At 71.2% G+C, this 55008-nt stretch carries 60 protein-coding genes and 1 pseudogene (1 of these 61 cut by a window edge); 33 read left to right on the plus strand and 28 right to left on the minus strand.

The window, feature by feature from the left end; all coding sequences use genetic code 11:
* Nucleotides 1-135: 135 nt before the first annotated feature.
* The 5 genes from ABGB21_RS02135 to ABGB21_RS02155 are packed head-to-tail and all read right to left on the minus strand — an operon-like array spanning nucleotide 136 to nucleotide 4621.
* Entirely contained in the window at nucleotides 136-1707 is a 1572-nt protein-coding gene (locus tag ABGB21_RS02135; RefSeq protein ID WP_347676132.1) for an ATPase, T2SS/T4P/T4SS family, read from the minus strand.
* A complete protein-coding gene (locus tag ABGB21_RS02140) occupies nucleotides 1697-2497 on the minus strand; it encodes a ParA family protein (RefSeq protein WP_347676134.1) in 801 nt (266 codons plus the stop codon). The genes ABGB21_RS02135 and ABGB21_RS02140 overlap by 11 nt, the downstream gene beginning before the upstream one ends.
* A gap of 2 nt (nucleotides 2498-2499) precedes the next feature.
* Entirely contained in the window at nucleotides 2500-3159 is a 660-nt protein-coding gene (locus ABGB21_RS02145; protein ID WP_347676136.1) for an SAF domain-containing protein, read from the minus strand.
* On the minus strand, nucleotides 3156-4070 hold the full coding sequence (locus tag ABGB21_RS02150) for a hypothetical protein (protein WP_347676138.1): 915 nt from the start codon (nucleotides 4068-4070) through the stop codon (nucleotides 3156-3158). The genes ABGB21_RS02145 and ABGB21_RS02150 overlap by 4 nt, the downstream gene beginning before the upstream one ends.
* Entirely contained in the window at nucleotides 4064-4621 is a 558-nt protein-coding gene (locus ABGB21_RS02155; protein ID WP_347654394.1) for a hypothetical protein, read from the minus strand. Before ABGB21_RS02155 ends, ABGB21_RS02150 begins: the two co-directional genes overlap by 7 nt.
* A 664-nt stretch (nucleotides 4622-5285) precedes the next feature.
* On the opposite strand from ABGB21_RS02155, the gene ABGB21_RS02160 reads away from it, so the two are divergent.
* Nucleotides 5286-5996: an A24 family peptidase gene (locus ABGB21_RS02160; protein ID WP_347654395.1), complete on the plus strand. Its 711-nt coding sequence runs from the start codon at nucleotides 5286-5288 to the stop codon at nucleotides 5994-5996.
* A gap of 296 nt (nucleotides 5997-6292) precedes the next feature.
* Nucleotides 6293-7486, plus strand: a complete 1194-nt coding sequence (locus tag ABGB21_RS02165; protein ID WP_347676140.1) for a hypothetical protein — start codon at nucleotides 6293-6295, stop codon at nucleotides 7484-7486.
* Nucleotides 7487-7508: 22 nt separating this feature from the next.
* On the opposite strand, the gene ABGB21_RS02170 is transcribed toward ABGB21_RS02165, so the two are convergent.
* Together ABGB21_RS02170 and ABGB21_RS02175 are read right to left on the minus strand one after the other, a co-directional pair.
* Nucleotides 7509-8063 carry a CGNR zinc finger domain-containing protein gene (locus tag ABGB21_RS02170; protein WP_347676142.1) on the minus strand — a complete coding sequence of 185 codons (555 nt, stop codon included), beginning with the start codon at nucleotides 8061-8063 and terminating at the stop codon, nucleotides 7509-7511.
* 114 nt (nucleotides 8064-8177) lie between these two features.
* Nucleotides 8178-10371 (minus strand): annotated as a pseudogene (locus ABGB21_RS02175) (ATP-dependent RecD-like DNA helicase).
* A gap of 169 nt (nucleotides 10372-10540) precedes the next feature.
* Here ABGB21_RS02175 and ABGB21_RS02180 point away from each other — a divergent pair.
* Nucleotides 10541-10852, plus strand: coding sequence for a hypothetical protein (locus ABGB21_RS02180; RefSeq protein ID WP_347676144.1), 312 nt, complete (start codon nucleotides 10541-10543; stop codon nucleotides 10850-10852).
* 13 nt (nucleotides 10853-10865) lie between these two features.
* On the opposite strand, the gene ABGB21_RS02185 is transcribed toward ABGB21_RS02180, so the two are convergent.
* Both ABGB21_RS02185 and ABGB21_RS02190 read right to left on the minus strand, forming a co-directional pair.
* Nucleotides 10866-11168 carry a hypothetical protein gene (locus ABGB21_RS02185; RefSeq protein WP_347676145.1) on the minus strand — a complete coding sequence of 101 codons (303 nt, stop codon included), beginning with the start codon at nucleotides 11166-11168 and terminating at the stop codon, nucleotides 10866-10868.
* A gap of 43 nt (nucleotides 11169-11211) precedes the next feature.
* Complete coding sequence (locus ABGB21_RS02190) at nucleotides 11212-11499, minus strand: hypothetical protein (RefSeq protein WP_347654400.1); 288 nt, start codon at nucleotides 11497-11499, stop codon at nucleotides 11212-11214.
* Between the two features lie 511 nt (nucleotides 11500-12010).
* Here ABGB21_RS02190 and ABGB21_RS02195 point away from each other — a divergent pair.
* From ABGB21_RS02195 to ABGB21_RS02210, 4 genes are all read left to right on the plus strand, one after another.
* Nucleotides 12011-12883: a helix-turn-helix transcriptional regulator gene (locus ABGB21_RS02195; protein ID WP_347676146.1), complete on the plus strand. Its 873-nt coding sequence runs from the start codon at nucleotides 12011-12013 to the stop codon at nucleotides 12881-12883.
* Nucleotides 12884-12888: 5 nt separating this feature from the next.
* Nucleotides 12889-13122, plus strand: coding sequence for a DUF397 domain-containing protein (locus ABGB21_RS02200; RefSeq protein WP_347676147.1), 234 nt, complete (start codon nucleotides 12889-12891; stop codon nucleotides 13120-13122).
* A gap of 183 nt (nucleotides 13123-13305) precedes the next feature.
* Entirely contained in the window at nucleotides 13306-13539 is a 234-nt protein-coding gene (locus ABGB21_RS02205) for a DUF397 domain-containing protein (protein ID WP_347676148.1), read from the plus strand.
* A gap of 140 nt (nucleotides 13540-13679) precedes the next feature.
* Nucleotides 13680-14108, plus strand: a complete 429-nt coding sequence (locus tag ABGB21_RS02210) for a DUF4259 domain-containing protein (RefSeq protein WP_347676149.1) — start codon at nucleotides 13680-13682, stop codon at nucleotides 14106-14108.
* An 83-nt stretch (nucleotides 14109-14191) separates the two neighbouring features.
* Here ABGB21_RS02210 and ABGB21_RS02215 read toward each other — a convergent pair whose 3' ends face one another.
* From ABGB21_RS02215 to ABGB21_RS02225, 3 genes are all read right to left on the minus strand, one after another.
* Entirely contained in the window at nucleotides 14192-14680 is a 489-nt protein-coding gene (locus tag ABGB21_RS02215) for a hypothetical protein (protein ID WP_347676150.1), read from the minus strand.
* Between the two features lie 235 nt (nucleotides 14681-14915).
* Complete coding sequence (locus tag ABGB21_RS02220; protein WP_347676151.1) at nucleotides 14916-15578, minus strand: response regulator transcription factor; 663 nt, start codon at nucleotides 15576-15578, stop codon at nucleotides 14916-14918.
* Entirely contained in the window at nucleotides 15575-16702 is a 1128-nt protein-coding gene (locus tag ABGB21_RS02225; protein ID WP_347676152.1) for a sensor histidine kinase, read from the minus strand. Before ABGB21_RS02225 ends, ABGB21_RS02220 begins: the two co-directional genes overlap by 4 nt.
* Nucleotides 16703-16846: 144 nt before the next feature.
* Between ABGB21_RS02225 and ABGB21_RS02230 the strand changes: the two genes are divergently transcribed.
* Genes ABGB21_RS02230 through ABGB21_RS02240 form a run of 3 tightly spaced genes read left to right on the plus strand, consistent with a single transcriptional unit; the run spans nucleotide 16847 to nucleotide 20055 of the window.
* Entirely contained in the window at nucleotides 16847-17836 is a 990-nt protein-coding gene (locus ABGB21_RS02230) for a carboxymuconolactone decarboxylase family protein (protein ID WP_347654408.1), read from the plus strand.
* Nucleotides 17837-17845: 9 nt separating this feature from the next.
* The gene (locus tag ABGB21_RS02235) at nucleotides 17846-18298 is read left to right on the plus strand and encodes a DUF6220 domain-containing protein (RefSeq protein ID WP_347654409.1); all 453 of its coding nucleotides are present in this window, start codon (nucleotides 17846-17848) and stop codon (nucleotides 18296-18298) included.
* The gene (locus ABGB21_RS02240; RefSeq protein ID WP_347654410.1) at nucleotides 18295-20055 is read left to right on the plus strand and encodes a multicopper oxidase family protein; all 1761 of its coding nucleotides are present in this window, start codon (nucleotides 18295-18297) and stop codon (nucleotides 20053-20055) included. Before ABGB21_RS02235 ends, ABGB21_RS02240 begins: the two co-directional genes overlap by 4 nt.
* 193 nt (nucleotides 20056-20248) lie before the next feature.
* On the opposite strand, the gene ABGB21_RS02245 is transcribed toward ABGB21_RS02240, so the two are convergent.
* The 3 genes from ABGB21_RS02245 to ABGB21_RS02255 form a co-directional block, all read right to left on the minus strand.
* The gene (locus ABGB21_RS02245) at nucleotides 20249-21013 is read right to left on the minus strand and encodes an ABC transporter ATP-binding protein (protein ID WP_347654411.1); all 765 of its coding nucleotides are present in this window, start codon (nucleotides 21011-21013) and stop codon (nucleotides 20249-20251) included.
* A 24-nt stretch (nucleotides 21014-21037) separates the two neighbouring features.
* Nucleotides 21038-21817 (minus strand): ABC transporter permease, encoded by a 780-nt coding sequence (locus ABGB21_RS02250; RefSeq protein WP_347676153.1) that lies wholly within the window; start codon nucleotides 21815-21817, stop codon nucleotides 21038-21040.
* A 211-nt stretch (nucleotides 21818-22028) separates the two neighbouring features.
* Entirely contained in the window at nucleotides 22029-23045 is a 1017-nt protein-coding gene (locus tag ABGB21_RS02255; protein ID WP_347654413.1) for an ABC transporter substrate-binding protein, read from the minus strand.
* Between the two features lie 396 nt (nucleotides 23046-23441).
* Between ABGB21_RS02255 and ABGB21_RS02260 the strand changes: the two genes are divergently transcribed.
* The 10 genes from ABGB21_RS02260 to ABGB21_RS02305 all read left to right on the plus strand — a co-directional run bounded on the left by ABGB21_RS02260 (nucleotide 23442) and on the right by ABGB21_RS02305 (nucleotide 36038).
* Complete coding sequence (locus tag ABGB21_RS02260) at nucleotides 23442-24155, plus strand: GntR family transcriptional regulator (protein WP_347654414.1); 714 nt, start codon at nucleotides 23442-23444, stop codon at nucleotides 24153-24155.
* A 122-nt stretch (nucleotides 24156-24277) separates the two neighbouring features.
* Nucleotides 24278-25213, plus strand: coding sequence for a DUF6282 family protein (locus ABGB21_RS02265; protein WP_347654415.1), 936 nt, complete (start codon nucleotides 24278-24280; stop codon nucleotides 25211-25213).
* Nucleotides 25210-25926, plus strand: coding sequence for a PIG-L deacetylase family protein (locus ABGB21_RS02270; protein WP_347654416.1), 717 nt, complete (start codon nucleotides 25210-25212; stop codon nucleotides 25924-25926). Before ABGB21_RS02265 ends, ABGB21_RS02270 begins: the two co-directional genes overlap by 4 nt.
* Nucleotides 25923-26582, plus strand: a complete 660-nt coding sequence (locus ABGB21_RS02275) for a 4-carboxy-4-hydroxy-2-oxoadipate aldolase/oxaloacetate decarboxylase (protein WP_347654417.1) — start codon at nucleotides 25923-25925, stop codon at nucleotides 26580-26582. Before ABGB21_RS02270 ends, ABGB21_RS02275 begins: the two co-directional genes overlap by 4 nt.
* Nucleotides 26583-26785: 203 nt before the next feature.
* Nucleotides 26786-28405 carry a fibronectin type III domain-containing protein gene (locus ABGB21_RS02280; RefSeq protein WP_347676154.1) on the plus strand — a complete coding sequence of 540 codons (1620 nt, stop codon included), beginning with the start codon at nucleotides 26786-26788 and terminating at the stop codon, nucleotides 28403-28405.
* 272 nt (nucleotides 28406-28677) lie between these two features.
* Nucleotides 28678-29709 (plus strand): helix-turn-helix transcriptional regulator, encoded by a 1032-nt coding sequence (locus tag ABGB21_RS02285; RefSeq protein ID WP_347654419.1) that lies wholly within the window; start codon nucleotides 28678-28680, stop codon nucleotides 29707-29709.
* Nucleotides 29706-30758, plus strand: coding sequence for a GAF domain-containing protein (locus tag ABGB21_RS02290; RefSeq protein WP_347654420.1), 1053 nt, complete (start codon nucleotides 29706-29708; stop codon nucleotides 30756-30758). Before ABGB21_RS02285 ends, ABGB21_RS02290 begins: the two co-directional genes overlap by 4 nt.
* A 213-nt stretch (nucleotides 30759-30971) precedes the next feature.
* Complete coding sequence (gene lon / locus ABGB21_RS02295) at nucleotides 30972-33308, plus strand: endopeptidase La (protein ID WP_347654421.1); 2337 nt, start codon at nucleotides 30972-30974, stop codon at nucleotides 33306-33308.
* Between the two features lie 183 nt (nucleotides 33309-33491).
* Nucleotides 33492-35363: an ABC transporter ATP-binding protein gene (locus ABGB21_RS02300; RefSeq protein ID WP_347654460.1), complete on the plus strand. Its 1872-nt coding sequence runs from the start codon at nucleotides 33492-33494 to the stop codon at nucleotides 35361-35363.
* A gap of 138 nt (nucleotides 35364-35501) precedes the next feature.
* Nucleotides 35502-36038 (plus strand): hypothetical protein, encoded by a 537-nt coding sequence (locus ABGB21_RS02305; RefSeq protein ID WP_347654422.1) that lies wholly within the window; start codon nucleotides 35502-35504, stop codon nucleotides 36036-36038.
* Nucleotides 36039-36191: 153 nt separating this feature from the next.
* On the opposite strand, the gene ABGB21_RS02310 is transcribed toward ABGB21_RS02305, so the two are convergent.
* From ABGB21_RS02310 to ABGB21_RS02325, 4 genes are all read right to left on the minus strand, one after another.
* On the minus strand, nucleotides 36192-37454 hold the full coding sequence (locus ABGB21_RS02310) for an ATP-binding protein (protein WP_347654423.1): 1263 nt from the start codon (nucleotides 37452-37454) through the stop codon (nucleotides 36192-36194).
* Between the two features lie 291 nt (nucleotides 37455-37745).
* The gene (locus ABGB21_RS02315) at nucleotides 37746-38498 is read right to left on the minus strand and encodes a class I SAM-dependent methyltransferase (RefSeq protein WP_347654424.1); all 753 of its coding nucleotides are present in this window, start codon (nucleotides 38496-38498) and stop codon (nucleotides 37746-37748) included.
* A 159-nt stretch (nucleotides 38499-38657) separates the two neighbouring features.
* Nucleotides 38658-38798 carry a hypothetical protein gene (locus ABGB21_RS02320; protein ID WP_347654425.1) on the minus strand — a complete coding sequence of 47 codons (141 nt, stop codon included), beginning with the start codon at nucleotides 38796-38798 and terminating at the stop codon, nucleotides 38658-38660.
* A gap of 93 nt (nucleotides 38799-38891) precedes the next feature.
* Nucleotides 38892-39320 carry a hypothetical protein gene (locus ABGB21_RS02325; RefSeq protein ID WP_347654426.1) on the minus strand — a complete coding sequence of 143 codons (429 nt, stop codon included), beginning with the start codon at nucleotides 39318-39320 and terminating at the stop codon, nucleotides 38892-38894.
* A gap of 261 nt (nucleotides 39321-39581) precedes the next feature.
* Between ABGB21_RS02325 and ABGB21_RS02330 the strand changes: the two genes are divergently transcribed.
* The 3 genes from ABGB21_RS02330 to ABGB21_RS02340 are packed head-to-tail and all read left to right on the plus strand — an operon-like array spanning nucleotide 39582 to nucleotide 40945.
* Nucleotides 39582-40385: a helix-turn-helix transcriptional regulator gene (locus ABGB21_RS02330; RefSeq protein ID WP_347654427.1), complete on the plus strand. Its 804-nt coding sequence runs from the start codon at nucleotides 39582-39584 to the stop codon at nucleotides 40383-40385.
* Nucleotides 40376-40558 (plus strand): DUF397 domain-containing protein, encoded by a 183-nt coding sequence (locus ABGB21_RS02335; protein ID WP_347676155.1) that lies wholly within the window; start codon nucleotides 40376-40378, stop codon nucleotides 40556-40558. The genes ABGB21_RS02330 and ABGB21_RS02335 overlap by 10 nt, the downstream gene beginning before the upstream one ends.
* A gap of 48 nt (nucleotides 40559-40606) precedes the next feature.
* On the plus strand, nucleotides 40607-40945 hold the full coding sequence (locus ABGB21_RS02340) for a cupin domain-containing protein (protein ID WP_347676156.1): 339 nt from the start codon (nucleotides 40607-40609) through the stop codon (nucleotides 40943-40945).
* Nucleotides 40946-41030: 85 nt separating this feature from the next.
* Here the strand turns inward: ABGB21_RS02340 and ABGB21_RS02345 are convergent, their stop codons facing one another.
* Entirely contained in the window at nucleotides 41031-41843 is an 813-nt protein-coding gene (locus ABGB21_RS02345; RefSeq protein WP_347654430.1) for an MBL fold metallo-hydrolase, read from the minus strand.
* 47 nt (nucleotides 41844-41890) lie between these two features.
* Between ABGB21_RS02345 and ABGB21_RS02350 the strand changes: the two genes are divergently transcribed.
* Nucleotides 41891-42307 (plus strand): MerR family transcriptional regulator, encoded by a 417-nt coding sequence (locus ABGB21_RS02350; protein WP_347654431.1) that lies wholly within the window; start codon nucleotides 41891-41893, stop codon nucleotides 42305-42307.
* Between the two features lie 91 nt (nucleotides 42308-42398).
* On the opposite strand, the gene ABGB21_RS02355 is transcribed toward ABGB21_RS02350, so the two are convergent.
* Nucleotides 42399-43529 carry an erythromycin esterase family protein gene (locus tag ABGB21_RS02355; protein WP_347654432.1) on the minus strand — a complete coding sequence of 377 codons (1131 nt, stop codon included), beginning with the start codon at nucleotides 43527-43529 and terminating at the stop codon, nucleotides 42399-42401.
* An 81-nt stretch (nucleotides 43530-43610) separates the two neighbouring features.
* Between ABGB21_RS02355 and ABGB21_RS02360 the strand changes: the two genes are divergently transcribed.
* Nucleotides 43611-44309 (plus strand): TioE family transcriptional regulator, encoded by a 699-nt coding sequence (locus tag ABGB21_RS02360; protein WP_347654433.1) that lies wholly within the window; start codon nucleotides 43611-43613, stop codon nucleotides 44307-44309.
* Nucleotides 44310-44451: 142 nt separating this feature from the next.
* Nucleotides 44452-45027, plus strand: coding sequence for a hypothetical protein (locus ABGB21_RS02365; RefSeq protein WP_347654434.1), 576 nt, complete (start codon nucleotides 44452-44454; stop codon nucleotides 45025-45027).
* Here ABGB21_RS02365 and ABGB21_RS02370 read toward each other — a convergent pair.
* Nucleotides 44953-46053 (minus strand): GlxA family transcriptional regulator, encoded by a 1101-nt coding sequence (locus ABGB21_RS02370; RefSeq protein WP_347654435.1) that lies wholly within the window; start codon nucleotides 46051-46053, stop codon nucleotides 44953-44955. The two genes, ABGB21_RS02365 and ABGB21_RS02370, sit on opposite strands and share 75 nt — an antisense overlap.
* Nucleotides 46050-46283: an ankyrin repeat domain-containing protein gene (locus tag ABGB21_RS02375; RefSeq protein ID WP_347676157.1), complete on the minus strand. Its 234-nt coding sequence runs from the start codon at nucleotides 46281-46283 to the stop codon at nucleotides 46050-46052. Before ABGB21_RS02375 ends, ABGB21_RS02370 begins: the two co-directional genes overlap by 4 nt.
* A gap of 119 nt (nucleotides 46284-46402) precedes the next feature.
* On the opposite strand from ABGB21_RS02375, the gene ABGB21_RS02380 reads away from it, so the two are divergent.
* From ABGB21_RS02380 to ABGB21_RS02390, 3 genes are read left to right on the plus strand one after another with little or no spacing between them, the layout of a single operon-like run.
* Entirely contained in the window at nucleotides 46403-46582 is a 180-nt protein-coding gene (locus ABGB21_RS02380) for a hypothetical protein (protein WP_347654437.1), read from the plus strand.
* A complete protein-coding gene (locus ABGB21_RS02385; RefSeq protein WP_347654438.1) occupies nucleotides 46579-47037 on the plus strand; it encodes an AraC family transcriptional regulator in 459 nt (152 codons plus the stop codon). Before ABGB21_RS02380 ends, ABGB21_RS02385 begins: the two co-directional genes overlap by 4 nt.
* 10 nt (nucleotides 47038-47047) lie before the next feature.
* Complete coding sequence (locus ABGB21_RS02390) at nucleotides 47048-47476, plus strand: VOC family protein (protein WP_347654439.1); 429 nt, start codon at nucleotides 47048-47050, stop codon at nucleotides 47474-47476.
* Nucleotides 47477-47528: 52 nt separating this feature from the next.
* Here the strand turns inward: ABGB21_RS02390 and ABGB21_RS02395 are convergent, their stop codons facing one another.
* The gene (locus ABGB21_RS02395; RefSeq protein ID WP_347654440.1) at nucleotides 47529-48029 is read right to left on the minus strand and encodes a nuclear transport factor 2 family protein; all 501 of its coding nucleotides are present in this window, start codon (nucleotides 48027-48029) and stop codon (nucleotides 47529-47531) included.
* A 76-nt stretch (nucleotides 48030-48105) separates the two neighbouring features.
* A complete protein-coding gene (locus tag ABGB21_RS02400) occupies nucleotides 48106-49017 on the minus strand; it encodes a LysR substrate-binding domain-containing protein (RefSeq protein ID WP_347654441.1) in 912 nt (303 codons plus the stop codon).
* Nucleotides 49018-49119: 102 nt separating this feature from the next.
* Between ABGB21_RS02400 and ABGB21_RS02405 the strand changes: the two genes are divergently transcribed.
* Entirely contained in the window at nucleotides 49120-49971 is an 852-nt protein-coding gene (locus ABGB21_RS02405) for an oxidoreductase (RefSeq protein ID WP_347654442.1), read from the plus strand.
* A 20-nt stretch (nucleotides 49972-49991) separates the two neighbouring features.
* Here ABGB21_RS02405 and ABGB21_RS02410 read toward each other — a convergent pair whose 3' ends face one another.
* Nucleotides 49992-50240: a cell division protein SepF gene (locus ABGB21_RS02410; RefSeq protein ID WP_347654443.1), complete on the minus strand. Its 249-nt coding sequence runs from the start codon at nucleotides 50238-50240 to the stop codon at nucleotides 49992-49994.
* A gap of 104 nt (nucleotides 50241-50344) precedes the next feature.
* On the opposite strand from ABGB21_RS02410, the gene ABGB21_RS02415 reads away from it, so the two are divergent.
* Nucleotides 50345-51046, plus strand: coding sequence for a hypothetical protein (locus ABGB21_RS02415; protein WP_347654444.1), 702 nt, complete (start codon nucleotides 50345-50347; stop codon nucleotides 51044-51046).
* Nucleotides 51047-51229: 183 nt separating this feature from the next.
* Here the strand turns inward: ABGB21_RS02415 and ABGB21_RS02420 are convergent, their stop codons facing one another.
* The gene (locus tag ABGB21_RS02420; protein ID WP_347654445.1) at nucleotides 51230-51694 is read right to left on the minus strand and encodes a nuclear transport factor 2 family protein; all 465 of its coding nucleotides are present in this window, start codon (nucleotides 51692-51694) and stop codon (nucleotides 51230-51232) included.
* Nucleotides 51695-51982: 288 nt separating this feature from the next.
* A complete protein-coding gene (locus ABGB21_RS02425; RefSeq protein ID WP_347654446.1) occupies nucleotides 51983-52885 on the minus strand; it encodes a LysR family transcriptional regulator in 903 nt (300 codons plus the stop codon).
* 115 nt (nucleotides 52886-53000) lie between these two features.
* Between ABGB21_RS02425 and ABGB21_RS02430 the strand changes: the two genes are divergently transcribed.
* On the plus strand, nucleotides 53001-53846 hold the full coding sequence (locus ABGB21_RS02430) for an oxidoreductase (protein ID WP_347676159.1): 846 nt from the start codon (nucleotides 53001-53003) through the stop codon (nucleotides 53844-53846).
* A gap of 190 nt (nucleotides 53847-54036) precedes the next feature.
* On the plus strand, nucleotides 54037-55008 hold the 5' portion of the coding sequence (locus ABGB21_RS02435; protein ID WP_347676161.1) for an SDR family NAD(P)-dependent oxidoreductase. Its footprint extends 33 nt past the window's final position; the window shows 972 of its 1005 coding nt (coding positions 1-972); its start codon is at nucleotides 54037-54039; its stop codon lies beyond the right edge, outside the window.

The raw sequence follows: 55008 nt of genomic DNA on the forward strand, positions 1-55008 counted from the left end.
ACCAGCACGGAGCCGGGCCGACCGTGCCCGGCGCAGGGATCAAGCCTGACCGCCCGGAGCCGGGGACGGTCGGCCCGGCTCTATCCACCAGGCCCGCTCTATCCACCAGGCCCGTGCCATCAACCCGCCCCCCGCTCACGCCCGCCGCCCCAGCTGGCTGTGCCGGGGCCGTCGCCACGCCCCGGCGCCGGCCTCGATGTACCGGGTCAGCAGCCGGGCGTCGTAGCCGACCCGCAGCAGCTGGTCACGGATGCGTTCCGGCAGGTGGCGGGGGATGGCCCGACCGTCGGGGCCGGGACCGAAGACGGTGGTGGTGGTGATCCGGTTCCCCTCGCCGACGCCGATCACCTCCTCGACGTGCGAGACGAACCGGTGCTTGCGGCCCCCGATGGCGGTCTCGTCCTCGATGGTGACGTAGACGATCAGGTCGAGCGCGTTGCCGGCCATCCGCCGGGCCTGTTCGACGGTCATCTCCCGGCCGTGCGCCAGCGCCAGCTCGATGATCCGTTCGCTCACCCCGGCCGGGGTACGGGCGTGGATGGTGCACATCGAGCCCCGGCTGGTGGTCATCGCCTGGAGCATCGGCACGATCTCCCGGGACCGCACCTCGCCGACGATGATCCGCAGTACGCCCATCCGCAGCGCGACCGGGATCAGGTCGGCGATGGTCACCTCGCCGGCCGGGCGGCCGTCCGGTCCCCGGTCGCCGTGTCCCTCCCGGGACTCGAAGCTCATCACCGCCCGGTGTCGTATCCGACGTCGGGCGGGCAGCAGTTCCCGGCTCTCCTCCAGCAGCACGTACGGCTCGTCGACCGGGATCTCGTCCATCAGGGCCCGGACCACGGTCGTCTTGCCCGCGCCGGCGAGCCCGGCGACCATGATGTTCAGTCCGGCCCGCATCGCGGCGCGCAGAAAGTCCCGGATCAGCACGTCGATCATCTCGTCCAGGTCGCCCCGGCCGCCGGCGATGTCGTCCAGGGTCACCTCGACGGTGTTGTGCTTGCGGATCACCGCGTACGGGCGCTGGCTGACCAGGAAGACCGCGGCGAGTCGGCTGCCGTCCGGCAGTTGCAGGTCGAGGGTGGGCTTGGAGGTGGAGAGTGACCGTTCGGTGGCGCCGGCGCGGCGGGCCGCCGCCTGGAGGATCTCCACCATCTCCTCGTCGCTGTCGGCGATCGGGTCGCCCCAGTCGACGGTGCCGCCCCGGCGGGTGATCCGGACCAGGTCGCAGCCGAGGATGTGCACCTCCTCGATCGAGGTGTCGACGAGCAGGCTCTGCAGCCGGCCGAGCCCGACGAGTTCGGCGTTGACCTGGTCGAGCAGCAGTCGTTCCTCCAGCGCCGACATCGGGGTGCCGGCCCGGCGGACCGTGTCGGCGTACTCGGTGACGACGGTGGCGGCGAGCCGGCTGCGTTCGGCGTCCTCCTCGGCGGTGGTGAACTCGCGGCCCCGCTGCCAGGCGGTGAGCCGTTCGCTGAGTTCCCGGCGCAGTTCGCGGACCACGGCGAAGTCGACCCGCCGGGGCGGTGGCGGCGGGGGCGCGGTGACCGGCTGCGGCGCCGGCAGGTGTGGCACGGCGACGTGCGGCGGGGTGCCGTTGCTGACCGTGCCCGGGTGTGGGTGCCCGTTGTGCGGCACTGTCTGCCAGGTGGGCCCGTCGGCCGGGTCGCGGCGTCGTGGGTCGTGGAAGACCGGCTCAAACCGCATCCGGCACCTCCTCGGTGGTCGGCCAGCGCAGTCGTGCCCGGCGGCGGTCGAGCAGTGCCCGGATCGGCACCTCCAGGGCACCGGCCGCGCGGATCAGCGGCCGTCCGCTGCGGACGGTGCCGCCGTGGCTGAGCACCTCGGCGGTACGCGGGTCGTGTGGCAGCTGTTCGATGACCGGCAGCCGGAGTGCTTTGCTGACCTCGCCGCGGCCGTGTCCGGCACCGACCAGCAGCAGTCGCAGTGAGCCGGCCGGTACCCGGTGGTCGGCGAGGTCGCGTTCGATCGCCTTGACCGTGGCCTGGGTGCTGGACAGGTCGGGGAGTCGGGCGGCGGTGACGACCAGGACGATGTCGGCGGCGCGCAGGATCGGCCAGGGCGGGCCGACGACGTGCAGCCGTCCACAGTCGACGATGACGTCGTACGCCGGGTCGCCCTTGCCGAGCGCGGTGAAGAAGTCGGCGAACCGCTGCCAGAGCGGGATGACGCTGCCGGCCTGCGCCGGGTCGACCACGCCGGGCAGCAGCAGCCGTTCCCGTTTCGGGGCGTCGAGGTCGACGAGCTGGGACCAGAACGCCTCCTCCAGGTTGCCGTCCCGCAGCTCGCCGACGGCGAGTTCGCCGATGCCGCGTGGCCCGGGCAGCGCGCCGCCGAGGTAGCCGGCCAGCACCGAGCCGCCGGCCGGGTCACATTCGGCGAGGACGACCCGGTGGTGCCAGCTGAGGGCGCAGGCGAGGGCGGTCGTGGTGACGCCCGGGGACCCCTTGGCGGAGACGAGGGCGATGACGGCCATGCTCAGGCTGCCGCGTTCAGGACGACGGCGATCCGCCCGTCGCTGGCCAACGCCACCACCGGCGGTACGTCCTTGCTGGCGAGCGCGAGGTAGAGGACGACGGTGTTGCTGGCCGGGGTGGCCATGTCGATGACGGTGGCCTGGAACCGGGTCGGCGGGGCGTCGCCGGTGTCGTCCCGGCCGGGGGTGCTGAGCAGCAGCACCTTGTCGCCGGGGCGGAGCCGTTTCGCCGGCACCTCGGCGGGCTTGAGTCCGAGGGAGACCTGCTGTTGTCCGGGACCGAGCAGTGGCTTGTCGGTCAGCTGGGCCATGGTGAGCAGGGTGCCGGGGGTGAGGGTGACGCTGGCTCGTTTGCCCAGCACCTCGCCGATCCGGTCGGCCGGCACCGGGTCGAGCCCCTGACCGCCGGCCACCTGCACGGTCAGGACGTCGTCGGCGCTGAGCGTGGCACCGACCGGCACGGTACGGGCGACCGCCAGGTAGCTGCCAGTGGCCCGGACCGAGGTGACCGCGAACGCGGAGCCGAGCCCGCCGAGTGCGATCAGCAGGACGGCGAGCCCGAGCAGGCCGGGCCGCATCCGGCGTTGTCGGACGATCCGGGGCGGGGTGACCGGCGCGTCGACCGGTCCGCCGCCGGTGGTGGTTGTCGTCGCCACGGTCACCGGGTCACCACCTGGAGTTCGTCGATCTGGATCGTGGTCGTGGCCTGCGGCGAGCTGACGCCCTCGAACGGTTCACCCTCGCCGGCGACGTTGCTGCCCCAGCGCACCGTGTAGTAGCGGGTGGCGGTGATCCGGTACTTCCCGCCGTCGACGTCGTCGCTCGGCTGGGCGTACCGGTGGGTGCAGGCGTTGCCGGGTGGCCGGCGGGGGTCGTGGACCCCGGACCGGAACGCGACTCCGGCGCTGCGGCATGTCTTCCGCTCCCCGTCGCCCATCTCCCAGACGATCCGGGTCGGGGTGGCCTCGATCCAGACGGTGACCCCACCCTCGCCGGCGCTGTCCTCGACCGGGGCCCAGCTTCCGGCGTCGTACAGCCAGACCGGTACGCCGACCAGCCCGGGCGCCTCGTCCGGGGCGGTACGGATCTGCGGCGGGGTACGCAGCACCCGGCCGAGCAGGTCGCGGGCGAGTTCCTCGGGGTCGGGCGGGTCGAAGCCGGGCGGCGGGTCGTCGAGGAAGACGGTCTCGGCGTTGACCGCCCCACCGCTGCCGCAGCTGCGCAGGTAGCTGGTCTGACCCGGCGGGGTCTGCGGCGACTGCGGCTCCTGCACCTTGTAGTAGCAGTCGTCCGCGCTGTTGAACCAGCCGCGGATGCTGTCGTAGCAGGGCACGGTCTCGTCGTTGTCCTTCGTGCAGACCCGGGGTCCGCCACCGCCGCCACTGCCGTTGCCGGAGCCGTTGCCCGAGCCGCCGCCGGTGTTGCCGTTCTCGTTGTCGAAGACGTCGCAGTTGTCCTGCCCGGGTGGGCAGTTGGCGCCGGGGTCGGCGAGGGCCGGTCCGCCGGGCGCCAGGGCCGCGGCCAGGACCAGCAGCGTCGCGGCGCCGATCGCCAGTGTCCGCCGGGTCAGCACGGCTGCTCCTCGTGTACGGCGCCCTCGCTGATCAGCCAGCGGCCGTCGGCGTACCGGACGGCGGTGGCGGTGGCGACGTGCCGGCCGCCGGCCGAACCGCGGACCACCTTCCGGGTCTCGCGGTTGACCAGCCGGTATCCGGTGGAGTCGAGACAGTCCTGGATCTGGACGGTCGCCGGTACGGTGTCGAGGCTGACCTCGGTCACCGTCGGGTCGGAGACGAGTTTTCCGGTACGCATCGCGCCGTGCTCCTTCGCGTCGCGAATGGCCAGCCTGACCCGGGTGAGCAGGGGGTCGGCCAGGTATTGCGCCAGTCGCGGGTCGTGGGGGTCGCCGTCCGACTCGGCCTTCCGCAGGGCGTCGAGATAACCGGCGTACGCGGCGAGGCCGGCCTGTTCCGCTTCGGCCCGCCGGGTGTCCGGGGTGGCCGGGGCGTCCGACCCGGCCGCGGTGCCGGTGGGGCCGGCGGGGCCACCGCAGCCGGCGGCGAGCACCAGCGTGGCGACCGTGAGCAGGGCGGCCGGGAGGTTGGCCGGTTGCCGGTTCCGCAACGGTGTCTCCCTCCTGCTGCGCTGCCGCAGGATCGGTTCTCTGCGCTCTCGCCGGGTCAGTCCTCGTGCCGGGTCACCGGGCCGCCCGGGGACGCCGGACGGGCCTGCGGTGGGAAGGTGGGCACGGCCGCTCCGCCCCGAAGGCCCGTGGCCGGGCCCGGCGCCGCTGCGTCCACATTCGATCGGGTCGATCTGGAATTTTGGGTTCGGGTGCTGTCGATTGATCGGTGTGGTGTGGATTCGCCGACGGTTGCGCGTCGTCCAAGGGGCGAGCATAGGCTGGCCGGCGACGATACAACAGGGGCTATTCCAGGGAATACGTACGGTTACGATCTCCGTAGTCGATCATTGAGGAGATCATATGACGACAATCGATGTGTCCTGTGTGATCAATAGTTTCCCGATCCGGCGGAGGCGCGGATCCTTCCGCTTCGATTGTGCCGGCGGGCTGGGGTGAATTGCGATGGATGACGGTGATCTGACAGCTTCCGTACCGGGGCGTTCGGGTCCACTGGCCGCCGACGTCGGTCCGACCGGTCGACGGCCGCCCGCCCTCGACCCGCCTCCCGGCCCTAGCTCCGACGACCAGCGGAGATCAGATCTCGGCGATCATGAGGTCACCCTCCGTGTCCGGGATTCCGGCCGGATCCGGCGGTGGCTGGTGATGATCCTGACCGTGGCGCCGTCGCTGCGCCGCCTGGTGGCGATCGAGGGGGTCGACGCCGGCCGACCCCGGCGCTCCGGATGCGACACCTGCGGCACACCGCTCGCCCCGGCCGGCCCACTGGGCGCCGTCCTGCCGTCGGCCCGGTGCGCGGGCTGCGGCGGGCGGCTCGGCGCCGCACCCTGGGCCGTGGAACTTCTACTGCTGTTCGCGGTGGCGGTGCTGCTGCTGGCTGGCCGGCCCTGGCCGGAGACGCTCGCGATCGCCTGGTTCGCCGGCTGCGCCGTACCACTGGTGCTCGTCGACCTGGCCGTGCACCGCCTGCCGGACCGGCTCACCTGTCCCGCCGCCGTCGGCACCCTGGCCCTGCTCGGCCTCGCGGCGCTGGTCGGCGGCGACGCCGCCGCCGGACGGCGCGCCCTACTCGCCGGGGTCGGGTCGGCCCTGCTGTTCGCCCTCACCACCGTCCTGTTCGGACAGCGCGGATTCGGACTGGGCGACGCCAAGCTGGCGCTGAGCGCGGTGGCGCTGCTCGGCTGGCTCGGCTGGCCGGCGGTGGTCGCCGGGCTTACCCTGGCCTTTGTCGGGTCGGCGCTCTGCGGGCTGGTCCTGCTGCTCGCCCGCCGGATCGGCTGGCGCGACCACCTGCCGTTCGGTCCGTTCCTGGTCCTCGGCACGCTCGGCGTCCTGGCGCTACCCGTCCCCTGGTGACCTGGCCCGCTGCCGGCTCGGAGCGGCGTCCGGGGGCTGTCGGCCATCCACCGGACGGGCGACTCGACGCCCGTCCACCGGTCGGGCTTCCCGGACAATCGACTGGCGGCTATCCCGCCAATTGCCACGCAAATCGGCGCATCCTTCGACCCGCTATCTGAAGAAGCCGTGGTGACGGGGTCGCGAGAGGGTTTTGTCGCCGGTACGGTACGTCGGTCATTCCACTCCGATTTGCAATCACCGGGGGCAATATGATTCCGCGTACCCCTCGTGCCTGGGTCCGTGCCGGTGCCGGCGTGCTGGTGACGTTCTCCGCCGGTGCGATGATCGCGACCGGTGGTGCCGCGTACGCCGCCGAGGGCGTCGACCTGACGGTCAGCGTCTCGGATCGGACGGTGGCCGCCGGCGAGCCGCTCGCCCGGCACCGGGTGACGGTGCGCAACACCGGCACCGTCGAGGTCCCGGCCGGCTGGCACGTCGAGTACGACCTCGGTGGTCTCGACGAGCGGGTGGTCCGCCGGAACGGTGAGCTGGCCAGGGGCTGTGTCGAGGAGCGCGGAAAGATCGTCTGCCCGGTGCCGGAGGGGCTGCCGGTCGGTCGGAGCCTCGACCTGGCCACCCCGTTCACCCTCACCGGGGTCGGCGCCGGGCCCGGCCCGGCCGGCGGTTTCACCGTCGCCGCCGTCGCCGACGAGGACGGCAACCTGACCAACAACACCGCGACGGTGGACGTCGAGGTGCCGGCGGTCGGGGTCGACCTGGTCAGCTATGCCGAGGACATCCGCCAGGTGACCGCCGACGGCGGCGGCACCGACCGGCCGGTGCCGCCGGGCGGCGAGACCATCCTGTTCGGCGCGGTCGCCAACGTCGGCGACACCGTCGCCGAGGGCGTCCGGGTCCGGGTCACCCTCCCGGAGTACGTCACCTTCGGCGAGGTGGAGCAGGGCTGCGACTACACCCCGGACAACCGGACGGTGACCTGCGACTACCACCAGATCGTCCTGGTGCCGACGGACCGGGACACCGGCGGGGACGACGAACTCGTCTCGGCCGTCGGCCTCTACTTCCCGGTCCGGGTCGACCGGGACGCGCCCGGCCCGCTCGTCGCCGAGGGTGGCGAACTGTACGCCGCGGCGCTCGACACCACGGACGGGACCAGCCCGGCCCGGCGCCGTACCCCGGCCCTGCCGGAGGGGGTGCGGGCGCTCTCCGCCGAGGAGGCCGAGGACCTCGCCGCCAAGGAGGTCGAGGACGCCGAACCGGGCGACAACTCGTACCCGTTCGCCGCACACATCGCCGGCCCGCCGGACGGCTCCGGTTCCGGCTCCGGTTCGGGCGGCGGCGACGGTCTGCCGGTGACCGGGGTCCAGGCGGGCCTGATCGGTGGCGTCGGAGCCGGGGTGCTGCTGGTCGGCGGGGTGCTGACCTTCCTCGCCCGGCGGCGTCGGGTCGTCCTGGTGGCACCCGAGGACGAGAAGCCGAACCCCTGAGCTCTCCGGAGCGGATGTCTCCCTACCGGCGTCCGGCGCGGTAGGCGCGCATCTTGGCCCGGCTGCCGCAGACGCTCATCGTGCACCAGCGGCCGCGCCCGGCCGGGCTGTGGTCGTAGTACACCCACTGGCAGCGGTGCGCCGCACAGGCCTTGAGTCGGGGCCAGGTGCCGGCGGCGACGGCGTCGAGGATGGCCGCCGCCACGTGGGCGACAAGTGCGGTGGCCCCGTCGAGGCCGGCCGCCGGTACGGCCCGGGCGGCACCGCTGCCGTCGACGCTCAGGATCAGCGGCGCGTGGCCGAAGGCGTGGCGCAGCATGGCGGCGGAGGCGGCCGGGACCGGGGCGCCGGCATGTCCCCGGCAGGTGTCCCGCAGCGCGTCCCGGAACCGGCGTAACTCGGTGACGTCGGAGTCGCCGAAGGTGAGGCCGCCCGGCCCGTACCGGGTGGCGAACATGGTCAGTTCGGCGATGGTGCGCAGCCGGTCCCGGCCGGCGTCGATGTCCACCGTGTTCAGCAGGTTCTGCACCAGCGCGAGCGGTCCGGGTGCTGGTGCGCGGTCACCGGGCTGCTTCATGGCGCCACCGTACGCAGCAGTCGCCAGCCGACGATACTAGTTAACGATATATGACAATACATCGATTCCCGGCGGTTCGGGCAGGAGTGGCTGGCCGACCATCCGGCCCCTGGCTCAGGGAGTGTCGAGCCGGTGGGTGAGCGCGGTGTGCCGGCGCCCGGTCCCGGCGGTACGGACCGCGATGGCGAGCGCCTTGCGGGAACCGACCAGGACGACCAGCTTCCGGGCCCGGGTCACCCCGGTGTAGAGCAGGTTCCGCTGCAGCATCGTGTACGAGCTGATCGTCACCGGGATGACCACCGCCGGATACTCGCTGCCCTGCGACCGGTGCACCGTGATGGCGTACGCGTGCTGCAACTCGTCGAGCTCGTCGAAGTCGTACCCGATCTCCTCGTTCTCGTCGGTGCGGACGGTGAGTTGGCGCTGTTCCAGCGAGAGGTCGGTGACCACGCCGACGGTGCCGTTGAAGACCCCGGCGACCCCCTTGTCGTAGTTGTTGCGGATCTGGATGACCTTGTCGCCGACCCGGAAGACCCGGGCGCCGTGCCGACGCTCCGGCCGGCCCTCCCGGTACGGGGCCAGCGCCTGCTGTAGCGCGGTGTTCAGGTTGCCGGCCCCGGCCGGCCCCCGGTGCATCGGGGTGAGGACCTGGATGTCCCGGGGATGCAGGCCGAACTTCCGGGGCACCCGCCGGGCGACGATGTCGACCACCAGGTCGGCGGTCGCCTCCGGCTCGTCGGCGGGGAAGAGGAAGAAGTCCGGGTACTCGCCGAGCAGCGGCGACTGGCCGGCGTTGATCCGGTGGGCGTTCACCACCACCCCGGACTCCTGCGCCTGCCGGAAGATCTTCGTCAGTCGTACCCGGGGGATCGCCTCGGCGGCGAGCACGTCCCGGAGCACCTCGCCGGCCCCGACCGACGGGAGCTGGTCGACGTCGCCGACCAGCAGCAGGTGGGCGCCGGGCGGCACCGCCTTGATCAGCTTGTTGGCCAGGATCAGGTCCAACATGGACGCCTCGTCGACGACGATCAGGTCGGCGTCGATCGGGTTGTCCCGGTCGTGGGTCGGGTCGCCGCCCGGCCGCAGCTGCAGCAGCCGGTGCACGGTGGCGGCCGGGTGGCCGGTCAGCTCGGTCATCCGCTTCGCGGCCCGGCCGGTCGGCGCGGCGAGCACGATCTTCGCCTGCTTGGCGGCGGCGAGCTGGATGATCGACGAGACGGTGAACGACTTGCCGCAGCCGGGTCCGCCGGTCAGCACCGCGACCTTCGAGGTGAGCGCGAGCCGTACCGCGGTCTCCTGCTCCGGGGCCAGGTCCGTCCCGGTCCGGGTCCGCAGCCAGGCCAGCGCCCGGTCCCAGTCGACTCCTGCGAACGCCGGCATCCGGTCGGCCGAGGTACGCAGCAGCCGCAGCAGGCTGTTCGCCAGCGCGGACTCGGCCCGGTGGAACGGCACCAGGTAGACGGCGGGGATGGTGCCGCCCTCGACGGTCGGGTTCGGCACCGCCTCCCGGACCACACCCTCGTCGGCGGCGAGTTCGTCGAGACAGCTCCGGACCAGCTCCACCGGTACGCCGAGGATCTCCGCCGCGTCCGCGACCAGGTTCGGTTCCGGCAGGTAGCAGTGGCCGCCGTCGGCCGCCTCGGAGAGCGTGTACTGCAGGCCGGCCTTGACCCGCTGCGGGCTGTCGTGCGGGATGCCGACGCCCTTGGCGATGGTGTCGGCGGTCTTGAAGCCGATGCCCCAGACGTCGGCGGCGAGCCGGTACGGCTCGTTGCGGACAATCGAGATCGAGCCGTCGCCGTACTTCTTGAAGATGCGTACGGCGAGGGAGGTGGAGACGCCGACGCCTTGGAGGAAGACCATCACCTCCTTGATCGACTGCTGTTCGGCCCAGGCGGTGGCGATCATCTTCGTCCGCTTCGGTCCGCTCGAGCCCGGGCACCTCGACCAGCCGGCCGGCCTCCTCCTCGATCACCCGCAGCGTGTCGACCCCGAAGTGCCCGACGATCCGTTCCGCCATCTTCGGCCCGATGCCCTTGATCAGCCCGGAGCCGAGGTAGCGCTCGATGCCCTGGATCGTCGCCGGCAGCACGGTGGTGTACGACTCGACCTCGAACTGCCGCCCGTACTTCGGGTGCGAGCCCCAGCGCCCGACCAGCCGTACGCTCTCCCCGGGCTGCACGCCGAGCAGCGAGCCGACGACGGTGAGCAGGTCATTGCCGCTGCGGTCGGTGGCGAACCGGGCGATCGTGTAGCCGGTCTCCTCGTTGGCGTAGGTGATCCGTTCCAGCACCGCCTCCAGCACCACCCCGCCGGGGCGGTGTCCGGTCGCCGGCGCCTGCTGCACGGTCACCCGAGCATCATGCAGCACATGGTCCGCCCGGTTCTCGCCCGCCACCCTCGTACCGTGCGTCCCGGCCGCCGCGACATGCGGTGATCCGTGACCCGGGTGGGGTGGCCGGATCTAGCGTGGGGCCATGGACGATGCCAGGAACGCCGAGCAGGCCGTGGTGATCGACGGGGAACTGCACGACCTGCTGGTCATGCTCGCCAACTACCGCAACCAGACGCCGCTGGAGGCGGTCACGGAGCTGGTCGAGGCCGAGTTCGAGCGGATCGAACCCGGACTCCTGGACGACCTGCGCCGACCCGGCGCGGCGATCAAACGCCTGTACGCGGCGACCGGCCGGCCGGTGCCGGCGGTGTTCCAGGAGTCGGTACGCCCCGAGTTCGGCCGGGCGGCGCTGCTCCGCGAACTGGACGAAACCGGCGAACTGCACCGAATCTAGTCACTCGCCGTTCTCACTCTCGTCCTTCCGCTGGCGGGACTCCCCGGTCGGCGGGTTCGGCGAGCAGTATGCCGCGCCAGAGGTCGAACAGGTCGGTACGCGGCACCGGCAGGCGGATTCCGCTGGCTTCGAGCAGTGCCCGCAGGCTGGCCCGCCGGTGGGCGCACGGGTGGTGGGCGCCGCAGGCGCATCTGTTGTCGTCGTCCGGCTGGTGGAGTTGGTGCAGGGTGTGGGCGATCCGCCAGAGCGTCGGCAGCACGCAGTCCGGCGGTGGTTCGGTGGGTGGGTCGAGTGGGTCGAACGGCAGTCGGCTCATCGTCCGGTGGCCGGGTGGCGACGTGGGTCGAGTGGTAGGCGGGTCATCGGCCACCTGCCGGTGGTGGCAGCGGGTCGAGTCGGCGTCGCCAGCCGTGGGTGAGCAGTGGTGCGAGGCGCAGCAGCAGGGTCGGTGGCCTGGGTTCCGGCGTCGGTGGTAACACCGGGAACCCCAGTTCGACCAGGCGGTTCGCGGCCACGTTCGCCGGTTGGCACGGGCCGGGGGTCCGGCAGATCGGGCAGGTTCCGGTTTCGGGATCGGGTACGTGCGCGGCGAGGATCGTGTGTGCCGCCTCGGCTTCCCGGCTCGCCCGGGATCGGTACGTTGTCACCGGCTGTCCCTCCCCCCGGGCGGCGGTCGATGCCGCGCGCGGGTGACGAAGGGCGGGCACCCGGCCGCCCGGCCCGCCGCTCTCCGAGGGGGAAGAGGCGGGTACGGCGGGCCGTGCCGTCGGCGTTCCGGGTGCCCGCCCGGCTCAGGCCGGGCCGCGTGGACTGGTCGACGCGGCACCAGGTCGGGACCGAGCGGGACCGGGCGACCTGCCTCGACGTCGCCGCACCGGCACCACCACCGCGCCGACCCGTACGGGCGGGCTGTCTGGGCTGGTCGGGACGTGGTAGACAGACGGGGAGTCGTTCCCCGGGGCGCGGTCCATCGTGCTCGCTCCCTTTCGGCTCGTGCGCCGGATCGGGGTGGGCTGGCCGCCAAACCGACCACCCCGGTCCGGATCTCTCCACTTCCGACAGTCACCCCTGGTGACCGCCGTCACACGCCCAGCATGCACGAACAAAGACGGGTGCGCAATATTGCCAAAGCATTTTCGTTCGTGAATGCTGAGGCGTATGACCAGAGGCGTGCCAGCCGGCGAGCAACGTGGACCGACCCTCCGAGCGCAGTGGCTCGGTAACGAGCTACGAGATCTGCGTGAGCAGGCCCGGCTCACCATCAAGGAGGTAGCCGAGTACCTGCAGCGCAACTCCTCCACGGTGAGCCGCTTCGAGTCTGGGACGCTGCCGGTACGGGTGGCAGAGGTGCTCGCCTACCTCGACATCTGCGGAGTCGACGACCCGGATCGGCGTGCCAAGCTCAAGACGATGAGCCAGGAGCTGTTCCGTAAGGGCTGGTGGGACGGGTACGCGGCAGACGTCGCCGGCTCACTCATCGACCGAATCTGGCTGGAGAACCGGGCCACCGAGATCCACTACTTCTCGACGGTGGTTCTCCCCGGTCTGCTCCAAACTCGTGACTACGCGGCGACGACCATCCGAACCGCGAACTCGGCAACCTCGGCGGCGCAGCTCGACCGGTGGATCGAAATCCGGATGACCCGACAGCAACTCCTCGAACAGGAAGCACCGCTGCAGCTCACCACCGTCATCGACGAGGGCGTGGTGCGAAGACTGGTCGGCGGTGCCGAGATCATGCGCGCTCAACTCGACCACCTGGTCACGATCGCCGGACGGCCCGACATCGAGATCCAGATCCTGCCCTTCACCGCCGGCGCACACGCCAGTCCTGATGGGCCCTTCGACGTCTTTCGGATGGCCGAGCCGTACCCGGACGTCGCCTGCATGCAGACCCCGTCTGGCGCGGTCTACGTCGAAGCGGCAGGGGCCGCGCCGCTCGCCGCCGCGTACGATCGGCTGCGTAATGCGGCTCTGTCAGTCGATGACAGCGTCGCGTTCCTCTCCGATCTGGTGACGCGTCTGGAGTGAACGACATGACGGCACACGAGGGAGCGACGGCCGTCGCGCTGCCCGAGGTGGCCTGGCACATCAGCAGCAAGAGCGATGGCGGCAGTGGCAACTGCGTGGAGGTCGGGCCGGTTCTCGACAACAGTGGCCAGGTCGCGGTCCGGGACAGCAAGGACCGCACCGGACCCGTAATCCTCTACCCCGGCAACCGGTGGACCAGCTTCCTCGCCGCCCTCAAGGAGAACAACCTCAGCGCCTGAAAGCCGATGGTCACGTAAACCGTGGCGCGCCCCAACCGGCCAACGTTTACGTGATCACAGATGGCCCGTTCCACCGGCCTTGTGCATCCGGGCTGGATGCCCGGTGTTGCGTGACGTGGCCCTGCGGGAGAAGGCCACGATCGGATTCCTGACCGAACTGGAAACGCGTCTGGAGTGAGCACCATGGCGACACAGCACGCAGCGCGGGCCGTCGCGCTGCCCGAGGTGGCCTGGCACGTCAGCACCCGCAGCGGCAGCGGCAGCGGCAACTGCGTGGAGGCCGGCCCGGTCCTCGACACCAGCGGCCGGGTCGCCGTCCGCGACAGCATGGACCGCACCGGGCCTGTACTCCTCCACCCCGGCGACCGGTGGACCAGCTTCCTCGCCGCCCTGAAGGACAACGCCCTCACCGCCTGAGCGTCGTGATCACGTAAACCGTGGCCTGCCATGACCGGCCAACGTTTACGTGATCACGGCTCGTTCCACCGGTCTTCTGTGCCCGGGTTGGATACCCGGTGATGCGTGACGTGGCTCTGCGGAAGGGAGACGAGGGCGTTGTGGGCACGTTCGGAACCGGACCATTTAGCAGTGACGGCGCACTGGACTTTATTGACGAGCTCGCCGAACGCCCGCCACAACAGCATGGCGAGGTGCTTCGGCACATGTTCGAACACGTCCTAGCCAACCGCGACCTCCTTTGGCGGGAGTTCTTCCCCGACCAAGTCGTCGCGGCGGCAGCCCTTGTGGCCGCCGCCCTCCCTGGCGGCGAGCAACTACAGCACCGCCTTGCGCAAGTGTTCGACGAACCAGACGCGGTGCTGCCCGAGCCGGTACCGGACCTTGCGGCGTCCGCACTCGACGCGCTGCATTTCGTGGCTGGTCCCGGCGGGGCATGGCATCAGGGATGGACGACCGAGACCGACCGCGCCGAGGCTCGACAAACCATCGACGGTCTCACAGCCATCCTCCAAGCCGCCAACTCGTAACACCACCAGACACACCACTCAAGCGAAGGTCGCGAAGTGCGCTGCCGTACTGACAATCATGGGGACGATTGACTCGGCTCGGGTCAAAGGTAGTCGAAGTAGCGGGTCCACCAGGTGGCGTCGCCCGGTGCGAAGGTGGCGGGGTCCCAGGTGCCGTCGTAGCGTTGCCAGAGGGGTTCTTCGGGGATGAGGGTGTAGCCCAGGTCGTCGAGGGCCAGGCGGATTCGGCCGGCGTCGTCCGGGTGCAGCAGTTGGCCAGCTTCCTCGTCGTTCCAGACGCCGGGGTTGTCGACGGCGAGGACCGCCAGGCCGCCGAAGTTGCTGATGACGATGACGAGCGGGTGGCCGGTGGTGGTCGCTGCGGCCGGGATGGCGATACGGCCGTGGAAGCTGGCGTCTTGCACGTGCTGGTCGACGTCGGTCTGGCAGTTGAAGTCGCGGTCGAGTCGCTCGGACAGGTGCTTGAATCGTGCCCTGGCTCGTCGGTGGTCGTAATTCGCGGGGATCTCGAGGTGTTCGGGGTCGTCGAGAGAGTGCATCAGCTGCCAAAGCTGGGCTTCGTCGGCCGGCATCCACTCATTGTGCCTGTCCGTTTCTGACCTGAGGGTGCTGAGGTTGTGGGCGCTGGGCCGGGGCGGGGTGGTCCGGCGGGGCGGGCGGTCGCGCAGGCGGGCCCCCATTACGTGAAGTCATCGTGTGACGCTTCAACCGGAGTCGGACACTCGGCGCCTGAACGTCGTGATCACGTAAACGTTGGCCTGCCATGGCCGGCCAACGTTTACGTGATCACGGCGCGGTCGGGAAGGGTCAGCGGCGGCGGGGCGTGACCAGCCCCGACTCGTACGCCCAGACGACCAGTTGCGCCCGGTCCCGGCAGTGCAGCTTGGTCATCGCCCGGTTGACGTGGGTCTTGGCGGTCAACGGGCTGATCACCATGCGCTCGGCGATCTCGTCGTTGCCCAACCCCCGGGCGACCAGCTCGACGATCTCCTGCTCCCGGGCGGTCAGCACGTCCCGCCCGGCGGACGGGTCGGCCGGCGCCGGCCCGGCGACGAACTCACTGATCAGCGTACGGGTCACCGTCGGGGCGAGCAGTGCGTCACCGCGCGCCACGATCGTGATCGCCTGCAGCAGGTCGGCCGGGTCGGCGTCCTTGAGCAGGAATCCGCTGGCGCCGGCCCGCAACGCGGCGAAGACGTACGAGTCGAGCCCGTAGTTGGTGAGGACGAGGACCCGGACCGCGGCGAGGTCGGGGTCGGCGGCGATCCGCCGGGTGGCCTCGATGCCGTCGACTCCCGGCATCTGCACGTCCATCAGGACGACGTCCGGGCGCAGCCATCGGGACAGTTGGACGGCGGCGGCACCGTCGGCCGCCTCGCCGACAACCTCCAGGTTCTCCTCGGCGTCGAGCAGTGCCCGGAACCCGGCCCGCATCAGCGCCTGGTCGTCGACGAGAAGCACCCTGATCACGATGGGCCGTCCAGGGGGAAGGTGGCCCGGACCGCGAATCCGCCGCCGTCGCGGGCGGCGGTGTGCAGGGTGCCACCCAGCCCGGTGACCCGTTCCCGCATGCCGCGCAGACCCACGCCGGGGGTCACCGGTCGGCTCGGTGACGCCCGGCCGTCGTCGGTCACGCAGACGGTCAGCCGCTCCGGGGCGTACTCGATGTCGACCCGGGCGGTGGCCGGGCCGGCGTGCCGGGCCACGTTCGTCAGGGCCTCCTGGACGACGCGGTATCCGGCCTGGTCGACCTCGGCGGGCAGCTCCCGCTGACCGGTGACGGTCAACTGCACCGGTACGCCGGCCGCCCTCGTCCGCTCGGCGAGGCCGTCCACCCCGGCCAGCCCCACAGGATCCACATCGGACGCGCTGCGCAGCACGCCCAGGGTGGCCCGCAACTCCCGCATCGCGGCGCCGCTGGCCTCCTGAATCGCCAGCAGCGTCGCCGACGGCTCCTTGCCCTGCTTACGGGCCAGGTGTACGGCGATCCCGGCCTGTACCTTGATGACGGAGATGCTGTGGGTCAGCGAGTCGTGCAGATCCCGGGCGATCCGCAGGCGTTCCTCCCCGGCTCGACGTAACGCCATCTCCTCGCGGGTTCGTTCGGCCTCGACCGCCCGCTGCTCGACCTGCTCCAGGTACGCCCGGCGCTGCCGCGCGACCAACCCGGCGACGTTGGCGGCCACGAACCAGCCGAGCAGCAGGGAGGTCCGCTCTGCGACCTGCTGCGCGGGCTGGTCGGCGGGCGCGACCGCGAAGTCGCGGAACAGAAAGCAGCCGAGGAAGACCAGGCTGGCCAGGGCGGCGGCCGCCCGGTGCCCCCGCCAGGCGGCGAGATAGACGGTGCCGAGGACCGGAAACGCGGCGGCCGGGCCGGGATGGAGCCGGAAGTGCACGGCGAGCATGGCGGCGGTCACCACCACCAGCGCCGGCACCGGGAACCGCCGGCAGACGGCCAGCGCCGCCACCATGACCAGGACCAGGGCGACGTCGAGGGCCCGGATCGGCCTGGCGTCGGGCGCGAGCGCGGCGTTGCCGAGCAGTAGGCCGCCGAGGGCGAGGCCACCGAGCGCGTACGGGAGGTCGCGGCGCATGCCCGCACTGTAGAGCGGCCGGTCAGCGGGGCGCATCCCACGGCTGCGGTAGCCGGGGCCTACCACGGACGCGGTATCGGCGGCCGGGCAGGTGTCCACGGCCGTACGACGTTTTCCCGACCCGCCCCGACGAGCATCGAGCCCATGACATACCGCTTCTTCCGTCCCGCACCGGTGCGGTCGGCGACCGGGCTCACCGCCGAGGTCTACCGGCAACTGCGGGACGAGTTCCTCGGGCCGGTGCCCACCTTCCGGGCGCTCTCGGCCGCACCGGAGCTGCTGGCCGCGACCTGGGCGTTGATGCGCGAGTCCCTGCTCGCCGGACAGACGTCCCGGGTCGACCGCGAGCTTGTCGCCTCGGCGGTGTCCCGGGCGAACCACTGCCGGTTCTGCGTCGACGCCCACGTGATGCTGCTGCACGCACTCGGCGAGTCCGAGCTGGCCGAGATGATCGCCAGCGGTGGAACGCCGTCGGAGCCGAGGTACGCCGCACTTGTCGCCTGGGCCGAGACCAGCCGCAGCCCTCGGTCGACCGACTGGACCAGCCCGCACCACCCCGAGATCACCGGCACCCTGCTCGCCTTCCACTTCGTCAACCGGGTCGTCTCGGCGTTGCTCGACCCGGACCTGCTCCCCGGCGGCCTGCAGCGTTCCCCGCTGGTGCGGACCGCCGGGGGCCGGCTCGCCGCGCGACCCGCCCGGCAGCCGAAGGAACCCGGCCGCAGCCTCCCACTGCTCGGCGATGCTGCCACGGCACCACCGGACTGGGCCGGGGACAGCCCGGTCGGTGTCGCGTACGCGGCGCTGCGCGACGCCGCCGCGCAGGGCGGAACCCTGCTGGGCGAGACCGCGCGGGAGACCGTGACCGCCACCGTGCACTGGGAGGACGGGCGGCACCCGGACCGGCCCGTCGAGTGGGCCACCGAACTGGTCCGGGGACTGCCCGACCGCGACCGGACCGGCACCCGGATCGCGCTGCTGGCGGCGTTCGCGCCCGGCGCGATCAGTGCCGACGACGTCGCCCGCTGGCGGCACGGCCATCCGGCCGACGCCGACCTGGTGCGGCTGGTCGCGTACGGCGCGATCACCGCCACCGACCACGTCGCCCGGGCGCTCGTCCCGGCCCACCCCTAGGAGGTCACCATGCGCAAGTCCCTGGTCGTCGTCACCCTCGTGCTGCTCTTCGCGTTCGTCGCGCAGTTCGTCTTCGCCGCCGTCGGCGCCTTCACCCGGCCGGGCGGAGACGGGGCGTACGTCCTGCACAGCGTCACCGGGATGATGGTCATCCCGGTGCTCATCCTGCTCACCATCCTGATCGCCGTGCTGGCGAAGGCACCGGGCCGGCTGGTCGGGCAGGCCAGCCTGACGCTCGGCCTGGTCGTGCTGCAGCCTTTCATCGCCATGCTCGCCAGGGCGTTCAACGACGCGGCGGGCACCAGCACCGGGGTCGGGCTGACCATCGGAGGGCTGCACGCGCTCAACGCGATCATCGTCGTACACGTGGCGGTCGGCGTACACCGGGCGGCGCGGAAGCTGGCCGAGCCGGCGCCGGCGGACCCAACCCCGGTCGGCGTCCGGGAAGTGGAGCCGGCGTGAGCACCGCCTCGCTGCTCGTGGCCGACCTGGTGATCGCGGTTCTGGCAGCCGCCGCGTGGCTGGGCGGCGGCGCCGCGTCCGCCGCCCGGCGGCGTCGGCCCGCCCTGTGGCTGGCCGCCGTCGCGCTGCTCGCCACGCTCGCCCGCGCGGTCACCGTCACCGCGCTCGCCCGCGCCGGCTGGTGGTTCGCGGCGGAGAAGGTCCTGATCGCCGCGCCCCTGTCGCTCGCGGCGCTGGCCGTCGCCGGGTCGCGGCTGCTCCGGGCCCCGGCCGACATCCGGTCCGTCGCGCTTGCGCTGCTCTTCGCCGGGTACGCACACAGCGCCGCCCTGCTCGTGACGGTCCTGCACGGCTACCCGGCGTCGGCGGGTGCCGGACTGCTCGCGGTCGCCGGGGTCGTCGCGGCGACCGCGGTGTCGTGGCGGGCCCTCGGCACGCAGCCGTCCCGGGCGGTGTCCCGGACCGCCCTGGTGGTGGCGGTCGCGGCGCTGGTGACCGGCACCGGGCTGGCCGTCACCCCGGGGGCCGCCCCCGCGGTCCCGCACGACCACGACTATCGCGACACCCAGCCGGTGGGCGAACCGACCCGACGGTTCACCCTGACCGCCGGGACCGCCACCGTGGACGTGGACGGCCGGAAGGTCGCGGCGTGGGCGTTCGACGGGCAGGTCCCCGGGCCGGAACTGACCGCCACCGTCGGCGACGTCGTCGAGGTGACGCTGCGCAACCGGGACATCGGGCGGGGCGTCACGCTGCACTGGCACGGGTACGACGTACCGAACAGCCAGGACGGGGTGCCCGGGGTGACACAGGCGGCGGTGCTGCCCGGCGAGGAGTTCGTTTACCGGTTCCGCGCCGACCAGGTCGGGACGTACTGGTACCACACGCACGCGGTGTCGGACGTCGGCGTGCGGATGGGCCTCTACGGCGTGCTTGTCGTCCGTCCGGCACCCACCTCCGGCGTCGACTCCTCCGTGCCGGGCGTCGACGTCACGGTGCCGGTGCACACGTTGGCCGGACTTCCACTGCCCGTGGCGCGGGTGGAGCCGGTCGGGGCGGGCGTTCCGGTACGGCTGCGTCTGATCAACACCGACAGCACCACCCACCGGTACGCCCTGGCCGGGACCCCGTTCCAGGTCGCCGCGATCGACGGGTACGACCTGCGCGGCCCGACCCCGCTGGTGGAGATCGCCGTGCTGATCCCGGCGGGTGGCCGCTACGACCTGGTCTTCAGCGCGCCGGCCACACCGGTGGCGCTCTTCGTCGACGGTCGGACGGTCTGGTCGACCGGGCCGGTGTCGGCGTCGACCGGCACGTGGCCGGTACTGGACCCGCTCGGCTACGGCGTCAGCGCGCCGGTGCCGTGGTCCAGGTTCGACCGCGAGTTCACCCTGGTCCTCGACCGTGGCCTCGACCTGCGCGGACTGCTTCCCCGGTACGCGCACACCGTCAACGGCGCGGCCGACCCGGACATCCCGTCCCAGGTCGTACGCCTCGGCGACGTCGTCAGGTTCACCATCGTGAACCGGTCACTGGAGGTGCATCCGTGGCACCTGCACGGCCACCACGTCCTGGTGCTGTCCCGCGATGGGGAGCCGGCGCGCGGCAGCCCGCTGTGGTTGGACTCGTTCGACGTACGCCCGGGTGAGGTCTGGGAGGTGGCGTTTCCGGCCGACAACCCCGGGGTGTGGGCCAACCACTGCCACAACCTGCCGCACGCCGACGCCGGAATGGTCCTGCACCTGATGTACGGCTGAACGTCGGCCGCAAGCCTGATCCTTGGAAGGTTGCGGTGCATGCCGAGCCGGAACTCGACACGAATCACGAGGATCTGAGCAGCATGTCGGACCGGGTCGCCGTTGGCCCAGCGGCGCCCGGTCACGGCCGTTGACGAGGGTCCAGCGGTCGGCGGGGTTCGCCGCGCCGCCGGCTCGTCACCCGGCGGCGGACTTACGGCAGGTACTCGTTGCCGAGCAGCAGTTGGTGCAACTCGGCGGAGATGGCGGCGACCTGTTCCATGTGCGCGTTGTGCCCGAACGATCGTGGACGGGGGATGTCCACGTCGACGAGCTTGTTCAGCCGGCCCGGTCGGGCGCTCAGCACCGCGACCCGGTCGGCGAGCAGCACGGCCTCCTGGATCGAGTGGGTCACGAAGACCACCGTCGTGCCGAGCTCGATGTGGATCCGCTGCAGCTCGACCGCCAGCTCCTCCCGGGTCAACGCGTCCAGGGCGGAGAACGGCTCGTCCATCAACATCACCTTGGGACGCTGGATCAGCGCCCGGCAGAGCGAGACCCGCTGCTGCATGCCGCCGGAGAGTTCGTGCGGCAGCTGCTTGGCGAAGCCGTCCAGGCCGGTCATCTCCAGCAGCCGCATCGCGTGGTCGCGGTGCTGTGCCCGCTTCATGCCGAAGATCTCGACCGGCAGCAGGACGTTGTCCAGCACGGTCCGCCACGGCAGCAGTGCCGGCCGCTGGAACACCATCGCGACGTCGCGGCGGGGACGGCTGACCCGCTCCCCGGCGACCAGCACCTCACCGTCGGTGGGTGGGATCAGACCGGCGATCAGCCGCAGCAGGGTCGACTTGCCGCAGCCGGAGCGGCCGATCACGGCCAGGAACTCGCCGTTGGCGATGTCCAGGTTGAGGTTCCGCAGCGCCTCGACGGGGCCGCTCTTGCCCTTGAAGGTCCGGTTCAGTCCGGCGATCTTGATCATTGGGCTCTCCATGAGGAATGCGGATCAGGACGAGATCGCCCGAGCCCACGGCACGAGGACCCGTTCGAGGGCCACCATGCTGTAGAACAGGGCGGCGCCCATGACGGCGAGCAGGGTCAGCGCGGCGAAGGCCATCGGGGTGTCGGCGGACAAGCCGGAGCTGGATATCACCGAGCCGAGGCCGAGCTCGGGGTGCTGCAACTCGCCGATGATCGCGCCGATGATGGACAGCGAGGTGGCCACCTTCAGCCCGATGAAGATTTGCGGTAGGGCCCAGGGAAGCCGGACCCGGATGAAGGTCTGCCACCAGGAGGCGGAGAGCGAGCGGGCCATCTCGCCGAGGTCGGCCGGGGTTGAGCTCAGCCCGGTCATGGTGGCGACCAGGATCGGGAAGAAGCAGAGCATGATGGCCATCAGGACCTTGGCCTGGGGATTGAGCCCGACCCAGACCATGAGCAGCGGGGCGAGCGCCACCTTCGGCACCGCGTTGATCCCGGCGATCGCCGGGAAGGTCATCCGCTCGACCGTCCGGGAGGCGGCGAGCAGGACGGCGAGCAGGATCGCGCCTACCGTGGCGATGCCGAAGCCGATGGTGGTCTCGAGGAAGGTGATCCCGGCCTGCTCGAAGAGGTAGGTGGGCTGCCGGGAAAACGCATCGACCACGTCCGGCGGGGCGGGCAGGTAGAACGGCTCGACGCCGAGGATCCGGGTGATGCCCCACCAGAGGCCGATTATCAGCACTGTGCCGAGGGTGGGTAACCCGATGTTGGTCCACCGTTGAGGTGGCCGGGAACTGTCAGTCATGGTGATTTCCCTGAGGGATGGGAGTGGGGGGCGGCGCGGGCCGGAATCACCGTGACGCGCACGTCGGCCGCGCCGCGAGGGGATCGGTGGTGGGACGGCGGCCATCTCGGCCACCGTCCCGACCGTCAGGTGCGTCTGCCGGTTCGGCAGGGGGTCCCGACCAGGGCCGGAACCGTTTGGTACGGGTGGTACTGGTGGTGCGGTGTTGTCGTCAGGACGCCTTCACGAAGTTGAAGTCGACGACGTTCTGCGGGGTCAGCCCCGACGGGATCAGGCCAGAGCCCTGGAGAACGGCGATGGTCCGGGCCACCCGCTGCTCGTCCATGAGGCCGATCGGGGCACCACCGGCCGGCCGAACGTACGGGGTCATCACGTCGATCTCGCCCTTGCCCGCCGCAACCGCGTACGTCGGCTTGGCCTTGTTCAGGATCGCCGCCGCCTCGTCCGGGTGCTCGATGCTGTACTGCAGACCCTTGAGTGCCGCGTTGGTGAACCGCTGCACCAGGTCGGGGTCGTCCGCGATGAGCTTCGGCGTGGTGATGATCGCGTTGCCGAACAGGTCCCGCAGGTAGTCGCTGTACGGCAGGGTCACGACCTCCTTCTTGGAGGCGGTCGCCAGGGCGCCACGGCTGAGCAGGAAGGTGCCGAGCGCGTCCACCTGCCGGCTCGCCATCAGGCCGTTGAGCGCGGTGGCCTGCACACCCTGGATCTTGACCGACTTCGGGTCGAGCCCGGCCAGCTGGGCGTACGCCGGGAAGAGCAGCTCGGTCACCGAGCCGGCACCCGTGGCGATGGTCTTGCCGGCCAGGTCCTTCGGGGTGGTGATGTTGGTGTCCTTGGTGGTCATCACCGAGATGAGGGTCTGCTGGTGGATGGCCGCGATGGCCCGCCAGTCGGTGAACTCGCCCTTACCGGCCTGGATCACGGCACCGGTGAAGTCGAGCGCGGCGAACTGGACCTGGCCCGCCTTGAGCGCGGTCAGGTTCGGCTGGTTACCCGCACCCTCCTTGATGTCCACCTCGATGCCGGCCTCGGCGAAGAAGCCCTTCTCCTTGGCCACCCAGGCGAACGCGTCCCGGCCGACGGCGCCGAACGCGGTGATGTAGGCGACCTTGTCGGTCTCCTTGCTGCCGACGTCACCTCCCTTGTCGTCGGAGCCGCTGCAACCGCTCACGGCCATCGCCGTGGCCAGCAGCCCTGCTGCCAGCACGCGCGAGCGTCTGATCATTGTGAATGCCTCCAGCTTCAAACGGATCGACGGGCAGCCAGCCGCCGGTGCGCCCGCGCAGGCCGGACATCTCAGGATCGACGCCTGTGCGCGCTCGGCTCTCGCCCGGTCGAGAATGGTAGATGACCCGGGTTGCGCCTGTCACCGCAGAGATCCACAAAGTTGCGGCAAACGCCCGATGTTTTCTGTGCTGCCACAGGTTTCCGCAGCTCACCGCAGTGTTGACATTGTCCGGTCGGGCGGCGATCCTGTCAGCACGATTGTAAATAATCTTGGAGACAATGTTGCGGATGGTGGCCTCCAACCAGGGCGCGGCACACTCTCGCCCCCCGTCTGACCAGGGAAGTTCCCGTTCTTCCAGGTTGGACACAACGTATGGGCACGGAGGGTGACGCGGTGACGACCGAATCACGGGAGGCGAAGTCCACAGTGCGGCGTCCGGCGACCCGGACCGCCGACGAGGCGTACGAGCAGCTGCGGCAGGCGATCCGCAGCGGTGAGCTGATGCCGAACGAGCGGCTCATCGAGGTGGAGTTGGCGGCCCGGCTGCAGGTCAGCCGCGCGGTGGTGCGTACCGTGCTGGTCCGGCTCGGGCAGGACGGCCTGGTGGTGCTCACCCCGAACCGGGGTGCCCACGTACGGCTGGTGACCGAGGCCGAGGCGGTCGAGATCCTCCAGGTGCGGGCGGTGCTCGAGGCACTTGCCGCCCGCCAGGCGGCGATCAACGCGACCGCCCGCGAGATCGGCGGCCTGCGGCGGGTGCTGAACCGGATGACCCAGAAGCTGGAGCAGGACGACCTGCTCGGCTACTCCGAGGGCAACGCCAGCCTGCACAAGGCGATCATCGCGGCGGCGCGGCACGACACCGCCGCCCGGCTGATCAGCGGGCTCCGGGCCCAACTGGTCCGGTTCCAGTACCGGACGATCCTGGTGCCCGGCCGTCCGGCCCAGTCGCTCGGTGAGCACACCGACATCGTGGCGGCGATCGCGGCCCGCGACCCGGACGCCGCCGAGGCCGCCATGCGCCGTCATCTCGGCCAGGTGGAACTGACCCTGTCCAACACCGCCCGCGCGCGATCCGCGACGGTCAACCCCCTCCGTCCGTCCTGAGTCCGCGCCGCGCTCGTGCCGACCGCCGCTCGTGCCGACCCACGTACCCCGACCGATCCGAACCGACCGTCCCGGCCGCCCGTCGTGAACCGACGCGGCGGCAGAGCCCCTCAAGGAGCAGCATGTCCGATCATCCCGTCCCGTCCGCGCGGGCTCGCGCCCTGGTCGCCGGGGCGTACGACACCCACGTACACGTGGGTCCCGACGTGATGGAGCGCCGGATCGACGACCTCGACCTGGCGCGCCGCTGCGTCGAGGTGGGCCTCGCCGGCTTCGTCCTGAAGTCGCACTACGTGGCGACGGCCGAGCGGGCGGCGGTGGTCCGCAAGGTGGTGCCCGAGGTCGACGTCCTCGGCGCGGTCACCCTCAACGGCGCCATGGGCGGAATGAACCCGGCCGCCGTCGAGGTTGCCGGGCGCCAGGGCGCCCGGGTGGTGTGGATGCCCACTGTGGACTCCGGTAACCAGCGGCGCAGCACCGCCACCGACCTGCCCGGGTCCAAGCCGGCGATGTGGGGTGCGCTGCAGGCGGACCTGCACGCCCAGGGCATCGTGCCGGACGTCGTCGAGGTCGTCGACGACGAGGGACGGGTCCTGGAGCAGGTGCGCAAGGTGCTGCGGGTGATCGCCCGGCACGACATGGTGCTCGCCACCGGCCACCTGAACGGTGCCGAGATCCTGGCCGTCGTCCGGGCGGCCAAGGAGGAGGGCGTACGCCGGGTCGTGGTCACCCACCCCGAGTTCACCTCGCAGCGGCTTCCGGTGGAACAGCAGCGGGAACTGGCCGAGGCGGGTGCGCTGCTGGAGCGTTGCTTCACCACGCCGCACACCGGAAAGGTCGCCTGGGCGGATCTGATCGCCAACATCCGGGCGGTCGGCCCGGAGCACTCGATCCTCTCCAGCGACCTGGGACAGCCCTTCAACCCGCCGGTCGAGGACGGTCTGGCGCTCTTCGCCGACCACCTGCTGGAGGCCGGCTTCACCGAACAGGAGATCCAGACCATGGCGGTGGTCAACTCCCGTTTCCTGGCCGCCGCGAAGGCTGAGGTCATCGCATGAGCAAGCGGCGGATGCTGGTGGTCGGGGCGCACTCGGCCGACTTCGTGTGGCGGGCCGCCGGCGCGGTCGCCAAGCACACCGCGGCCGGGGGTGAGGCCCTGGTCGTCGCCCTCTCCTACGGCGAGCGCGGCGAGTCCGGTGAGCTGTGGAAGGACCCGAACCAGACGATCGAGAACGTGAAGCGGCTGCGGCACGCCGAGGCGGAGCGGGCCGCCGCCGCCGTCGGTGCCACGTTCGAGGCGTTCGACCTCGGCGACTACCCGTTGCGGATCCGGGACGAGGACATCGACCGGCTCGCCGGGCTGATGCGGGAGTACGCCCCGCACGTCGTACTCACCCACCCGGACCGGGACCCGTTCAACCCCGACCACCCGGTGGCGCACGCGGCGGTGGCGACCGCGCGGCAGCTCACTGCCGGCGCCGGGGTCTCCAGCGGGTTCAAGACCGCGCCGCCCTCGGAGTTCCTGATCTTCGAGCCGCACCAGCCCGAGCTGTGCGGTTTCGTGCCCACCGTCTTCGTCGACATCACCGACGTGATGCCGGCGAAGCAGGAGGCGATGGCGGCGATGGGTGCCCAGGGCTACCTTCGGGAGTACTACACCCAGCGGGCCGACCAGCGGGGCAACCACGCCCGTCGGGTCACCGGCAACGCCGCGATCAAGCAGGCGGAGGCGTTCCAGCGGCTGATCCCGAACGTGGTGGGGACGCTGTGAGCGGGGCGGACGACACGACGGCTCCGATCGACCCGGAGGTGCTCGGCACGCTGGCCGACGCCGGGGTGGCCGCCGTCTACGAGGCGTCCGGGCGACGCGGCCTGGTCGACGCCGACCTGACACAGATCGTCCCGGGGACCCGGGTCGCCGGTCCGGCCCGTACGGTGCGCTGCGGCCAGGACGACAACCGGGCCGTGCACGAGGCGATGACCCGGTTGCGCCCCGGTGAGGTCCTGGTGCTCACCATGCCGGAACCGGCCCCGGTGGCCCTGGTCGGCGAGCTGCTGGCCACCCAGGCGAAGGTCGCCGGCGCAGTCGGCGTACTGGTGGACGCCTCGGTGCGGGACGCCGACGAGCTGCGGGACCTCGGTCTGCCGATCTGGGCCCGTTGGGTACGGGTGCGTGGGGCGACCAAGCGCGAGCGGGGCGAACTCGACATCCCGGTACGGGTGGGCGGTGCGACGGTCAACCCGGGGGACGTCGTGGTGCTGGACGCCGACGGTGCGGTGGTCGTCGCCCGGGAGAACGTGGCCGAGGTGGCCGCCGCGACGACCGCCCGACTCGCCAAGGAGGCCGGGCTGCGCGCCCGGTTGGAGGCCGGCGAGCTCAGCTACGACCTGCACGGGATGCGGGCGGAGGACGAGTCCGCCGGATGAGGACGAGCCGTCCCGGGCTGGCCCAGCAGCCCGGGACGGCTTCCCCACGCGCCGCCGTCGGTTCCAGCCGGGCCGGTCGCGCCAACCCGCTCGCGTCAAACCCGCTCGATCGGTGGTTACCGCACGGCGAAGTCATCGCTCATGATGAATGTCCGGGTGTCGGGGGAAGCCCTCGACGCCGGCCGTCGAGAGCGAGGATCCGCATGTCCGACCGATCATCCCGTCCTGCCCGGTGGAGGGCCCGCACGCTCTGCCTGTCGATCGTCGCCGCCGTCGCGCTCGCCGCTGGCGGCGCACCGGCGTACGCGGCCGCCGACGACACCGAACCACCGACCACGCCCGGTCCGGTCACCGTCGTCGAGGCCACCGAAACCTCCGTCGTCCTCACCTGGGCACCGTCCACCGACAACGTCGGCGTGGTCAGCTACCAGGTCGCCCGCTTCTACACCGACGTGGGCAACAGCTACACCACCAGCACCAACCGCATCGAGATCACCGGCCTCCGGGCCTCGCAGACCTCCTTCTACCAGGTCGTCGCGATCGACGCGGCCGGCAACCGGTCCGCCTACAGCGACAGCGTGGCGGTGACCCAGCCACCGGGGGACAGCCAGCCGCCGAGCGTGCCCGGCCAGCCGGTCGCCTCGCAGGTCACCAAGACCAGTGTGCTGCTGACCTGGGCCCGCTCCACCGACAACATCATGCTCAACCGCTACGAGATCCTGCGGATCACCGACGACGGCAGCACGGTGGTCGGCACCGCCTCGCAGCACCCGCCGGGGCGCAACCAGTTCACCGTCACCGGGCTGGCCCCGCAGACGTCGTACACCTTCGCGGTGCGGGCGGTCGACGACGCCGGCAACGTCTCGGCGCCGTCCCCGTCGGTCAGCGTGACGACCCTCGACGCGGACGCCGACACCACGCCGCCGAGCCGGCCGGGTGAGATCACCGTCGTCGAGGCCACCGAGACCTCCGTGCTGCTCACCTGGGCGGCCTCCACCGACAACGTCGGCGTCGACCGGTACGAGGTGACCCAGATCTTCACCGACGTGGCGATGCTGCACCGGACGACGACGAACAGCATCCGGCTGACCAACCTGCAGCCGTCCCGGACGTACACGTTCGGGGTCTTCGCGGTGGACGCGGCCGGGAACCGTTCGGCGGCGCCGCCGACGCTGCGGTTCATCGCGCCGCCGGGGGACGACGAGCCGCCGACCGCACCGACCGACCTGGCCACCACCGTGGTGGGCGAGGAGACGGTCGGTCTGACCTGGTCCCCGTCCACGGACAACGTGGTGCTGCAGCGGTACGAGGTGGTGTCGATCACCCCGGACGGCAGCACCGTGGTGGCCACGGTCGGGCTGCTCCCGCCCGCGTTGCCGAGCACCGGTGCGGTGGTGTACGGCCTGTCCGCAGGGACGACGTACACCTTCGGTGTGCGGGCCGTGGACGAGGCCGGCAACGTGTCCCCGCTCTCCGCGCCGATCACCGTGACCACCCGGAGTGGACCGGAGGAGAGCTGCACGATTGCCTACGACGTGTCGACGTGGCCCGGCGGCATGCTGGTGCACATGACGGTCCGCAACACCGGCTCCACGGTCTTCGACGACTGGACGTTCGGCTGGACCCTGCCGGCCAGCCAGCAGTTGTACAGCGTCTGGGGAGCCGAGTTGGTCAACCGGGGCGGCGACAGTGTCATCGTCCGGCATCCGCGCCACCGCCCGAGTCTCGAACCCGGTGACAGCGCGACGATCTCGTACGTCGCCTCGGGCTCGACCGGGCCGGCCAATCCGATCCTGAACGGCATCGTCTGCCGGGCCGGCTGACCGTTCCGCGCAAGCCCTTCGTCTCGGGCCGTGGGCGGTGGGATGTGGGGGTGGAGGGCGCGCCGGAGCGTGCGCGCCCTCCACGACCGTAGCGGTCCCCGGCGGCGGCCGATGTCGGGAACATGCCGATCCGGGGTGCCGCGTGTCCTACGCCGTGAATCAGCGTTTCCTTAGGTAATCGCACCGGCGCCGCCGTTGTCGATTGACAGGACTGCCGATATGGCGAAGGAGTGGACGGACGGCCATGCACCCATCGTCGGAACGGTGACCGGGTGACCGAACTGCCGGACGGTGCCGCTGAGATTGCCGTGGACATCGAGCGGGTGGTGGCGTCACCAGTCACCGTGGAGGAGCGGGTCGCGGAGCTGTTCACGGTGCTGCGCCGACTGGCGCCGATCCAGGCTGGTGTCCTTCATCTGCTGGATCCCGAGCATCGCGGCTTCGAATCACTCGGCGGCTTCGGCTACTCCGAGTCGACCATCGCCTGGCAGCGAGGGCTGGAGCACTACCGCGAGATGGAACTGCTCGGAATGGACCGGGACCGGCCGCCGCTGCGGGTCAAAGACACCCCTGTCCCGGTGGCCGAACTGGTCTCCTGGAGCACGCACTTCGCGCCGGCCGGCTTCAAGGAGGGCATCGGGGTCGGGCTGTTCAGCCCGGACGGCCGCCACGTCGGCATGCTGACCATGCACACCGACACCGTCGACCATCCGACCGACGCGGTCCGGGACTTCCTCGGCCTGCTCGCTCCGGTGATCGCCGAGGGAGTGGACCCGCTGCGGTCCATCGTCACCCTCGCCAGGATTGTCGCCAACGCGACGGCCGGCGTGGTGCTGACCCGGGCAGGGAACGTGGTCGAGCTGGCGGGGCTGCCGGACCATCCGGTACTTCGGCCCGGCTCGCCCGTGCTCGGCGCGGTGGCCGAGAGCCTGACCGAGGGGGAGCCGCACGCCGCGTTTCTGTGTCCGTACCGCTCGGGCGCGGGGTGCCGCGAGTTCCTGCGAATCAGTGTGTTGGCCTGTCCGGATCATGCACCGGCGTACCTGCATGCCGTGGTGCTGGTCTCGCCTCCCGGCAACCTGCACGGGCTGACCCGCCGGGAACTGGAGATCCTTGGCATGCTGATCGAGGGCTGGTCCAACCATCGGATAGCCGACACCCTGGTGATCGCCCAACGGACGGTCGCCGCGCACATCGAGCACATCCTGGCGAAACTGGCGGCCCCATCCCGCACCCTGGCCGCGGTACGCGCGGTCCGGCTGGGTCTGTACCTGCCACGATCACTGACCGGGAGCATCAGATGACCCGTACCCCCTCGCTACCCGACATCGTCCGCCAGGCGGCGGCGATCACCGCGAGTCCGATCGGGGAGGACCGGCCGGCCCAGTGGCTGTCCCTGCTGCGCCAGGTGGTGCCCTACGACGCGGCGTGGCTGTCCCTGGCCGACGATCGGAACCACCGGTTCGTCGAGGTGACGTCAACCGGCTACCCCGAGCGGATCCAGACCTACTTCGGCACCCGGGCATCGATGGACCAGGCCGAACAGGCGGGCCTGACCGAGTCGCCCGTCCCGCAGTGCGGCCGGGACCACCCGATACCGGCCGTCGAGTACGAGATCTGGAGCGACTACTACCTGCCGGCCGGGTTCCGGGAGGGGCTGGCGGTCGGTCTGCTCAGCCAGGATCGCCGCCACATCGGCATGCTCGCGCTCAGCACCGAGGACGCGGGCCACCCCACCGACGCGGAGCGGGACCTGATCGGGGTGTTGGCACCCCGGATCGCGGCGACGCTCGATCCGTTGCGGTCGCTGGCGGTACTGGCGCGTGTAGTCCACGACGCCGTCGCCGGGCTGGTGCTGACCCGTGCGGGCGAGCCGTTCTCCCTGTGCGGCCTGCCCGGGCACCCACTGCTGGCAGCCGGGTCGCCGTTGCTCGCGGTGATCGACGAGATGGCCCCACGGGGCGAGGGCTCGGTGTCCTTTCTCTGGCCCGTCCGACAACGGTCCGAACTGGTGCGTGATGTCCCGGAGGCTATCGACGGTCTGTTCCGGGTCGTGCTGCTGGGCTGCGCCGCCGCACCGGCGCCGGTGCTCGGACTGGCGATGCTCGCCCCGCTGCCGAAGGGTTGGTCCGTCCTGAACCGGCGCGAGCTGGTGGTGCTGGGTCTGCTGCTGGCCGGCTGGACCGACGAGCAGGTCGCGGTCGGTCTGGATTTGCCGCTGACCACGGTCATCGACACGGTGTGCCGGAGCATTGTCGCGCTTCAGGCGCCGGACCGGCACGTCGCCCTGCTGCGGGCGGCCCGTCGGGGCTGGTTCATCCCACACCGGGCAGGGACGGCGCCACGGGGCTGACCGGACGGCCGGTATGGAGGTCCCACCGCTCGGATGTCGTGAATCGACGTGTCCCGGTGAAGTGTGGGCCGCTTGGTTAGCTAACCGGATCAGCCGGGGTTTTTGTCGGTGGACAGGACAGTGTCGGTGGCGTGGCGTGGGTCACAAGCCGGAACATGGGACACCGTTTGTTACTTGAGTCGTACAAGCTCAACTAACGATGGCAGGTGTTCGATGGCAACTCTTCCGGTTCTTCCGCTGACCGACGCTGTCCTTCTGCCCGGCATGGTCATTCCGGTGACCCTCGACGCGACCACCCAGTCCGCGGTCGACGCCGCCCGGGCGACGGGTGACAAGAAGCTGCTCGCCGTACCCCGGGTCGACGGGGAGTACGGCTCCACCGGCGTGATCGCCACGATCGAGAAGGTCGGCCGGCTGCCCAGCGGCGAACCGGCCGCGGTGGTCCGTGGCCTGGCCCGGGCCCGGATCGGTTCCGGTGTGCCCGGCCCCGGCGCCGCGCTCTGGGTCGAGGCGACCGAGAGCACCGAACCCGCTCCGGCCGGCAAGGCGAAGGAACTGGCCCGGGAGTACCGCGCGCTGGTCACCTCCCTGCTCCAGGAGCGGGGCGCCTGGCAGGTCATCGACGCCGTCGAGCGGATGACCGACCTGTCGGAGCTGGCCGACTCGGCCGGCTACGCACCCTGGCTCACCCTGGAACAGAAGATCGAACTGCTCGACGCGCCGGACGTGACCACCCGACTCGAACTGCTGGTCGGCTGGGTGAAGGACTACCTGGCCGAGCAGGAGGTCACCGAGCGGATCAACAACGACGTACGCGAGGGGCTGGAGAAGTCCCAGCGCGAGTTCCTGCTCCGCCAGCAGCTCGCCGCGATCCGCAAGGAACTCGGTGAGGACGAGCCGGACGGCTCGGCCGACTACCGCTCCCGGGTGGAGTCCGCCGACCTGCCGGAGAAGGTCCGCGAGGCGGCGCTGCGCGAGGTCGGCAAGCTGGAACGGGCCAGCGACGCCTCCCCGGAGGCGGGCTGGATCCGTACCTGGCTGGACACCGTGCTGGAGATGCCGTGGAACGTCCGGACCGAGGACAACACCGACCTGGTCCGGGCCCGCGAGGTGCTGGACGCCGACCACGCAGGCCTGGCCGACGTGAAGGACCGGATCCTGGAGTACCTCGCGGTGCGTAACCGGAGGGCGGCCCGCAACCTGCAGGTCGTCGGGGGTCGCGGCTCGGGTGCCGTACTGGCCCTGGGCGGCCCGCCCGGAGTCGGCAAGACCAGCCTCGGCGAGTCCGTCGCCCGGGCCCTCGGCCGGAAGTTCGTCCGGGTCTCGCTCGGCGGCGTACGGGACGAGGCCGAGATCCGGGGCCACCGCCGGACGTACGTCGGTGCGTTGCCCGGCCGGATCGTCCGGGCGCTGCGCGAGGCCGGGTCGATGAACCCGGTCGTGCTGCTCGACGAGGTCGACAAGCTCTCCGTCGGGTACGCCGGTGACCCGGCCGCCGCCCTGCTGGAGGTGCTCGACCCGGCGCAGAACCACACCTTCCGGGACCACTACCTGGAGGTCGACCTCGACCTGTCGGACGTGCTCTTCCTGGCCACCGCGAACGTGGTGGAGGCGATCCCCGGCCCGCTGCTGGACCGGATGGAGCTGGTCACCCTGGACGGCTACACCGAGGAGGAGAAGGTCGCGATCGCCCGGGACCACCTGCTGCCGAGGCAGATCGAGCGGGCCGGGCTGACCGTGGACGAGGTGAGCGTCTCCGACGCCGCCCTGGCCGCGATCGCCGGCGAGCACACCCGGGAGGCGGGGGTACGTCAGCTCGAACGCGCCCTGGCGAAGATCCTCCGCAAGGTCGCGGTGGCGCTGGCCTCGACCGAGGGCCCGGTCCGGGTCGACACCGACAACCTGGCCAGCTACCTGGGTCGGCCGAAGTTCACGCCGGAGTCGGCGGAGCGGACGGCGGTGCCGGGGGTGGCGACCGGGCTGGCGGTGACCGGTGCCGGTGGTGACGTGCTGTTCATCGAGGCAACCAGCATGGAGGGCGAGCCGGGGCTGACCCTGACCGGGCAGCTCGGCGACGTGATGAAGGAGTCGGCGCAGATCGCTCTCTCCTACCTGCGGTCGAACGGTCGGAAGCTGGGGTTGGACCCGAACGCCCTGGCCGGGCGGCGGATCCACGTCCACTTCCCGGCGGGTGCGGTGCCGAAGGACGGCCCGAGCGCGGGCATCACCATGGTCACCGCGCTGGCGTCGCTGGTCACCGGTCGCCCGGTACGCCCCGAGTTCGGGATGACCGGCGAGGTGACCCTCTCCGGTCGGGTGCTGCCGATCGGCGGGGTGAAGCAGAAGCTGCTCGCCGCGCACCGGGCCGGTCTGACCGAGGTGATCATCCCCGCCCGTAACGAGCCGGACCTGGACGACCTGCCGGCCGAGGTGCGCGAGGCGTTGACCGTGCACACCCTGGCCGACGTCGCCGACGTACTGGCGCTGGCCCTGCGGCCGGCCGACATCGGCGCGGAGGCGCTGGACGGCCCGGCGCTCGCCGCCGCCTGATCCGCCTGACCTGACGGTGGGCGCCCACAACGGTGTGGGCGCCCACCGTCGTTTCGGCTCCCTGGTCGCGGTTGACCTCGACAATGGTTGAGGTTTTACTGTCGGACCCCACCGGTACGGTCCGAAACCGCGGCCGGGCGAAGGGGCGTAGCGATGAGCATGGAAGTCACCGCGTGGAACTCGATGTACCGGATGACCCACGCGCAACAGGACAAGCGGCCGTTCTCCATGGCCACGCTGCGCCGGATCGGGGGTTTCGCCCGGCCGCACCGGCGCCGGATCATCGGCTACCTGCTGCTCAGTGTCGTGTTGGCGGTGCTGGCGGTGGCCACCCCGGTGCTCGCCGGGCGGGTGGTCGACACCATCGTCGGCGGCGGTGACCCCGGGCTGGTGATCCGGCTCGCCCTGCTGATCGCCGTGGTCGCGCTCGCCGAGGCCGGTCTCGGGCTGCTCAACCGCTGGCTGTCGGCGAGCCTCGGCGAGGGGCTGATCCTCGACCTGCGTACCGCCGTCTTCGACCACGTGCAGCGGATGCCGGTCGCGTTCTTCACCCGTACCCGGACCGGCGCCCTGGTCAGCCGGCTCAACAACGACGTGATCGGCGCGCAGCGGGCGTTCAGCGACACCCTCTCCGGGGTGGCCGGCAACCTGGTCACCCTGCTGCTCACCCTCGTCGTGATGATCAACATCTCGTGGCGGATCACCCTGCTGGCCCTGGTGCTGCTGCCGGTCTTCGTGCTGCCGGCCCGGCGGATGGGCAACCGGCTGGCCCGGCTCGGCCGGGAGGCGGCGGACCACAACGCGGCGATGGGCAACCAGATGACCGAGCGGTTTTCCGCGCCCGGCGCCACCCTGGTCAAGCTCTTCGGCCGCCCCGGCCGCGAGTCGGCCGAGTTCGCCGACCGGGCCCGCCGGGTCCGCGACATCGGGGTCCGCACCGCGATGGTCCAGACCGTCTTCCTCACCGCGCTCACCGTGGTCTCGACGCTGGCCCTGGCCCTGGTGTACGGCCTCGGCGGCTGGTCGGCGCTGCGCGGCGACCTGGAGGCCGGCGCGGTCGTCGCGCTCGCCCTGCTGATCACCCGCCTCTACGCGCCGCTGACCTCCCTGGCCAGCGCCCGGGTCGAGGTGATGAGCGCGCTGGTCAGCTTCGAACGGGTCTTCGAGGTGCTCGACCTGAAGCCGCTGATCACCGAGAAGTCGGACGCCCGGCCGGTGCCGGCCGGGCCGGTCTCGGTCGAGCTGGCCGGGGTCCGGTTCGGCTACCCGTCGGCGGAGAAGGTCTCGCTCGCCTCGCTGGAGGAGGTGGCGACCCTGGACACCCGGGGCGGCGTCGAGGTGCTGCACGACGTCTCGTTCCGGGTCGAGCCGGGGCAGCTGGTGGCCCTGGTCGGCTCCTCCGGGGCGGGCAAGTCCACCATCGCCCAGCTGGTGCCCCGGCTCTACGACGTCGACGCCGGCGCGGTACGCCTCTCCGGGGTCGACGTACGGGACCTGAGCTTCGAGTCGATCCGGGACACCCTCGGCCTGGTCACCCAGGACGGGCACCTGTTCCACGACACCATCCGGGCCAACCTGCTGCTGGCCCGCCCCGAGGCGACCGACGACGAGGTGTGGGACGCGCTGCGCCGGGCCCGGCTCGCCGACCTGGTCGAGGCGCTGCCCGACGGGCTGGAGACCGTGGTCGGTGAGCGCGGCTACCGGCTCTCCGGCGGCGAGCGGCAGCGGCTGACCATCGCCCGGCTGCTGCTGGCCCGCCCCCGGGTGGTGATCCTCGACGAGGCGACCGCCCACCTGGACTCGACCTCGGAGGCGGCGGTGCAGGCGGCGCTGGCCGAGGCGCTCGCCGACCGTACCGCGCTGGTGATCGCCCACCGGCTCTCCACGGTCCGGGCCGCCGACCAGATCCTGGTGGTCGAGGCCGGCCGGATCGTGGAACGCGGCACCCACGACGAACTGCTCGCCCTCGACGGCCGGTACGCCGAGCTGTACCGCACCCAGTTCGCCCAGGACAGCCCGGCGCGGGTCGAGGACGGCGAACTGGTCGCGGGCTGAGCCGGGGAACACCGACCCCGGCGATCGGCCAACAACAGGCATGACACGACAGAGCCGGGTCGGAAGACCGACGGATCGAGTGGGATCCGACGGGATCGGACGTGGCAGGTCGGGGTGGATTGGTCGGACAATGGCCCGGTGACATTCGAGCCACCCCGTTCCGGACAGCCCGCGCAGTCGCTCTCCGGGTCGGTCCCCGCCCAGCCCTCCCCGCCCGAGACGACGCCGCCGCCGGAGACGGCCCCGCTGCCGGCCCCGGCACCCGGCCCGGAGACGTCGCCGGAACCGGCCCCCGCGCCGGAGGTGCCGCCGTCGGTGGAGCCGCCGGCCGTGCCGACCGGCTCGCCGTCGACGGTCACCGTGCCGGCCGGAACACCGACCCCGGGCGGCGAGCCGTCCGGCGCGGAGACCCCGGCCGCGAAGTCGGACGACAAGGACGCGCACCAGACAAAGGTGCGGATCGACACCCCGGGCGCCACGATCGAGATCGAGGCGAACGAGCCGCTCTCCGAGGTCGTGGCGACCGCGTTGCGGCTGTTCCACGAGGCCGGCGGCTGGCCGCAGGTGCCGTACCGGTCGGCCGGGTTCGCCCAGGCCGAGCGCCGCGACACCCTCCCGGTCCAGCCCAGTTCGATGCCGTACGGGCCGGGGTCGTACCCGATCCAGATGCCGTGACGGGACCGGCTCAGGCCGGCCCGGTCGCCTGTCCCCGGCGGCGGTGGTGGTCACCGCCGCCGGGGACGGTGGCCGCCCGGCGGGGTACCACCCGGGTCTGATCTGAGCGTGTCGCCGGTCACCGCCCTGATGGTTGCCCTGCCCTGCGCGAGGTCAGGCGGTTGGCGGGGTGGGGGTCTGCCACAGGGCGCTGACCGGCATGGCACGGAGTCTGTCGCCGAACGGCAGCGTGGCGGTTCCGGTGTAGAGGACGATGCCGGCGACGAATTCGTCGCCGAGGCGCTCGGCGAGTCGGCGTAGTCCGCGGAAGTCGCCAGGTCCGACCGTGGTGGCCGCTTTGACCTCGATCCCGACGACCTGGCCGGATCGGTTCTCTAGCACCGCGTCGACTTCGTACCTGCTCTGGTCGCGGTAGTGGGACAGATCGACGAACTGTGTAGACCAGGTGAGCTGCCGGGACAACTCGGACAGGACGAATGACTCGAGCAGCGGGCCGAACGGTGCACCCGGCCGGAGTAGCGCCCGGGCGTCGGTTGCGATCTCGTTGGCGGCGATTCCCGAGTCGACAAAGATCAGTTTGGGTGCGGCCGTGGTGCGGGTGCCCAGGTTGCGGGACCAGCCGGGAATTCGTTTGACCAGGAAGATCTCTTCCAGGGCCCGGAGATAGCGTGCGATCGTCGGCCGGCTCAACCCGAGTGCGGACTCGAGGGAGTTGGCGGCGATGATCGTCGCGGACCTGGCCGCGAGGAGGCGGACCAGCTTGCGGAGCTCGCCCTTGTGCTGGATGTCCGACAGTTGCCGGACATCGCGGTCGATGAGCGCCTGGACGTACGCGTCGAAGAACCGTTGGCGACGGCGGGGGTCCGCGCGGGCGGTGGCCTCGGGTAGACCGCCGCGGACGATTCTGGCCGCGTAGTCGGCGCGGGTCACCTCCGACTCGTGTCGCAGGTCCGGACCGAGCGCGAAGATGGCGTCGACGAATCCGTCCGGCGCACTGTCGAGTTCTCCCTGGGAGAACGGCCACAGCTCGACGGTTTCCATCCGGCCGGGCAGCGCGTCCGGGGCTGCCACCATGCCGAAGAGCCGAGACGAGCCGGTGAGCAGATACCGGCCGGGACGGGGATCCTCGTCGACGGCTGCCTTGATCGCCAGCAGGAGCTCCGGAGCCCGCTGGATCTCGTCGACGACCAGGAGTTCGGGGGAGTCGACGAAGCCGACCGGGTCGGCGATCGCCGCCTCCCGGTCCTGCGCCCGGTCGAGATCGCGGCGCTCGGCGAGACGATCGCCGGCAACGATGCGAACGAGGGTGCTCTTGCCTGCCTGGCGCGCGCCACTGATCAGCACGACACGGGTGTCGGCCAGGGCCGCGTCGACCTGCGCGGCAGCGTGGCGGGGAACCAGGTGCGGTGTGGGCACGCGTCATGATAGCTGGCGCGGTTTCGATCTGCGGGGCCAGGTGCTTTCGATCTGCGGCAGAAGTCATGTGCGGAATGCGGGTCCTGGGTGTTCGATCTGCCGGCCCTGTGGTGCCCGCTCCCGCTCCCGCTCCCGCTCCCGGTTCCGGTCCCGGCACCGACGTCGGTCGGGACGATGGCACGGGCGCCCGCCGAGAAGCATCACTGCCGGTTCAACGTTATGCCTCAGCGGCATAAATATGACTCGGTGGCATGTCGCCCGACCGGCATGTGTCGACCGGAGGTCTGGCGATCAGGGCGTCGGCCGGTCCGACGGCAGACGGTAGACCGAGACGTGGGACCGGGACTCGGCGGTGAACTCGGCACCGGCCCAGTCCGCGTACCGGCTCTCCAGCTCGAAGCCGGCCAACCGCGCCATCAGGTCCAGTTCGGCGGGCCAGATGTAACGGTGCGGGCTGCGGAACAGCCGGGCGTCGGTGTTGTCGCCGAACCGGAAGTGGTGCGACACCACCTGCTGCCGCAGCACGTCGTAGGTGTCCAGTCCGACGTACCCGGCCTCGGAGCGCCAGACCACGGCCTGCTGACCCGGTGGCAGCTTGCGCAGCTCCGGCACCCACAGCTCGACCACGAACCGGCCGCCCGGGCCGAGGTGCCGGGCCGCGTTGCGGAAGCACGCCACCTGGCCCTCCTGGGTCAGCAGGTTGGAGATGGTGTTGTAGACGAGGTAGACGAGGGTGAACTCGCCGGGCGCCCCGGTACTCGCCATGTCGCCGACGACCACCGGGATCGTCGCCTCGTCCACCTTCGTCCGGAGCTGGTCGACCATCGGCTGGGACAGCTCGATGCCGGTGATCGGTACGCCCCGCGCGGCGAGCGGTACGGCGACCCGCCCGGTGCCGATGGCGAACTCCAGCGCCGCCCCGCCATCGGCCAGTTCGGCGAGCCGGTCCACCGCCGGTCCCAGCACCTCGGGCGCGAACATGCCGGTGCCCGGAGTGTCGTACCGTCGGGCGCTCTCGGCGTCCCAGATCTCGTCCTGCCACATGCCGACCACGGTTGCCGGCCGAGCCGGCGCTGTCCACCGTTTATCAGGCCGGTCCCCGGGCGTGGCGGCCTGATCAGGCGGGCAGGTCGAGCACCTCCCGCCAGACCTCCGGGCTCACGTCGTTGCCCCACAGCACGCCGTGACCGCTGTCGCCGGCGATCACGGCCATGGTGCGGACCGGAAGATCTGGTCGAGCCACGACGGCACCGCGCCGGTCCGGAGCAGTTCCACGATCGTCGGGACGACCTCGTCCCGGTATCGCCGGTCGTCGAAGACGAAGATCTCGGCATTCGTGCCCACCGTTCCACCTCCGGAGGGTGATCATGCCCGACCGGGTCATGGCTGGCGCGGCGTTTCCGGTCGCGCCTCACGTGCCCCAGCGACGGTTGCGCCTCAGATGCTGTGGCGACGGTTGCGTTCGATGTCGAGGCGGGGCCTGGCCCAGGCGAGGAAGCGCTGGTAGAGCTGGCCGGTGTCGGGGCCCGGGTCGGGGTTGAGCCGGTACAAATCGTCCACGGCGGCCTGCAGCATCGTCGCCAGATAAACGTGCAGTGCGACCGGGTCGTCGACGTACTCGACGGTGAGCAGGCTGCGGGCGGCCAGGCAGGGCCAGTCGACGACACAGACTCGGCAGAGCCAGAGCGGACGTTGCGGCAGGTGCGTGTTCGCCGCTACGGCCGGCTTCCTGGCGTACGGGTTTCTGGGGTCCGACGGTCCTCCGCTGCGGTCGGCGGCTGTCATCGCGCCGTATCCCGGAACCGGAAGCGGAAATGACCCGCGTTGCGGGCTCGGGTCGGGCCGGGGCAGACCAGGAAATTCCACCACTCCTCCTTTCCCCGGATGTGGAAGCGGGGGCCGTCTCGGGTGGGGGAGAGGGGATTCCCGACGGCCCCCGCGCGGTTCCATCCGTCCTTCACCTGAACCCGGATCCGAATGGTCCCGCTGCCCACACTCTGCTATGGACATTGCGCCCCGGACTAGCAAAGATGGATGACTGTGGTTGTTCCGAGGGGGCCGGGACGAGTCATGTGGGCAGCCTGTGGTGGGCGCCGGGAAATTTGTGGAAACGATGGGGGATTACTCATGGGTATGTCGGCGGCGGAATTCCTGCTCGACGAGTTACGGCACGTACGTCTGGCCCTGAATCTCAGCCAGGAGGAGTTCGGAAAACTGATCAACTATTCCGGTTCACATGTCGGCTCGGTGGAGAATGGCAGCCGGGCGCCGAAGGAGGACTACCTCGCCGCGATCGACAAGCACTTCCACACCGGCGGGATCTTCGTCCGGATGTTGCGGAAGGTCATCGTCTTCGACGTCGTACCGCCCTGGTTCCGGGAGTGGGCCCGCAACGAGCTGCGGGCGGTCTTCCTCCGCTGGTTCGAGCTGGCCTTCGTCCCCGGCCTGCTGCAGACCGAGGCGTACGCCCGGGCGGTCGTCTCCGCCGACAACCGGTTGACCCCGGAGCAGGTCGACGTCCTGGTCGCGGACCGGTTGAAGTGGCAGGCGCGGCTCGACGACAAGAGTCTGGCCCAGGTGGTGACGGTGCTGGACGAGGCGGTGCTGCACCGCGCCATCGGTGGCGCGGCGGTGATGCGGGAGCAACTGCTCCACCTGGCCCGGCTCAACCAGGAGCATCCCCGGGTGCGGATCCAGGTGGTGCCGGCCACCGTCGGTGCCTATCCCGGGCTGGACGGGCCACTCATCATCGCGACCCTGCCGGAGAACGACGAAGTCGTATACCTTGAGAGCCGGATCAAGGGCCAGGTGCTCAGCCGCCCCGACGACGTGGCCGAGGTGCGCAAGCACTGGGAGGACATCCTGGCCGAGGCCCTGCCCCCGACCCAGTCGACCGAGCTGATCCTGGAGGTGGCCGAGCGATGGACCTGACCGGGGCCCGCTGGCGCAAGAGCAGCCGCAGCAACTCGACTGGCGCGTGTGTGGAGGTGGCGGACAACCTGCCCGGGGTGGTCGGGGTACGGGACAGCAAGGACCCGGACGGTCCGGCCCTGGCCTTCACCCCCTCCGCTTGGCGGTCGTTTGTCGCCGGCAACCGCCGTTAGCGCCGCCTGGGGGGCCGGATTCGCGGGCTGCCGTACTAGGCTCGCGCGATGCGGATCATCGATGGCGCGGGTGTGTGGACGCCGACCCCCACCGAACAGGCGAACGACTGGGTGGAGCACCTGAGGGTGCCGGCCCTGTCGGTGGGCACGTACTGCATTCCGGCCGGCGGGGTCGACGACCAGAGCCCACACACCGAGGACGAGATCTACGTGGTCACCACCGGACGGGCCACGATCGTGACACCCGACGGCACGGCCGAGGTACGTCCCGGCTCGGTGATCTTCGTGCCGGCCGGTGAGGAGCACCGGTTCGTCGAGGTGACCGAGGACCTGACCCTGCTGGTGGTGTTCGGCCCGGCGTACGGCTCACTCGCGCCGGACCGGTAGATTCCGGCGACCCTCCCGGCGCAGCCTGGCCCAGGAGGGTCGGGGCCGTTCGTGGATCGCGGCGACGAGACGTGGTTCCGACCGGTCAGGCCGCCGGCCCACCCAGGTGACGCGACAGCTCCCACGGGTCGTGCGCGGAGAAGACCGACACCTCGTTCCCGTGGTCGCGGACGAGTTCCCGCAGCCGCGCCTGGGTGCCGAGCCGGAGGTCGTGGTGCACCTCCGAGCGGCACTGCACGATGTCCAGCATCGGATGCGGGTGATGGTCCCGGTCGAGTTCCCGGTGGTAGTAGTACGCGTCGCCACAGTGCAGCAGCCAGCGGTCGCCGTCGCGTACCGCCACTCCGGTGTGGCCGACGGTGTGCCCACCGAGCGGAATCAGCCGGATCTCCGGCGGGAGCCCCTCCGGCTGGATCGAGGTGAAGCCGTACCAGTCCGGGCCGGGGCCGGTCGGGTAGGTGACCCACTTCGGCCCGTGCGCCCAGTGCGCCGGGCGGTACCGCAGGCTCGGCGCCTCCGCGAGCGCGGCGTCGAGTTCGGCGGCGAGGACGTGCACCCGCGCGTCCGGAAAGTCGGGCAGGCCGCCGCAGTGGTCCACGTCGAGATGGGTCACGAGGATGTGGCGTACGTCGTCGGGCGAGTAGCCGAGCCGCGCGAGCTGTCGTACCGCCGTCTCCTCCTCGTCGAGCACCGGCTGGACCATCTCGACCCAGCCGGCGTCGAGACTGCCGCCCGGATTCCGTACGTCGTCGAGCCCGAGACCGGTCTCGACCAGGACCAGGCCGGCGGAATCGGTCTCGACCAGCAGACAGTGGTTGACGGCCGGCGCGGGGGCCGGGCCCTCGTAGGTGGCCTCGATCTGCCGCATCGAGCCACAGTTCAGGTGATGAATCTTCACGCCGGCTACCCTCTGACTTGAACCGCGATTCAAGTCAAGGAGGCGGGATGAGCGAGGCACTGCTGGACATCGCCGAGGTGGCCGAGCGGGCCGGGGTGACCCCCTCCGCGTTGCGGTTCTACGAGCGGCGGGCGCTGATCTCGCCAGCCGGGCGCCGGGGGCTGCGCCGCACCTACCGGGCGGACGTGCTCGAACGCCTGACGTTCATCGCCTGCGCCCAGAACGCCGGATTCACCATCGCCGAGATCGCCCGGTTCCTGGTCTCCACCCCGGACGACACCCAGCTCCGGGCGCGGATGGCGGGGAAGGCACGCGAACTGGACGAGAACATCCAGCGGCTCAACCGGATGCGGGCGAGCCTGGAACACGCCTCGACCTGCCTGCACGAACTGCTGGTCGAGTGTCCCGCGTTCCGGGCCGCCCTCGTCCGTCCCGGTACCGGCGATCCCGCCCGGTCCGACTGACCCGCACCTGCCCCCGCAGCCCTGCCCCCGCAGCTGACCCGCAGCCCTGCCCCCGCAGCTGACGCCGAGCGTGCCGTCGGCCGACCCCGGATCAGCCGGTGACGTGCAGGATTACGTCGGCTCCGTCGACGGTCGGCTGGTCGAGCGGGAAGTAACCCTGCTGCGGAACGGGGTCCGTACGGGTCCGCGCTGGGGACACCTCGGCGGCCGGGAGCAGGCCCCAGCCGGTGAAACGGCGTTGCAGCTGACCCTCGAAGGTCTCCGGCTCCGGCTCGCCCAGGTTGATGACCGCACTGCGCCCGAGACTGCCGGCGACAAAAAGGTAGCCCTCGGTCCGCAGCGAGTCGACGATCGCCCCGGCGCCGAACCACCGGGCGCTGTGGTCGCCCAGAGTCCAGGCGCTACCGTTGCGTTGCAGGTGGAGGTTGTGGGCGGAGACCATCGTCGGGCCGCGCCCCGCCTCGACGCCGCGGATGTCGAACAGGTTCCGCGCCATCAACGTGTCCCGGGTCGCCAGCAGCAGGGTGATCCGATCGCCCTGCTTGAGCGGCTGCGCCGCCTGCCAGTGGTAGTGGAGCAGCCAGCGGCCGGCCGCCAGGTGCGTCCTGGCCCGGAGCCACTCGGCACGTGAGGTCGCCGCGACCAGCTCCGGTGCGTGGGCGTAGAGCTTCGTGCGCAGGTCCTCGCCGATGCTCCGCAGCCGCTCCGCCTCCGGGGTGGCACCCATGGACTGCGTGAAGTCGAGGATCGCCTCGTCGCGGCTCCAGCGGTGGTCGTCGCCGGCAACACCCGCGATGTCGAGGTTGTCGATCCGGAGATAGTCGCGGGCGTACTCGAAATAACTCCTCGGGCTGGGTGCGCTGGTGTTCTCGGTCGGGGCGTCGAAACCGTGGAAGGTCAGGCGCTCGGTTGACGGCCGGTCCCGATTGTGGTCCCGCATCCAGGCGACCAGCCGCCGGTTGGCCTCGTGCGTGCCGAAGTTGTGGCTGAAGCCCTCGGCCAGCACCGAGTCGAGGTTCCCGGTGCCGTGCAGCACGTAGTCGTTGACCGCGTACCCGGCCACCCGGTCCGTTTCCAGGGCGATCGACCGGAAGCCCTGCCCGACCAGCTGGGCGAAGAGTTCGTTGCGGACCGCGCCGAAGGCGGGCTCCTGGTGGGTCGGCTCGCCGAGGGCGAGAAGGTCACATGACTCGGGTACGAAAGCGCGAATGTCCTGGCTCATGTGGCTCAAACGTACCGTTGAAGGTTCGGTGGAGACTCTCGGCGGAGAAGCCAGCATGCTGGCGCGGTAAAGTTTCAAACCGTGCGACCAGCCGACCTGGCCCGCGAGCACGGCCTGTCGACCCAGGCGGTCCGCAACTACGAGCGGGACGGGTTCATCCCGCCGGCCGACCGCACCCCCAGCGGTTACCGGATCTACACCGAGGTGCACGCCGCCGCGCTCCGCGCCTATCTGGCGCTCGTCGCGGCGTACGGGCACCGCGCCGCAGGTCAGATCATGAACGCGCTGCACGACAACGCACTCGACGACGCGCTGATCGTCATCGACCGTGGGCACGGCCAGCTGCTGCGCGACCGGGAAACCCTCGACGCGGTACGGGAGGCGGTCGGGACCCTGCCCGCCACACCGGAGACCACCGCCGGACCCGGCGTGGTGTGGAGCATCGGCGAACTCGCACGCCGGCTCCGGGTCACCCCGGCCACCCTGCGTACCTGGGAGAGTGTCGGCATCCTCGCCCCGGTACGCGATCCGGCCACCGGCTACCGGGTGTTCCGGGCGGCCGACGTCCGTGACGCCGAACTGGCCCATCTGTTGCGGCGCGGAGGATATCCGTTGGAGCACATCGCGACCGTGGTCCAGCAGATCCGCACGGCGGGCGGCACGGAGTCGCTCGCCCGCGCCCTGGACGACTGGCAGCGCCGGCTCACCGCGCGGGGCGTCGCGATGCTCGACGCCGCCGCCCGGCTCGGCCACTACCTGCGCCTCGCCGCGATCCGCTGACTCCGGCGGCCGGTCCGGGACCCGGTGGCCGGTCCGGGACCCGGCGGCCGGTCCGGGACCCGACGGACCCGTACCCCAGGATTCTGGACCGGATGGCGGAGGCACCTCGACCTGTCGCGCGGCAGCGGGGACCGTCGGATGCATGGAGATCTCGACATCAGTCGCCGCCGCCGGCAGCCACCCACGACACCGGCCGGCGATCCTGCACCGCTGGCCGAGCGCGCTCGGGCTGGCCGCCGCCGTAGCCGTGCTGGCCACCGGACCGGATCGGCAGACCCTGGCGATCACCGCCGTCGCGGCCACCCTCTGCTACCTCGGCGCCGCCGCGCTGGCCCGGCCCTGGGTCGCCTGGGCGGCGGTGCCCGGGTTCAGCCTGGTGATCGTCCTCAGTAGTCTTTTCAGCCTGCCCTGGTGGGTCGTGGCCGGGATCGCCGCCGCCATCCTGGTGGTCGTCGGACTGGTCGGGCGGGTGTCGTACCCGATCCTCACCGCCCAGACGGTGGCGGTGGCGGGCTACGGCGGGCTCGCGGTGGCCGCCGTCCTGGTCGCCCCGGAGGTCGGCCTGGTGCTGGCCGGTCTGGTCCTCGCCGCACACGGGATCTGGGACGCCGTTCACTACCGGCGGAACATCGTGGTGCCCCGGTCACTGGCCGAGGCCTGCATGCTGCTGGACGTGCCGCTCGGCCTCGGCTTCCTCGTCCTGGCGGCGGTCGGCTGACCGGCGCCGGCCACCGGAACGCCAGGTCGGGCCGGCCGGCGGCCGTTGCCCGGCGAGGCTGCTCGCGAAACTCGACCGGTAGAGCGACGGGGTGACGCCGTACCGGTCGACGAACGCCTGCCGCAGCGCCTCCGCCGAGGTGAAACCGCAGCGGGCGGCGACCCGGGCCAGTGGCAGCCGGCTCGACACCAGCAACTGGGCTGCCGCCTCCAGGCGGACCGTGCGGACGTACCGGGCCGGGGTCTGGCCGAGGTGGGCGACAAAAAGCCGGGTCAGATGCCGTTCGCTGACCGCCGCCCGGGTGGCGAGCGCAGACAGGCTCAGGTCCGCGTCCGGTGTCTCGCGGATCAGCGTGACGAGGTCGCGTACCAGGTCGTCGTCGGGTGCCGGCGCCGCGAGGAACATGCTCATCTGCGCCTGGTTGCCCGGCCGTTGCAGGTACGTCACCAGCCCGCGCGCCACGTGCCGGGCCACCTCGCCGCCGAGGTCCTCCTCGACGAAGGCCAACGCCAGGTCGAGTGCGCTGGTGACCCCGGCGGCGGTGGTCAGATCGCCGTCCCGGATGTAGATCGGCGCCGGATCGACCTCGACGGCGGGGTACCGGGCGGCGAGCAGGTCGGCGAACATCCAGTGGGTGGTGGCCCGGTGGCCGTCGAGCAGCCCGGTCGCGGCGAGGATCCAGGCACCGGTACAGACCGAGGCGACCCGTCGGGTCTCCCGGGCCAGTCGGCGTACGTGTGCGACGAGCCGATGGTCGTCGGCGGCGGCGACCGCACCCTCCCCGCCGGCGACGATCATCGTGTCGATCGGGCCGCGCAGCCGCTCGATCGGTGCCTGCGCGTTCAGGGTCAACCCCGACTGGCAGGTGATCGGCTGGCCGGCCGGTGACACGACCAGGGTCTGGTAGTGCCGACCGGCCCGGTTCGCGTAGTCGAACGTGGTGGTCAGGCAGGCGAGGTCCAACAGCTCGGTCCCGGGATAGCCGACGACGACAACGGTTCGGGGCTTCTCCACCGGCGTCGTCACGACTGCTCCCGGTGAACCGGCCGGCCGACCCCGGCACCGGCGGCGAGTAGCACCCGCACGATCTCCGCGTTCCCCTGCACACTCGCCCGGTAGAGCAGGGTGCTGCCGTCCCGGTCCCGTCGGTTCGGGTCGGCTCCACCGCGTAACAACCGTGCCACCTGCGCCGAGGTGCCCCAGACGACCGCGCTCATCAGACGCTTCTGCGATTTCTTGCGCTTCCGGGCGTTCACGGGCACCAGCTTGCCGCATCACCGCACCACCCGGATATCGACATACGCGGGATCCGCAACCTGGTCCAGACCGGGCGACGCGGCTAAGGTAACCGGTCATGTCGGGAGGAACAGGCCGGGTGCCCGCGCTCCTGGCGGCCGGCCTTGCCGCCGCGGCCTGCTGTGGCTGCTTCTCCGACTGGTTGTCCTGGTGGCAGGCGGTCGCCGTCGCCGCCGTCGCCCCGCTGCTCGTCCTGCTGCTCCGGCAGCCGGACGGCCGGTGGCGGATCGCCGACACCAGCACCGGTCAACGCTGGTGACCGCCCCGCCCCGCCGGGTCCCCGGCGACCTGCTGGTGCACCTGCGCCGGGCCCGCGACCACGCCGACCGTCACTACACCGAGCCACTCGACCTCGCGACCCTCGCCGCCGTCGCCGGCCTGAGCAGGTTCCACTTCCAACGGCTCTTCACCGCGACGTACGGTGTCTCGCCCGCCGCCCACCTGTCCCGCCGTCGGGTCGAACGCGCCCAGGACCTGCTCCGGTCCACCAACCTGACGGTCACCGAGGTCTGCCAGGCGGTCGGCTTCGCCAGCCTCGGCTCGTTCAGCAGCCGGTTCCGGGAACTGGTCGGGGAGACGCCGAGCGAGTTCCAGCGTCGCTGGGCGGCGAAGGGCGCACCCCGGATCCCCGGCTGTTTCGTCTTCATGTGGGGTCTGGCCGAGCGGCGCGACCGCGCAACCGAGGAGAAGCCCGGGACCGGCGGCACCTCCTAGCCTCGGTCACATGATTACCAACATCTCCATCACCAGCGTCTTCGTGAAGGACATCGACGCGTCCAAGGCGTTCTACCTCGACGTACTCGGCTTCGCCGAACACACCGACATCACGCTCGGCGACGGATACCGCTGGTGCACCGTCAAGCACCCGAACCAGCCGGAGCTGCAGGTCCACCTGACCATTCCGGGGCCGCCGTACTCGCCCGAGATGGTCGACGCGATCAACCGGGCCATGGACGACGGCGGCACCTTCGCCCTCGGCCTCAGCGTCGACGACTGCCGGAAGACGTACGACGATCTCCGAGCCAAGGGCGTCGAGTTCATCAACCCGCCGGAGGACCGCCCGTACGGGGTCGAGGCGGTCGCCCGGGACAACTCCGGCAACTGGATGGTCCTGGTCGAATCCCGGGAGTTCACCCCGGCCGACTTCGACTGACGGTGCGGGGCCGCCCCGCCCGGTGCGCGGCGGCCCGTCAGCCGGGCTGCCGTCAGGCGTACTGGAGGTCGGCGGTGGTGATCGTGGTGGCGGTCATGGTGAAGCGGTAGTGGGCCCGCCAGCCGGCCGAGCCACCGGGCGCCCAGTGCACCAGCAGGTCCTGGCCGCCGGGTTTCGCCGCCACCTCCAGCACCCGCAGCGTGCCGCCGATCACCTCGGCGTCGGCCCAGGCGCGGATCGCGTCCCGGCCCTCGATCCGTCGATTCACGTCGACGACCAGCCCGTCCGGGGCGAACGCGGCGACGAGCGCGTCCAGGTCGCCGGCGTTCACCGCGTCGACGTACGCCTGGGCCGGCCCGGCCACCGCCGGACCCGATCCGGGGGCTGCGGTGGCCGGCCCGTCGGAGCCAGCCGGGCGGGAGGCGCTGGTCGCCCCCGTACGCTCCGCCGTGGAACCAGCGCACCCGGCGACCAGGACGCCCGCGACCACGAGCGGGCCGACCAGCCGGTATCCGTGCCCCAACCGCCGGGCAGCGGTGTTGGACCAGTTCATCACCGTCTCCTCTCGACGCGACGAGCGTGCCGGACGACGACCCGGCTGGTCCAAGACCTGCGTCGATAACCGGCGGTTATCCCACGACGGGCGTGCCGAGCGAACGTCGTACCGCCTCGACCAGGGTGTGCAGCAGCGGGCGGCGGTCGTCGGCCCGCCAGGCGAGCACAAGTTCGCTGGGGGTCACCCCGGTCACCGGCCGGGTGGTGACCCCGTCCCGGGTGACCAGCGGTTTGTTGCCGGCCGCGACCAGGCACACCCCGAGCCCGGCAACCAGCGCCTCGACCACCTCCTCCGCGTTCGCCACCTCGGCGCCGACCACCGGCGGCCGGCCGGCCCGGGCCTCGACGGCCAGCCAGTGGTCCCGCAGGCCGCCGCTGCCGGCTGGCAGCGCCAGGAACGGCTCGTCGAGCAGGTCGCCGATGTCGACGCTGGTCCGTCCGGCGAGCCGGTGACCGGCCGGCAGTGCCACCAGCCGTGGCTCGCTGGTCACGGTCAGCCAGCGGTAGCGCGCCGGATCCGGCATCGGCAGCCAGACGAACGCGGCGTCGGTCCGGGCCGGCCCGTCGGCCGCCAGCCCGCCGGTCGGGTCGTCCCACGGCACCTGCCGCAGCCGTAGTTCGGCCTGTGGTGCGGCGGTGCCGAACCGGGCCCGCACCGCCGGTAGCAGGCCCCGTCCCACGCCCGTACTCATGCCGACCACCAGGGTGGCCGCCTGGACCGCGGCTGCGACCGCGACCGCCTCCACACCCTGCCGCCACCCGTCGAGGAGGGCCCGGGCGGTCGGCAGCAACGCCGTACCGGCCGGGGTCAACCGCACCTCGCGGTGGTCCCGCTCGAACAGCGGTGTCCGCAGTTGCGCCTCCAGGGTGCGGATCTGCCTGGAGAGCGCGGGCTGGCTGACGAACAGCGCCTCGGCGGCCCGGGTGAAATGCAGGTGCTCGGCCACGGCCACGAAATAGCGCAGGTCCCGCAGGTGCACGTCCATGCCATCTGGTTATCACGACAGGTATTGGTTCCCAAGGCGACGACCCCGGCAGGCTGGAGCCGTCCCGCACCGGGACTCATCCGCCAAGCACCGAGGAGCAGCATGAACCTGAGTACCCGCCGCGTCTGGCTGGTCACCGGAGCCGGCAGCGGCTTCGGCCGGGCACTCACCGAGGCCGCCGTCGCGGCCGGCGAGATCGTGGTGGCCACCGCCCGTCGCCCGGAAACCCTGCAGGCGTACGCCGACGCGCATCCCTCCCAGGTCGAGGTGTTGCCGCTCGACGTCACCGACAGTGGCGGGATACCTCTGCTGGTCGCCGACGTCGAGGCCCGCTATGGCCGGATCGACGTACTGGTCAACAACGCCGGCCGGGGTCAGGTCGGCGCGGTCGAGGAGACCACCGAGGCGGAGCTGCGGGACCTGTTCGAGCTGCACGTCTTCGGTCCGGCCGCGCTGGTCCGGGCGGTGCTGCCGGGGATGAGGTCGCGGGGCGGCGGTGCGATCGTGCAGATGTCGTCATTCGGTGGCCAGGTCGCGTACCCCGGGTTCTCCGCCTACTGCGCGACGAAGTTCGCGTTGGAGGGGTTCTCGGCGGCGCTGGCCGCCGAGGTCGCGCCGTTGGGCATCCGGGTCCTTGTTGTCGAGCCGGGCGCGTTCCGGACCAGCTTCTCCGGCGCCGGCCTGGTCGAGAGTGTGCCGATGCCGGCCTACCGGGCGACGGTCGGCCCCACCCGGGCAATGATCAAGGGTATCGACGGCACTCAGCCCGGCGACCCTGCGAAGGCCGCGGCGGCGATCCGGGCCGCCCTCGCCGCGGAGAACCCGCCGCTGCGGCTGCCGCTCGGTGACGACGCGGTCGACGGCATCCTGGACCATCTGGCGGCGGTGAGCGCCGAGGTCCGTGCCTGGGAGTCGACGTCCCGCGCCACCGGGTTCGCGGCGTCACCCGCCTGACAGGTACGCCGTCACACCGCTCAACCGACCGCCTCTGCCATCGCGCCGGACCGGGCGAGCGGACGAGGCTGGAGCAGGAACACCTTGGGGGCGACCCGTTCCATGCCACCGTCGCGGGCCACCACCAGACCGGCGGCGAAGTCGACGAGGTGCAGAGCCTCCTCATTGGTCAGACCCGTCAGGTCCATTACCACCGGAAAGCCCTGGCAGAAGTAGTGTCCGACGTAGAACACCTCGCTGTAGTTGCGCGGCCGTACCGTCTTGACCATGGGGTCAGTCTGCCCGGCGCGGCGCGGACGTCAAGTTGCCTGCTCACGGGCACGATCCGTGCGCGGAGGGGTCGGTACCCTGCCGACGGGTATGCTCACCGCCCGTGACGAACTCCGATATCACCCACGACGAGGACTTCGACGACGAGGACTTCGACGACGAGGACTTCGAGGACGAGGACTTCGAGGACGAGGACGACGAGGAGGAGTTCGACCCGGGCGAGACGTACGTCGCCGTCTGCCCGGTCGACCCCGAGTTGGCCCGCCAGGTCGTCGAACTGGCGGAGCTGAACTGGGACGACCGGGCGGCCGTCAACCGGGCGGTGCGCGGGTTCGGCTGGCGCGGCGGTAGGGCGGTACCGGTCGACGAGGGCCGGTTCGTCACTGCTCAGGGCCACGTCGGCTACGGCCACGACTGTCTCTACCTGCCGTTCGCCCACTGCTACCAGATTGACGGGGAGGTCTGGACAAAGGACTTCTGGGGGTCGCTGCCCGGCTGGTCCAGCGAGAAGGGCGCGTACCGGCCGGAGTTCGACGGGCATGTCGAAACCGCGGTCGCCCGGTTCACCGAGCTGCTCGGCCCGCCGGAGTCGGATGTCCGGGTCGAGGGCCGGAACGTCTCGGTCGGCTCCTACTCGTGGCGGTACGCCGCCTGGCGTCGGGGCGGCAACGTCATCGTCGTCGGGCAGACCCTGGACGGCTTCTCGTACAGCCAGTACGAGGAGGCGGTGGTCTACATCGGACGGTTGTCCGAGGAGGCTCCGCTGCCGGAGGGAGCCGAGTTCCGGAACTTCCTGAAGTGGTAGACCCCGCCACGGCAGGGCATGCGATCGCCACGTCCGGAGCCGTCGCTGGCGCGGTGCAGGCAAGTGCCTGGATCGCGGCTTCGATCTCCGGGCCGGGTGCGAAGCGGGCCGTCGGTAACGGCCCCGGGCCTCCGGACGGCCGGTGTCACGACCTGGGGAACCCTGTGCTGACGCTGGAGATTGTCAGGCGTTCGAATGCCGACCGTCGACCCAGTCGGTGATGAGCCGGCGTTCGGCGAAGAGCCAGCGCCCGCCCTGCCTGACGAAGGTGTCCTGGTACCGGATCGACATGACCATGAGGGTGCGCTGTCCCTCCTCGGTCCAGAGGTGGTGGGCCAGGCAGTAGGTTTCCCCGGTGGCGCGGTCACCGTCGACGGTCACCGTGCTCTGACCGTTGAAGTGGGTCGTCTTGTCGTAGTTTCCCAGCGAGGCGAAGGCCGCGGCCAGTTGGTCTCGACCGTTGAGGGTTTGCACCGGCTCGGTCGTGTCGGGCCCGCTGTCGTACACCGCGAGGCGGGCGTCGTCGGTGAAGAGTGCTGCCTGTCCCTGGGCGTCGCGTCGGTCCGCGAGGTGGGCGTAGGCGTCGACCAGCTCGCGGATCGCCAGCCGATCGGCAGCCTGCTTAGGCGACGGGTTGGGATTGCTCATGGTGGTTCCCCGTGCTCGGCGGGACGGTAGCCCGCGGTGCGTTGTCAGGGACGATACTGGTCCGCGCCGGTCCGGACCGGCCAACACGGATTACCTGGCACGGTGGCAGCCGCAGTCTGTGGCCCTGGTTCCGCTGCCGGGATCCCCGAAGGCCGGTCTGGTGTTGATCAAGTCTGAGAACCGCCTCCGCGGCTCGGCGGGGGCTTCCAAACCCTGCCGACCGTCGGGCTGGCGCGGGAGCGCGACGGGATCGGTGATCCGGGTTGGTGTCCGGGTTGTTGGTGCTGGTCAGCCGGTGGTGGTGAGGTCCGTCGTGGCGGCCAGGTCGGTCACCACGTCCACCATCCGGCGCAGTGTGGGCGAGGTGTTGTCGGACCGCCAGACCATCTCGGTGGGCATGGTCTCCCCGGCGAGCGGTATGAACACCACGCCGGTACGGCGCAGGTTGTGCGCCGACCAACCCAGCCGGGTGATCCCGACGCCCGCCGCGACGAGGCCGAGCAGCCCCTGAACGCTGGCGTCCCGGGCGACGATGTCGGGGGTGAACCCGGCGGCGCGGAAGTTCTCGTCGAACGCCCGGTGCCAGGGTTCCCAGGCGCTGCGCGGGGTCATCACCCAACGTTCGTTCGCCAGTTCGGACAGGGTCAGCTCGGTGCGGTCCGCGAGGGGGTGCCCCTGGGGCAGGACGACGCACACCTGTTCGGTGGCCACGGTGCGGGCGGCAAGGCCGGGGACCTGCGGCGGGCGGGTGAACGCGAGGTCGTACCGGCCGTCGAGCAGGCCTTCGACGAGCGGCCCGATGGTGGTCTGCTCGGTGCTGAGTCGCAGGTTGGGGAGAAGCTGCCGGGCGGCCCGGACCACCGGCGGGAGCAGATGATTCGCGGTGGTGGCCAGGAAGACCAGGCGGAGCTGGCCGATCTCGCCGCGGACGGCCCGGCGGACCACGGCGACGGCCTCGTCGGCGCGGTCCAGCACCGCGCGCGCCTCGGGCAGGAACAACGCCCCCGTATCGGTAAGTCTGGTACCCCGGGTGTCTCGGCTGAACAGTTTTGCGCCGAGAATCCGCTCCAACGCGTTGATCTGCTGCGACAGCGACTGCTGCGTGATCATCAGTCGGGCGGCGGCACGGGTGAAGCTCGACTCCTCGGCGACGGCGACGAAGTACCGGAGCTGCCGAAGATCAGGGGTCACAGGCCGAGCCTACCGCCGTACCAGGTAACCCGTGTTGGCCGTCGCCAACCATTCGCCGGCAGCATCGTTCGTGTTCAGGACGAACACGTAATCGGCAATAACCACGTTAGAGGGCATGGGAATGACGAATTCAAGGCAGGGTCGCGTCTGGTTGATCACGGGCTGCTCGACCGGGTTCGGCCGGCAGGTCGCACTGGCCGCGTTGGCCGCCGGCGACCAGGTCATGGCCACCGCACGTCGTCCGGAGACGCTCGCCGACCTTCCGGAGATTGGCGGCGACCGGGTCAGGACAACGGCGCTGGACGTCACGGACCCGGCATCCGTCCAGGCCGCGGTAAAGGCGACGGTGGCGGCGTTCGGTCGCATCGACGTCCTGGTGAACAATGCCGGATTCACCATGATCGGGGCCGTCGAGGAAACCTCGATGGACCAGCTGCGCTCGCTGATGGAGGTCAATTTCTTCGGGGCTGCGGAGGTCACCAAGGCGATTGTTCCCCTCATGCGCGAGCAGGGGAGCGGGACGATCGTGCAGATGAGCTCCCTGGGTGGCCGGATGACCTACCCGGGGCTGGGCGGCTACGACGCCGCGAAGCACGCGCTCGAGGCGTTCAGCGAGGCGCTGTCGAGTGAACTGGCCCCCCTGGGCGTCCGGGTACTGCTGGTGGAACCGGGCATGTTCCGCACCAAGATCACCAACAACATGGTTCTGGCTATCGAGAACCCGGCCTACCAGGCGAGTTCGGGAGGTCTCCGGCAGATGGTCGCGGGGATCGCGGGCAACGAACCGGGTGACCCCGCGAAGGCCGCCGCGGCCATCATCAAGGTGCTCGACGCCGAGAACCCGCCGCTCCGCCTCGTACTCGGCGGCGACGCGGTCGATGCGCTGCGTGCCCACCACGAGTCCCTGCTGGCCGACATGGTCACCTGGGAGACGCTCAGCCGCTCGACGGCGATGTCGTGAGTCGGTAACCGCCTCTCGGCGACCGGCGCCACATGGTGGCCGCTCCGGACAACGTCGATGGCAGAACAGACACGCAGGAACAGGTTGCGTTGATCATCCCATCATCCTCCGGCTCCGGTCTGGCGGTGGCCGCCGACGATCGGGTGACGGTCCACCGCCGACCCGGCCGAAAATCCAAGGAGACATTGATATGCCCAGTCCACAACAACCGATCGGCTCCGGCTTCGGGGCCGCGTCCACCGCTGCGGAGGTCATCAAGGGGATCGACCTGTCGGGCCGAACCGCGATCGTCACGGGCGGCCACTCCGGCCTCGGCCTGGAGACCACCCGCGCCCTGCGCTCTGCCGGCGCCACGGTTGTCGTCCCCGTGCGGTCCCCCGAACGTGCCCGCGACGTGCTTGCCGGAATCGACGGCGTGGAGATCGACCAGTTGGACCTGATGGATCGCGCCTCGATCGACGCGTTCGCCGACAGGTTCCTCGCCACCGGGCGGCCGCTGCACATCCTGGTCAACAGCGCGGGGATCCAGAACGTGCCGCTGACCCGGGACGCCCACGGGTACGAGGCGCAGTTCGCGACGAACCACCTGGGACATTTCCAACTGACCACACGGCTCTGGCCCGCCCTGCGCCGGGCCAGGGGCGCCCGGGTGGTCACGGTTTCGGCCTGGGCCCACAACCTCTCGCCCGTGGTGTTCGACGACCCGAACTTCGAACAACGCGAGTACGACGGCTGGCTGGGTTACGGCCAGTCGAAGACGGCCAACATCCTGTTCACGGTCGGGCTGGACCAGCGCGGTGAGGCCGATGACATCCGGGGCTTCGCCCTGCACCCCGGTTTGATCATCGGCACGAACCTCAGCCCGTGGACCACACCGGAGTACCTGCGTACGAACAACCTCGTTGACGAGCACGGCAACCGTGTCGTCGACCCGGAGTCGGGCCGCAAGACTGCCGAACAGGGGGCGTCGACCATCGTTTGGTGCGCCACCGCTCCGCAGCTCGACGGCATGGGCGGTGTCTACTGCGAGAACAACGAGATCTCCCCGCTACTCACCTCGGATCAGGAAACCATCGACGTGATGACGGGTCGGGTGGAAACAGCCGTCGGGGTAAGGCCCTACGCCGTCGACCCGCAGCTCGCCGACCGCCTGTGGAACCTG

Origin of the sequence: Plantactinospora sp. B24E8, assembly GCF_039871735.1 — a bacterium.
Classification (GTDB): domain Bacteria; phylum Actinomycetota; class Actinomycetes; order Mycobacteriales; family Micromonosporaceae; genus Plantactinospora.

Bases quoted from the DNA above. Each gene is read 5' to 3' on its own strand.
- ABGB21_RS02265 (WP_347654415.1), top strand. From the start codon at position 24,278: ATGTCCGATCATCCCGTCCCGTCCGCGCGGGCTCGCGCCCTGGTCGCC.
- ABGB21_RS02340 (WP_347676156.1), top strand. From the start codon at position 40,607: ATGCGGATCATCGATGGCGCGGGTGTGTGGACGCCGACCCCCACCGAA.
- ABGB21_RS02390 (WP_347654439.1), top strand. From the start codon at position 47,048: ATGATTACCAACATCTCCATCACCAGCGTCTTCGTGAAGGACATCGAC.
- ABGB21_RS02330 (WP_347654427.1), top strand. From the start codon at position 39,582: ATGGGTATGTCGGCGGCGGAATTCCTGCTCGACGAGTTACGGCACGTA.
- ABGB21_RS02245 (WP_347654411.1), bottom strand. From the start codon at position 21,013: ATGATCAAGATCGCCGGACTGAACCGGACCTTCAAGGGCAAGAGCGGC.
- ABGB21_RS02205 (WP_347676148.1), top strand. From the start codon at position 13,306: ATGGCGACACAGCACGCAGCGCGGGCCGTCGCGCTGCCCGAGGTGGCC.
- ABGB21_RS02230 (WP_347654408.1), top strand. From the start codon at position 16,847: ATGACATACCGCTTCTTCCGTCCCGCACCGGTGCGGTCGGCGACCGGG.
- ABGB21_RS02350 (WP_347654431.1), top strand. From the start codon at position 41,891: ATGAGCGAGGCACTGCTGGACATCGCCGAGGTGGCCGAGCGGGCCGGG.
- ABGB21_RS02300 (WP_347654460.1), top strand. From the start codon at position 33,492: ATGTACCGGATGACCCACGCGCAACAGGACAAGCGGCCGTTCTCCATG.
- ABGB21_RS02270 (WP_347654416.1), top strand. From the start codon at position 25,210: ATGAGCAAGCGGCGGATGCTGGTGGTCGGGGCGCACTCGGCCGACTTC.
- ABGB21_RS02255 (WP_347654413.1), bottom strand. From the start codon at position 23,045: ATGATCAGACGCTCGCGCGTGCTGGCAGCAGGGCTGCTGGCCACGGCG.
- ABGB21_RS02140 (WP_347676134.1), bottom strand. From the start codon at position 2,497: ATGGCCGTCATCGCCCTCGTCTCCGCCAAGGGGTCCCCGGGCGTCACC.
- ABGB21_RS02355 (WP_347654432.1), bottom strand. From the start codon at position 43,529: ATGAGCCAGGACATTCGCGCTTTCGTACCCGAGTCATGTGACCTTCTC.
- ABGB21_RS02335 (WP_347676155.1), top strand. From the start codon at position 40,376: ATGGACCTGACCGGGGCCCGCTGGCGCAAGAGCAGCCGCAGCAACTCG.
- ABGB21_RS02365 (WP_347654434.1), top strand. From the start codon at position 44,452: ATGGAGATCTCGACATCAGTCGCCGCCGCCGGCAGCCACCCACGACAC.
- ABGB21_RS02215 (WP_347676150.1), bottom strand. From the start codon at position 14,680: ATGCCGGCCGACGAAGCCCAGCTTTGGCAGCTGATGCACTCTCTCGAC.
- ABGB21_RS02315 (WP_347654424.1), bottom strand. From the start codon at position 38,498: ATGTGGCAGGACGAGATCTGGGACGCCGAGAGCGCCCGACGGTACGAC.
- ABGB21_RS02195 (WP_347676146.1), top strand. From the start codon at position 12,011: ATGACCAGAGGCGTGCCAGCCGGCGAGCAACGTGGACCGACCCTCCGA.
- ABGB21_RS02430 (WP_347676159.1), top strand. From the start codon at position 53,001: ATGGGAATGACGAATTCAAGGCAGGGTCGCGTCTGGTTGATCACGGGC.
- ABGB21_RS02280 (WP_347676154.1), top strand. From the start codon at position 26,786: ATGTCCGACCGATCATCCCGTCCTGCCCGGTGGAGGGCCCGCACGCTC.
- ABGB21_RS02185 (WP_347676145.1), bottom strand. From the start codon at position 11,168: ATGAGCCGACTGCCGTTCGACCCACTCGACCCACCCACCGAACCACCG.
- ABGB21_RS02170 (WP_347676142.1), bottom strand. From the start codon at position 8,063: ATGAAGCAGCCCGGTGACCGCGCACCAGCACCCGGACCGCTCGCGCTG.
- ABGB21_RS02395 (WP_347654440.1), bottom strand. From the start codon at position 48,029: ATGAACTGGTCCAACACCGCTGCCCGGCGGTTGGGGCACGGATACCGG.
- ABGB21_RS02235 (WP_347654409.1), top strand. From the start codon at position 17,846: ATGCGCAAGTCCCTGGTCGTCGTCACCCTCGTGCTGCTCTTCGCGTTC.
- lon (WP_347654421.1), top strand. From the start codon at position 30,972: ATGGCAACTCTTCCGGTTCTTCCGCTGACCGACGCTGTCCTTCTGCCC.
- ABGB21_RS02180 (WP_347676144.1), top strand. From the start codon at position 10,541: ATGGACGATGCCAGGAACGCCGAGCAGGCCGTGGTGATCGACGGGGAA.
- ABGB21_RS02225 (WP_347676152.1), bottom strand. From the start codon at position 16,702: ATGCGCCGCGACCTCCCGTACGCGCTCGGTGGCCTCGCCCTCGGCGGC.
- ABGB21_RS02405 (WP_347654442.1), top strand. From the start codon at position 49,120: ATGAACCTGAGTACCCGCCGCGTCTGGCTGGTCACCGGAGCCGGCAGC.
- ABGB21_RS02250 (WP_347676153.1), bottom strand. From the start codon at position 21,817: ATGACTGACAGTTCCCGGCCACCTCAACGGTGGACCAACATCGGGTTA.
- ABGB21_RS02160 (WP_347654395.1), top strand. From the start codon at position 5,286: ATGATCCTGACCGTGGCGCCGTCGCTGCGCCGCCTGGTGGCGATCGAG.
- ABGB21_RS02420 (WP_347654445.1), bottom strand. From the start codon at position 51,694: ATGAGCAATCCCAACCCGTCGCCTAAGCAGGCTGCCGATCGGCTGGCG.
- ABGB21_RS02135 (WP_347676132.1), bottom strand. From the start codon at position 1,707: ATGCGGTTTGAGCCGGTCTTCCACGACCCACGACGCCGCGACCCGGCC.
- ABGB21_RS02290 (WP_347654420.1), top strand. From the start codon at position 29,706: ATGACCCGTACCCCCTCGCTACCCGACATCGTCCGCCAGGCGGCGGCG.
- ABGB21_RS02200 (WP_347676147.1), top strand. From the start codon at position 12,889: ATGACGGCACACGAGGGAGCGACGGCCGTCGCGCTGCCCGAGGTGGCC.
- ABGB21_RS02400 (WP_347654441.1), bottom strand. From the start codon at position 49,017: ATGGACGTGCACCTGCGGGACCTGCGCTATTTCGTGGCCGTGGCCGAG.
- ABGB21_RS02410 (WP_347654443.1), bottom strand. From the start codon at position 50,240: ATGGTCAAGACGGTACGGCCGCGCAACTACAGCGAGGTGTTCTACGTC.